49 protein-coding genes, 2 tRNA genes, 1 other RNA gene and 2 pseudogenes (1 of these 54 running past the window's edge) are annotated in these 57671 nt (G+C 40.0%); 17 read left to right on the top strand and 37 right to left on the bottom strand.

Features of this window, described 5'->3' with window-relative positions; translation table 11 throughout:
* The 3 genes from carB to ACE01U_RS05445 all read left to right on the top strand — a co-directional run.
* Positions 1-984 carry the end of a carbamoyl-phosphate synthase large subunit gene (gene carB, locus ACE01U_RS05455; protein ID WP_291373561.1) on the top strand. Its footprint begins 2250 nt before the window's first position, so only the last 984 of its 3234 coding nucleotides appear in the window; the start codon falls outside the window, past its left edge; its stop codon occupies positions 982-984.
* Positions 985-1077: 93 nt separating this feature from the next.
* A complete protein-coding gene (gene greA, locus ACE01U_RS05450; RefSeq protein WP_004695598.1) occupies positions 1078-1554 on the top strand; it encodes a transcription elongation factor GreA in 477 nt (158 codons plus the stop codon).
* A 228-nt stretch (positions 1555-1782) separates the two neighbouring features.
* Positions 1783-2403: a CatB-related O-acetyltransferase gene (locus ACE01U_RS05445; protein ID WP_395578899.1), complete on the top strand. Its 621-nt coding sequence runs from the start codon at positions 1783-1785 to the stop codon at positions 2401-2403.
* Here the strand turns inward: ACE01U_RS05445 and ACE01U_RS05440 are convergent.
* Entirely contained in the window at positions 2400-3824 is a 1425-nt protein-coding gene (locus ACE01U_RS05440; RefSeq protein ID WP_395578898.1) for a KAP family P-loop NTPase fold protein, read from the bottom strand. The genes ACE01U_RS05445 and ACE01U_RS05440 overlap by 4 nt on opposite strands.
* Positions 3825-4121: 297 nt before the next feature.
* On the opposite strand from ACE01U_RS05440, the gene ACE01U_RS05435 reads away from it, so the two are divergent.
* A complete protein-coding gene (locus ACE01U_RS05435; RefSeq protein WP_086208058.1) occupies positions 4122-4562 on the top strand; it encodes a universal stress protein in 441 nt (146 codons plus the stop codon).
* Between the two features lie 43 nt (positions 4563-4605).
* Here ACE01U_RS05435 and ACE01U_RS05430 read toward each other — a convergent pair whose 3' ends face one another.
* Positions 4606-4929 carry an MGMT family protein gene (locus ACE01U_RS05430; protein WP_119063140.1) on the bottom strand — a complete coding sequence of 108 codons (324 nt, stop codon included), beginning with the start codon at positions 4927-4929 and terminating at the stop codon, positions 4606-4608.
* A 172-nt stretch (positions 4930-5101) separates the two neighbouring features.
* Here ACE01U_RS05430 and ACE01U_RS05425 point away from each other — a divergent pair, with 172 nt between their 5' ends.
* Positions 5102-7165 carry a TonB-dependent receptor plug domain-containing protein gene (locus ACE01U_RS05425; protein ID WP_395578897.1) on the top strand — a complete coding sequence of 688 codons (2064 nt, stop codon included), beginning with the start codon at positions 5102-5104 and terminating at the stop codon, positions 7163-7165.
* Between the two features lie 159 nt (positions 7166-7324).
* Positions 7325-7546: a DUF6500 family protein gene (locus tag ACE01U_RS05420; protein ID WP_395578896.1), complete on the top strand. Its 222-nt coding sequence runs from the start codon at positions 7325-7327 to the stop codon at positions 7544-7546.
* 9 nt (positions 7547-7555) lie between these two features.
* On the opposite strand, the gene ACE01U_RS05415 is transcribed toward ACE01U_RS05420, so the two are convergent.
* From ACE01U_RS05415 to ACE01U_RS05405, 3 genes are read right to left on the bottom strand one after another with little or no spacing between them, the layout of a single operon-like run.
* Positions 7556-9028, bottom strand: coding sequence for a sulfite reductase subunit alpha (locus tag ACE01U_RS05415; RefSeq protein WP_086208062.1), 1473 nt, complete (start codon positions 9026-9028; stop codon positions 7556-7558).
* A gap of 9 nt (positions 9029-9037) precedes the next feature.
* Positions 9038-9628 (bottom strand): PepSY-associated TM helix domain-containing protein, encoded by a 591-nt coding sequence (locus tag ACE01U_RS05410; protein ID WP_086208063.1) that lies wholly within the window; start codon positions 9626-9628, stop codon positions 9038-9040.
* Between the two features lie 34 nt (positions 9629-9662).
* Positions 9663-11237: a DUF2271 domain-containing protein gene (locus tag ACE01U_RS05405; protein ID WP_395578895.1), complete on the bottom strand. Its 1575-nt coding sequence runs from the start codon at positions 11235-11237 to the stop codon at positions 9663-9665.
* Between the two features lie 323 nt (positions 11238-11560).
* On the opposite strand from ACE01U_RS05405, the gene ACE01U_RS05400 reads away from it, so the two are divergent.
* The gene (locus tag ACE01U_RS05400) at positions 11561-12451 is read left to right on the top strand and encodes a DUF4198 domain-containing protein (protein ID WP_086208065.1); all 891 of its coding nucleotides are present in this window, start codon (positions 11561-11563) and stop codon (positions 12449-12451) included.
* Positions 12452-12993: 542 nt separating this feature from the next.
* On the opposite strand, the gene ACE01U_RS05395 is transcribed toward ACE01U_RS05400, so the two are convergent.
* Positions 12994-14493, bottom strand: a complete 1500-nt coding sequence (locus tag ACE01U_RS05395) for a cation:proton antiporter (protein WP_086208066.1) — start codon at positions 14491-14493, stop codon at positions 12994-12996.
* Between the two features lie 223 nt (positions 14494-14716).
* On the opposite strand from ACE01U_RS05395, the gene ACE01U_RS05390 reads away from it, so the two are divergent.
* A complete protein-coding gene (locus ACE01U_RS05390) occupies positions 14717-15274 on the top strand; it encodes a hypothetical protein (protein WP_395578894.1) in 558 nt (185 codons plus the stop codon).
* 57 nt (positions 15275-15331) lie between these two features.
* Here the strand turns inward: ACE01U_RS05390 and ypfJ are convergent, their stop codons facing one another.
* Together ypfJ and ACE01U_RS05380 are read right to left on the bottom strand one after the other, a co-directional pair.
* Positions 15332-16237, bottom strand: coding sequence for a KPN_02809 family neutral zinc metallopeptidase (ypfJ, locus tag ACE01U_RS05385; protein WP_395578893.1), 906 nt, complete (start codon positions 16235-16237; stop codon positions 15332-15334).
* A 41-nt stretch (positions 16238-16278) separates the two neighbouring features.
* Positions 16279-17205 carry a DUF808 domain-containing protein gene (locus ACE01U_RS05380; protein ID WP_110974360.1) on the bottom strand — a complete coding sequence of 309 codons (927 nt, stop codon included), beginning with the start codon at positions 17203-17205 and terminating at the stop codon, positions 16279-16281.
* Between the two features lie 198 nt (positions 17206-17403).
* Here ACE01U_RS05380 and trpS point away from each other — a divergent pair, with 198 nt between their 5' ends.
* From trpS to ACE01U_RS05365, 3 genes are all read left to right on the top strand, one after another.
* Positions 17404-18417: a tryptophan--tRNA ligase gene (gene trpS / locus ACE01U_RS05375; protein WP_395578892.1), complete on the top strand. Its 1014-nt coding sequence runs from the start codon at positions 17404-17406 to the stop codon at positions 18415-18417.
* Positions 18418-18878: 461 nt separating this feature from the next.
* On the top strand, positions 18879-19523 hold the full coding sequence (locus ACE01U_RS05370) for a YqiJ family protein (protein WP_086208071.1): 645 nt from the start codon (positions 18879-18881) through the stop codon (positions 19521-19523).
* Between the two features lie 48 nt (positions 19524-19571).
* Complete coding sequence (locus ACE01U_RS05365; RefSeq protein ID WP_395578891.1) at positions 19572-21290, top strand: flotillin family protein; 1719 nt, start codon at positions 19572-19574, stop codon at positions 21288-21290.
* A gap of 279 nt (positions 21291-21569) precedes the next feature.
* Here ACE01U_RS05365 and ACE01U_RS05360 read toward each other — a convergent pair whose 3' ends face one another.
* Positions 21570-22001 carry a hypothetical protein gene (locus ACE01U_RS05360; RefSeq protein ID WP_291373579.1) on the bottom strand — a complete coding sequence of 144 codons (432 nt, stop codon included), beginning with the start codon at positions 21999-22001 and terminating at the stop codon, positions 21570-21572.
* 483 nt (positions 22002-22484) lie between these two features.
* On the opposite strand from ACE01U_RS05360, the gene pgaB (ACE01U_RS05355) reads away from it, so the two are divergent.
* Positions 22485-23723, top strand: a complete 1239-nt coding sequence (gene pgaB / locus ACE01U_RS05355) for a poly-beta-1,6-N-acetyl-D-glucosamine N-deacetylase PgaB (RefSeq protein ID WP_395578890.1) — start codon at positions 22485-22487, stop codon at positions 23721-23723.
* Here the strand turns inward: pgaB (ACE01U_RS05355) and pgaD are convergent.
* From pgaD to sdhC, 13 genes are all read right to left on the bottom strand, one after another.
* Positions 23623-24183 carry a poly-beta-1,6-N-acetyl-D-glucosamine biosynthesis protein PgaD gene (pgaD, locus tag ACE01U_RS05350; RefSeq protein ID WP_086208074.1) on the bottom strand — a complete coding sequence of 187 codons (561 nt, stop codon included), beginning with the start codon at positions 24181-24183 and terminating at the stop codon, positions 23623-23625. The two genes, pgaB (ACE01U_RS05355) and pgaD, sit on opposite strands and share 101 nt — an antisense overlap.
* Entirely contained in the window at positions 24170-25444 is a 1275-nt protein-coding gene (gene pgaC / locus ACE01U_RS05345; RefSeq protein ID WP_395578889.1) for a poly-beta-1,6-N-acetyl-D-glucosamine synthase, read from the bottom strand. Before pgaC ends, pgaD begins: the two co-directional genes overlap by 14 nt.
* Positions 25444-27279, bottom strand: a complete 1836-nt coding sequence (gene pgaB, locus ACE01U_RS05340; protein ID WP_395578888.1) for a poly-beta-1,6-N-acetyl-D-glucosamine N-deacetylase PgaB — start codon at positions 27277-27279, stop codon at positions 25444-25446. Before pgaB (ACE01U_RS05340) ends, pgaC begins: the two co-directional genes overlap by 1 nt.
* Entirely contained in the window at positions 27279-29732 is a 2454-nt protein-coding gene (gene pgaA, locus ACE01U_RS05335; RefSeq protein ID WP_395578887.1) for a poly-beta-1,6 N-acetyl-D-glucosamine export porin PgaA, read from the bottom strand. Before pgaA ends, pgaB (ACE01U_RS05340) begins: the two co-directional genes overlap by 1 nt.
* A gap of 213 nt (positions 29733-29945) precedes the next feature.
* Positions 29946-30836 (bottom strand): succinate--CoA ligase subunit alpha, encoded by an 891-nt coding sequence (sucD, locus tag ACE01U_RS05330; RefSeq protein ID WP_086208078.1) that lies wholly within the window; start codon positions 30834-30836, stop codon positions 29946-29948.
* Between the two features lie 11 nt (positions 30837-30847).
* The gene (gene sucC / locus ACE01U_RS05325) at positions 30848-32014 is read right to left on the bottom strand and encodes an ADP-forming succinate--CoA ligase subunit beta (RefSeq protein ID WP_110974368.1); all 1167 of its coding nucleotides are present in this window, start codon (positions 32012-32014) and stop codon (positions 30848-30850) included.
* A 176-nt stretch (positions 32015-32190) separates the two neighbouring features.
* Complete coding sequence (lpdA, locus tag ACE01U_RS05320; RefSeq protein WP_086208080.1) at positions 32191-33627, bottom strand: dihydrolipoyl dehydrogenase; 1437 nt, start codon at positions 33625-33627, stop codon at positions 32191-32193.
* 58 nt (positions 33628-33685) lie between these two features.
* A complete protein-coding gene (gene odhB, locus ACE01U_RS05315) occupies positions 33686-34900 on the bottom strand; it encodes a 2-oxoglutarate dehydrogenase complex dihydrolipoyllysine-residue succinyltransferase (protein WP_086208081.1) in 1215 nt (404 codons plus the stop codon).
* Positions 34901-34916: 16 nt separating this feature from the next.
* Positions 34917-37739 (bottom strand): 2-oxoglutarate dehydrogenase E1 component, encoded by a 2823-nt coding sequence (locus ACE01U_RS05310; RefSeq protein ID WP_086208254.1) that lies wholly within the window; start codon positions 37737-37739, stop codon positions 34917-34919.
* A gap of 803 nt (positions 37740-38542) precedes the next feature.
* Positions 38543-39253, bottom strand: coding sequence for a succinate dehydrogenase iron-sulfur subunit (locus tag ACE01U_RS05305; protein ID WP_086208082.1), 711 nt, complete (start codon positions 39251-39253; stop codon positions 38543-38545).
* A gap of 14 nt (positions 39254-39267) precedes the next feature.
* Entirely contained in the window at positions 39268-41166 is a 1899-nt protein-coding gene (gene sdhA, locus ACE01U_RS05300) for a succinate dehydrogenase flavoprotein subunit (protein ID WP_086208083.1), read from the bottom strand.
* 12 nt (positions 41167-41178) lie between these two features.
* Positions 41179-41544, bottom strand: a complete 366-nt coding sequence (gene sdhD, locus ACE01U_RS05295) for a succinate dehydrogenase, hydrophobic membrane anchor protein (protein WP_086208084.1) — start codon at positions 41542-41544, stop codon at positions 41179-41181.
* Positions 41544-41942, bottom strand: a complete 399-nt coding sequence (gene sdhC / locus ACE01U_RS05290; RefSeq protein ID WP_086208085.1) for a succinate dehydrogenase, cytochrome b556 subunit — start codon at positions 41940-41942, stop codon at positions 41544-41546. The genes sdhD and sdhC overlap by 1 nt, the downstream gene beginning before the upstream one ends.
* 1028 nt (positions 41943-42970) lie before the next feature.
* Here sdhC and gltA point away from each other — a divergent pair.
* Complete coding sequence (gene gltA, locus ACE01U_RS05285) at positions 42971-44245, top strand: citrate synthase (protein WP_004695551.1); 1275 nt, start codon at positions 42971-42973, stop codon at positions 44243-44245.
* A 144-nt stretch (positions 44246-44389) separates the two neighbouring features.
* Here the strand turns inward: gltA and ACE01U_RS05280 are convergent.
* The 4 genes and pseudogenes from ACE01U_RS05280 to ACE01U_RS05265 all read right to left on the bottom strand — a co-directional run bounded on the left by ACE01U_RS05280 (position 44390) and on the right by ACE01U_RS05265 (position 48507).
* Positions 44390-45928: pseudogene (locus ACE01U_RS05280) on the bottom strand (flavin-containing monooxygenase).
* A gap of 72 nt (positions 45929-46000) precedes the next feature.
* Positions 46001-46846: an SDR family NAD(P)-dependent oxidoreductase gene (locus ACE01U_RS05275; protein ID WP_395578886.1), complete on the bottom strand. Its 846-nt coding sequence runs from the start codon at positions 46844-46846 to the stop codon at positions 46001-46003.
* Positions 46847-46860: 14 nt separating this feature from the next.
* Entirely contained in the window at positions 46861-47817 is a 957-nt protein-coding gene (locus ACE01U_RS05270; RefSeq protein ID WP_395578885.1) for a metal-dependent hydrolase, read from the bottom strand.
* A 183-nt stretch (positions 47818-48000) separates the two neighbouring features.
* Positions 48001-48507 carry a type IV secretion protein Rhs gene (locus tag ACE01U_RS05265; protein WP_395578956.1) on the bottom strand — a complete coding sequence of 169 codons (507 nt, stop codon included), beginning with the start codon at positions 48505-48507 and terminating at the stop codon, positions 48001-48003.
* A gap of 205 nt (positions 48508-48712) precedes the next feature.
* Between ACE01U_RS05265 and ACE01U_RS05260 the strand changes: the two genes are divergently transcribed.
* Positions 48713-50338: an NAD+ synthase gene (locus ACE01U_RS05260; protein ID WP_110974372.1), complete on the top strand. Its 1626-nt coding sequence runs from the start codon at positions 48713-48715 to the stop codon at positions 50336-50338.
* A gap of 118 nt (positions 50339-50456) precedes the next feature.
* On the opposite strand, the gene ACE01U_RS05255 is transcribed toward ACE01U_RS05260, so the two are convergent.
* Positions 50457-50533 (bottom strand) — tRNA-Met (locus ACE01U_RS05255).
* Positions 50534-50764: 231 nt separating this feature from the next.
* On the opposite strand from ACE01U_RS05255, the gene ACE01U_RS05250 reads away from it, so the two are divergent.
* A complete protein-coding gene (locus tag ACE01U_RS05250; RefSeq protein ID WP_395578884.1) occupies positions 50765-51127 on the top strand; it encodes a hypothetical protein in 363 nt (120 codons plus the stop codon).
* A 162-nt stretch (positions 51128-51289) separates the two neighbouring features.
* On the opposite strand, the gene ACE01U_RS05245 is transcribed toward ACE01U_RS05250, so the two are convergent.
* The 4 genes from ACE01U_RS05245 to coaD all read right to left on the bottom strand — a co-directional run bounded on the left by ACE01U_RS05245 (position 51290) and on the right by coaD (position 52600).
* A tRNA-Met gene (locus tag ACE01U_RS05245) sits at positions 51290-51366 on the bottom strand.
* 73 nt (positions 51367-51439) lie between these two features.
* Positions 51440-51817, bottom strand: an RNA gene (gene rnpB / locus ACE01U_RS05240) — RNase P RNA component class A.
* A 26-nt stretch (positions 51818-51843) separates the two neighbouring features.
* A complete protein-coding gene (locus ACE01U_RS05235; protein ID WP_086208091.1) occupies positions 51844-52107 on the bottom strand; it encodes a YfhL family 4Fe-4S dicluster ferredoxin in 264 nt (87 codons plus the stop codon).
* A gap of 1 nt (position 52108) precedes the next feature.
* Positions 52109-52600, bottom strand: coding sequence for a pantetheine-phosphate adenylyltransferase (gene coaD / locus ACE01U_RS05230; protein WP_058870092.1), 492 nt, complete (start codon positions 52598-52600; stop codon positions 52109-52111).
* Positions 52601-52741: 141 nt separating this feature from the next.
* On the opposite strand from coaD, the gene smpB reads away from it, so the two are divergent.
* Positions 52742-53218 (top strand): SsrA-binding protein SmpB, encoded by a 477-nt coding sequence (gene smpB, locus ACE01U_RS05225; protein WP_004695532.1) that lies wholly within the window; start codon positions 52742-52744, stop codon positions 53216-53218.
* A gap of 39 nt (positions 53219-53257) precedes the next feature.
* Here the strand turns inward: smpB and ACE01U_RS05220 are convergent, their stop codons facing one another.
* From ACE01U_RS05220 to ACE01U_RS05200, 5 genes are read right to left on the bottom strand one after another with little or no spacing between them, the layout of a single operon-like run.
* A complete protein-coding gene (locus ACE01U_RS05220) occupies positions 53258-53869 on the bottom strand; it encodes a hypothetical protein (RefSeq protein ID WP_395578883.1) in 612 nt (203 codons plus the stop codon).
* 2 nt (positions 53870-53871) lie between these two features.
* Entirely contained in the window at positions 53872-54546 is a 675-nt protein-coding gene (locus ACE01U_RS05215; RefSeq protein ID WP_395578882.1) for a hypothetical protein, read from the bottom strand.
* Between the two features lie 21 nt (positions 54547-54567).
* A complete protein-coding gene (locus ACE01U_RS05210) occupies positions 54568-55290 on the bottom strand; it encodes a PD-(D/E)XK nuclease family protein (protein ID WP_395578881.1) in 723 nt (240 codons plus the stop codon).
* 13 nt (positions 55291-55303) lie between these two features.
* Positions 55304-56071, bottom strand: coding sequence for a hypothetical protein (locus ACE01U_RS05205; RefSeq protein WP_395578880.1), 768 nt, complete (start codon positions 56069-56071; stop codon positions 55304-55306).
* 29 nt (positions 56072-56100) lie between these two features.
* Complete coding sequence (locus ACE01U_RS05200) at positions 56101-57168, bottom strand: WYL domain-containing protein (protein ID WP_395578879.1); 1068 nt, start codon at positions 57166-57168, stop codon at positions 56101-56103.
* A gap of 244 nt (positions 57169-57412) precedes the next feature.
* Here ACE01U_RS05200 and ACE01U_RS05195 point away from each other — a divergent pair.
* A pseudogene (locus ACE01U_RS05195) lies at positions 57413-57553 on the top strand (SsrA-binding protein); the annotation flags it as partial.
* Positions 57554-57601: 48 nt separating this feature from the next.
* Here ACE01U_RS05195 and ACE01U_RS05190 read toward each other — a convergent pair.
* Positions 57602-57671 (bottom strand): IS3 family transposase (locus ACE01U_RS05190; protein ID WP_395578955.1); only part of this gene is annotated, 70 nt, incomplete at its 5' end.

The following is a 57671-nucleotide window of genomic DNA, read 5'->3' as shown; positions in this document are numbered from 1 at the left end:
CTTGACCGTTTCTTAGATGATGCGATCGAAGTTGACGTAGACTGTGTATCTGACGGTAAAGACGTTGTGATTGGCGGTATTATGCAGCACATTGAACAAGCAGGGATTCACTCAGGTGACTCAGCATGTTCGATTCCTCCGTACTCGCTCTCAGTTGAAATCCAAGACGAAATGCGTCGTCAAACTGTTGCGATGGCGAAAGAGCTTGGCGTGGTTGGTTTGATGAACGTACAGTTTGCTGTGAAAGGCGAAGACGTTTACATCCTAGAAGTGAACCCACGTGCGTCGCGTACTGTGCCATTCGTTTCTAAATGTATCGGTGAGTCTTTAGCGAAAGTGGCTGCACGTTGTATGGCGGGTCAGTCTTTAGAATCTCAAGGATTCACGAAAGAAATCATCCCGACTCACTTCTCTGTAAAAGAAGCGGTGTTCCCATTCAACAAATTCCCGGGTGTTGACCCTATTCTTGGCCCTGAGATGAAATCTACAGGCGAAGTCATGGGTGTAGGTAAAACATTTGGTGAAGCCTTCTACAAAGCTGTGTTAGGCTCGAATGAACGCGTACCAGGTCTTCCTACAGAAGGCGAAGTAAAGCATGCATTTATCTCTGTGCGTGACTCAGACAAGCCTCGTGCTGTTGGTATTGCGAAAAAATTAGTAGACTTTGGTTTCAAAGTACTTGCAACTGGCGGTACTTACGAGTTTATTAAAGCTGCTGGTATTGAGTGTGAACGTGTAAATAAAGTCACTGAAGGTCGTCCTAATATCGTGGACCGCTTGAAAAATGGCGAAGTTCACCTCATTATCAATACAACTGAAGGCAAACAGGCTCAACAAGATTCGTTCTCGATTCGTCGTTCAGCGCTTCAAGCGAAAGTGTATAACACAACGACCTTGAACGGTGCTGATGCTGTATGCCAAGCTTTTGCGATTCAATTGCCAATGGATGTATACCGTTTGCAAGATTTACAAACTGTAGGTTAATTCGTTTACCGAGAAGTCCCGTCACCTCTCGGTGGCGGGCTTTTTTCATTTATAAACCTATATTTTTTACACTCACAGACTTGAGGGACAACAATGCAACGTTATCCTATGACTCCCCAAGGCAAGTTAGCCTTAGAGAAAGAATTACATCAATTAAAAAGTATTGAACGTCCACGTATTATTGCGGCAATTGCTGAAGCACGTGAGCACGGGGATTTAAAAGAAAATGCGGAATACCATGCTGCCCGTGAGCAACAAGGTTTCTGTGAAGGTCGTGTTCAAGACATTGAAGGCAAATTGGGTGCAGCTCAAGTGATTGATGTCAAAGAACTTGAACAAAATGGTCGTGTAGTTTTTGGGGTGACAGTCACTATCGAAAACTTAGATACCGAAGAACAAAAGACCTATATGATCGTGGGTGATGACGAAGCTGATTTTAAAATCAATAAAATTTCAGTGAACTCTCCTATCGCACGTGGCCTTTTGGGCAAAAGCGAAGGCGACGAAGTAAAAATTCAAACACCTCAAGGTGAAGTTGAATACGAAATTGTAAAAGTTGCATATATCTAAGTTTCTTTGATATTTACGGCTGTAAAACCCCTCGATTGAGGGGTTTTTTGTTTTTATATTTCCCAAAATACCTCTCCTTTATCCTCTTATTATGGACAAGGGAAATTTCATTACAAAGAGGTACATCAAACAAGAGAGTGTTAGATTTAAGGCATTCATTCCCCTCTCTTTTTCAAAGCAAGACTTTTATTTGTTATAATTCCCTACACCCTGCAATGTTATCATTCTATGTCTGAACCTTTGATCAATTCTCCTGTCAAACACTGGTGTGAGTTTGAGTTCATCTCTAAAACGGTGAAGAATCCAAATATTCACATTAAAGGGAATTATTCTTACTACTCAGCGTATTGGGATCAGGGTTTTGAACGTTGTGTTGTGCGTTATTTGCATGATAAGCCTTCGACCGTAGATAAACCGATTGATCAGCTCTATATCGGTAACTTCGTTTGTTTTGGCGCAGAATGCGTAATTATGATGGGTGGTAACCAACTGCATCGTACTGACTGGATTTCAGCTTTTCCTTTTGATACACGTAGTTTTGTTCCCACAGGTGATACCATCATTGGGGATGGCTGTTGGATTGGCTCTCGTGCCATGATTATGCAAGGTGTGGAGTTAGGTGAAGGTGCAGTGGTGGCAACAGGTGCTGTCGTGACCAAAGATGTTCCACCTTATGCTGTTGTGGGTGGAGTACCTGCCAAGATTATTAAATATCGCTTTCCCGAAGCAGACATCGAAAAACTGCTTGCACTGAAGCTCTACGACCTAGATGAAAAGCAGTTTTTAAAGATGCGTGAGCAGTTACAGACGGATGATATTAACGCTATAACCAATTTTATAGAAAGTTAAAGTCCTCTTTTAATATAATTTTCCCAATTTTTTATAAAATTATTTGAATGATCAAAATCACAGATTGAGACATTTCTTAAAAAAACACTCAGTTGATATTCTGAGTCATTACTGTTTCTAGCAACATTATAAGCATTCAGTAGCTGATCTATAAACGTATTTTCTATATTCAGATCATGATTCAAAATTATACGATACCATTCAGATTCATTTATATCATCAATACCTTTATTTGCCATTACGTGCAAATTATGCTTTCTTAGTAAACTTCTTTTATCCTTACACAAGTAATTATTTAATTTCTTAGCAACTGAATCTACATAAATATGATAATTCACATAAGGTTCTTGTCCCATTATTAAACTAAGTAAAATTAGATTTTTCTTTTGATCTAGAGTTCGCAACAACGCAAATGTATTTATTCTTTTACTCAACTCTCTACTGTTTAATTTTTTATCTAATTGCAATCCAAGTGCCCAATAAAACAACTCATTAGTATCTTCAAAAGAATTGAGTTCCCCTATTCGAAAGAGTTGTAATTTTATTACTTCTTCAAAATCATAAGCATCTTTACTAGTTGGTAAATGGACTGTGAAATCAACAAATTTTTCTAAGTAATCTCCATTCATTTCTGAATCATAGCCATAAAAACTTTTAACTGATTGTAGCAATTGTGGCTTATTCATCACTAAAACAAAAACAATTTTAGGAATATCAAAAAAGTGTTTAATACGCTCAATCAAACGAATTGCAAAATCAGGACGACAACGATCAAGTTCATCAATAATAAAAACTAGTGGTTTGTCTAACTTTTCAACTGTTTGAGCTAGATGTTTTTTGAATTCTTCTAAAGTTTTCTTTTCAGCTTCATGACCTGCAATTTTCTCTTGAATACTTTCTTTAATTCGATCACTCGTCTCATCTGATAATTTATCTATTTCATCCTGCGCATTTTCATAACCTTGCTGCAAGATTCCACCTAAAAAACCAGCCCCAACTAAATGAAGCCCAAGCGTTAATGCAATTTTCGGTAAAGATGGCAACAATGCTGTTCCTACAGATGCGGATAAATCTATGAGTTTTTTAACCTTTCTTTTGGTCTTTTTATCTTTACTTAAAGTATTTGTAATTTCTGAAGTCACAACTAAAAAAGGATCATCTAAATAGTCATTTGCAAATGCATCCAAATAAATCACATTATGATTTTTATCTTCTAAATGTGTTTGCCAATGTCTTACAAACCACGTTTTTCCTTCACCCCAACGGGCATCTAAAGCGAGTACAGCCCCACACTGCAAACGATCGACATAATTCGTCAGTTGAACACCCAAACGCTTACGATCCCAAAGATCGTCCTCCCAAGCAGTTTCAATATTATCTAAATTTGTCCATTGCCAATTCAGTTGATTCGTATCTGTCATCGTATTTATAAAGTAGTAAGTTATTAATAAATATATGCTATTTTTTAGACAAAGCCTACGTTTCCTAAACGCTACATTTACATTCAACTTTAGTGTTAAATTGATTATTATTCACGCGCTTTTATGCTAATTTAGAAGTGAAAAATTAGCATTTCATATACAAATATCCGTATGAAATTACTAGGTTTTATTCTTTAAAAAATACAGCTAATATCAAGGTATGGGCTGTATTTGAACAGTGATACATTAGAACAGCAGTTTGTACATAATCAGAGTGGATAATAAGGAGAAACAACAATGGCTTACCAAAACATTTTAGTCCCAGTAGACGGTTCCGAAACTTCATATGCAGCAGTTGCGCAAGCGGCTGAACTTGCAAAAGCATTTGGCGGTAAAATTACAGTCGTTCAGGTGCTTGCACTTGACCCTTATATTGCGGCTGAATATATTTCTGCAACTCAAACCAATGACTTAATTGAACGTGCGCGTACTTCTGTTTTGAAAACTTTAGAGGAAGCAGCAGCTAAATTTAGTGATCTCGATATTCCTGTTGAAGCAAAACTACTTGAAGGTCAGGTGATTCACCGTGAAATTATCAGAGAAGCTGAAACATCTAAGGCAGATTTGATTGTGATCGGCTCTCATGGTCGTACAGGTTTAAAGCGTTTATTCCTAGGTAGCGTTGCGCAAAGTGTTTTAGGTGAAGCGCACATTCCTGTTTTAGTTGTTCGTCAGTAATATATCAAATGCTCTACTTCCACGGAGGTAGAGCATGTCTATTTTAAATATTCCATTGAAACTCTTTCATTTTCACTTTATCCCCAATCACTAAAATACCCTCTGCCATAAGTAACTGTGCTTGAATATTCTGTCCCTGATCATTGAGTTTACTTAGGCTAATTTTCCCTTGTGAGTTGATGACCCGATACCAAGGCAAACTACTGTCTGCATCCATATGTTTCAGCACATAGCCCACCAAACGTGCATGTTTTGGGATGCCTGCTAAACGTGCAATTTGTCCATAACTCGCTACACGACCATACGGAATTTGGGCAATCACTTGAAAAATCATGGGTGCCAATTCTTTAACTATCGCCTCCGCCATGCAGACCTATCCTTTTTTTGACGACTAAAAATAACTCACCATAAAGTCACGAATAACAATTTTCTAAAAATTCGTGTGCAACTATAATTATTTTAGAAAAAGTTGCATTTTTCTACATAATTTTACACTACGATACATACAAAATAATTTGATTTTTCTTTGGGGTATTTTAATGGGACATCCGTTCTACTATGGAAAGCTGAGCATACTTAGCTCTACATTACTCAGTATCAGTTCATCCATATTTGCACTTGATACAAGTGTTCCCCCTGATAATGAATCGACCCCAAAAGTTTTACCCACACTCTCTTTTAAAGCGGATGAAGAGCCACAAAAACAAAAAGATGATGATATTAGTGCTGTAGCCAAAACAGTCATTACCCGAGATGAAATGCTGCAATATGGCGATCAATCGGTCATGGATGCTTTACGCCGCTCTGCAGGTTTTCAGCTTCCAACACCTGGGCAAGATCCTCGCGGTGGTGGTGGTGCTTCTGGAATGCGTTTTCGCGGTGGTGCTGGTCCCACATTTCTAATTAATGGTGAGCCAGTACAAGGGGGGCCTCGTGGTGGGATGTCTATTATTGATACCCTTACCCCTGAAATGATTGAACGCATTGAAGTGGTTAAGCAACCAAGTGTTGCCCAAGCTTCCGTTGCATCATCAGCCGTGATCAATATTATTCTAAAAGAACCTCTGAATAATCGCTTAAGTGGTTCAGTCAAAGTCGGTTATGGCAAGTATGAAAGCTCTGAAAAACAATCTAAGAGTGAGCAGAAAATCAGTGTCCAAGCCGATGGCCGTGACAATGCTTGGTCATATAGTGTTGCTGCAAATCAAATGTGGGTTGATAATACGTCGCTTACTAAAACTGAAACTGCAACTGAAACGCGAGAGCAATTACGTACTCTTAACCGTACCATGCAGATGTTTATGCCACGTTTGGAATATGAGCTTGATGATCAACAAAAATTGATTGCTGAATTATCCTATCGCAACATGAAAATAGAAGGTTCTTCTACCAATCAACCTCAAGATGATAAGAATGATAGCATTCGTTTAAACACACGTTATGAGCGTAAAGACAAAGATCTCAGCGATAAAATCAAATTATCTGCTGAACGCCAAACCGAAACTCAACTCACACGCTCACCTCAAAATACCATTTATACCGATGAAACCATTAATGAATATGGTTTAGCTTATGATGGTATGCGTAAATTAGACCCAGATCGTCAAATTAAATTTGGTACTGACCTACGTAGTAATAATCTAGAGAGCAATGTCAGCGAAAGCTTAGATGAACAACGCTATGCCCTCTATGCTGAGGGAAGTTGGCGTTTTACAGATCGTCAAACTGTGACTTTGGGTGCGCGCCAAGAATGGTTAAAACGCTCAGGTTTAGTCGATTATCAAGATCAACATTTGAGTCCTGTACTGGCTTACCGTTTTGACTTGACTGAACAATGGTCGATTCAAACTAATCTCAGCCAAGCGTTTAGCAGCCCAAAGACAGACCGCCTCATTCCCAATGTAACAGTCTCTACAGATAGCGATGCGGGTTCATTAAACAACCCCGATCGTGGTGGCAATCCAAACTTAAAACCAGAAAAAATCCGTGCTGCCGAATCAACACTGGCTTATGACTCAGCAAGTGGTGGAGTTAGCTTGACGGCGTATCACCGTAAAATTAAAGACTATATCGAGAAAGTGATTGCACTTGAAGGCGCTCGCTATGTTGAACGTCCACAAAACCAAAATGAAGCAACAACGTATGGAGTTGAACTTTCTGGACGTTATGCGTTGAAACAAACAGATGCAGGTCATTCATTTATGTTGAATGGGCAAGTATCAACCATCCGTGCCAAAGTTGAAGATGAGCAACACAATCAGCGTTTAGTGAGTGATGTTGCACCCTACAACACAAGCGCAGGTTTATCTTATAACTTTAAGCCATGGCAACTTTCTACCAGTATCAATGTGAGCTATACACCTGAATTTACGCGTGGTTTAGATGGTCAACCTTATGATCGAACCACCAATGAACGTTTTGGTGTGGATCTGAGCGCAACCAAACGCTTTACTCATGGTTGGGCGGCAAGCTTGAATCTGAACAATGTTTTAAGTACAGATTATAAAGAACGATTGACCAATCAGTCTGACGGTAGTTTATATCAAGCAAGAACCAACCAAGGCATGCCTAGTTTCCAATTCTCTCTAGAGAAGAAGTTCTAAATTTCTCTGCTAGGTTTATTCTTGATCAACACAAGCCAGCTATTTTTATAGCTGGCTTTTTAGATTTCAAGCTAGATATTAAAAATTGAATTATGAAAATTCCTGATATTGGGAATGCTATGATCTACACCCTACTTTCATCAGTGCTTAGAGGATAATATGAGAGCCGAACTAAAAGCCAAAATCGTACAGGTCTGCGATGAAAAAATTGCAAAAAAAGGCAGTAACGTTGGACTTTCTTTCTATGCCTTTTTTGCCAATAAAAATGATGATCCTGAACGCTTAATGGAAGCTGCTCATTGGTGGATCATCGAACATCGACTGAATCATTTTGAGAAAGCTGACAAGATTAAAGCACTGGTCTTAGCCCAATCTGACTAATCAAACGCCTTAATACACATCGCGTTGATAACGCTGTTGCTGCTTAAGCTGTTCTACGTGTTCATGCCCTAAAATCTCTTTGAGGACTTGATCCACACCACTCGCCATGCCTTGTAAACTACCACAGACATATATCGCTGCGCCTTGTGCAATCCATGCTTGTAATTGAACCGATTGTGTTCTTAGACAATCTTGCACATAGATTTTTTCAGCCTGATCCCGTGAAAAAGCATAATCCACCTGATCCAGAAAACCATGCTGCTGCCAATAGCGAATCTCTGTTTGGTATAAATGATCAAACTGCTGCTGTCTTTCACCAAAAATCAGCCAATTGTTTTTATATCCCCAATGCTCACGTTGGCGTAAATGTGCAACTAGACCTGCGATTCCCGTACCATTGCCAATTAAAATCAGTGGTCGCTCATCATGAGCTAAGTGGAAACTTGGGTTATGACGTATATTGGCTTGCAGTGATTGATCTTGCTCCAACCCCACCGTCAACCAACCTGAACCTAAACCTAAACCCGATTCAGTCTGTTGCTGCCTCACCACCAATTCGATTAAACCATTTTCAGGCAAACTCGCAATCGAATATTCACGCTGAGCTAGAGATTCAAATTGTGTAATCCATTCTGCAAATGGAAGCGAGGCTCTAGGTGGTAGTTTTCTTAAATTTAAGCGGCGTAGTTGAGGAATGAAATCCACTGCATCTTTTTGCTGTTGTGCTACTAAAAAATCGTGAATATCAGTCGTATTATTTTCACATTGAATTTCTAAAATATCACCTGACGACCAAACCAAATCTTGTTCGAAACTCAACTGAATTTTATAAATTGCGTCCCCGATACTGCCTTTATTCAGGCATTGGCGATGAGCAAATTTTAATTCCACACTCTCTTTTTCAATGGATAGCGCTGAAAACTGAGTGGTGGTTAACTGCTCCAAGCCCAGTAACCATTGTTCTAAATCACGACTATTGAGTTGATCCACAAGAACCGTCGGAAATAAAGCCTGAGCTTTCTGCTTCACTAACCATTGTTCCAATGTTTGTCCAAACTGACAAAAATTCGCATAGCGTTTATCACCCAATGCGAGCACTGCAAATGATAAGTGCGATAAATCTAAAGATTGGGACAATATTTTATGGACAAATGACTGAGCTGCATCAGGTGCATCACCTTCGCCATAAGTACTCACTACCCATAAAATACGTTGATGTTGGGTTAAGTCAGCAATGCTCAATTCTTGAATATTACGAATTGTAGTGTGATGATCAATTAAACGTAATTGCTCAGTCGTATGCTTTGCCCAAGATTCAGCATGTCCCGATTGACTGGCATACACCACTAAATAAGCAGGGTGATCTTGATTCGCTTTTTGCTTAGCATGACGTTGTTGCCATAACAACCAAACGATTATAAAAAGATGTAGGCTCAATAATATTGCCAATATCACAATAATCGTCAGTACAGCTTGAGTCATCCTTTCACCTTAAATAGCAGACCAAATGAGCAAAATAATTGCCGATAAACTACATGCTGTTAAAAGCAAATGTGTCACTAAACGGGTTTTAATGGTCAGGAACAGAATATAGCCTGCTAACGATAATAAAATAATGATGATTGCACTGATATCAATCAACCAATGCCAAGCTGTTCCAACATTTTTTCCACGATGCAGATCATTCAATAGTGAAACAGTAGTGGCTGGTTTCTGCGTCATCTCAACATCACCATTGTCGAGCAATACCCATAAGTCTGTTGAACCTGCTGGGCTTTCGAGACGAATCATCACTTCACCATCCATCACTTCGCTACTTTTATAACGACCAATCAAAGGTTGTTTTGTACGAACATATTCAACAATACTTTGACTTGGGTTCTCTTGTTTTTGCAGAGACTCAACCAGTGTTGGCGGCAAAGTGAATGTGGTGGTCTGCTCTTCATTCTTTGATTTAAACCAATCAGGGTTATTGAGAAATAGGCCTGTGGCAGCAAAGAAGATCAAAACGATAAAGGCAAAGGCAGAAAGCCAACCATGCACATAACGTGCATGGCGGTAAAAATCACGGCGTTGATACAAGGGACTAGCCTCATAGATGGAGTGATGCTAAAGCTTAAGCACCACGTTGGAAATTCAGTTTAACTGTACCAATTTCTGCTTGAGCAGGAAGCGTTTGTGTCGCTGATTTTGGTGTGACATTCAACTCAATGGTTTGATAAGAGTGATCACCATGTTCACGCGAGGTTTCAATATGAATGATATATTTACCCGCTTTCACCATTTTACCCACTTCGTCTTTACCATCCCACGCCAACTTATATTGTCCTGGTTGACGTGAAGGTTTTGCAACTGCATCTAGGTTTGGCATTTGACGACCATATCGACGCCACCAAACATAGTTAGAGTTAATCCACTTCTCATCTTTACCCCAAACCGCTAGAGTGCGCACAATCTTTTTATCGCTGTCCGTCACCCAAACTGAAACATAAGGCGCACGATAGTTATCGACAGCAATCTTTGGAATATTCACTTCTAACTGAGCTTGATAGCCCTTTGGCCAAGCGGTTGCTGCGCCATTCGCCGCAACATGACGCATTAGAGCAGGTTGATTGGCATCTAATAATGATGACCAACCTGAACTTTGATAACGTGTACCATCTGTTGCAACAAGCTGAGCCTCATAACCGACGAGTTGTTCAATCAATTGCATGCCTTCATGCGCAGGCATTGCGGTTAATGCCGTTGCCAATGCATCTGAATCCGCAGCACATTGTCCAACGACAACACATTGTTCAACGTTCTGAATCGGTTGCCCTGTGTGTGGGTTTAACAAATGTGATTGATCTGCGAATCCACGATAGCCTTGACCACTAAAAGCCACTGCTTGATCTTTCAGGTTGAGTACCTGAGTTGGTGCAACATTATCAAAACGTTCATTCGGGTCTTGTATACCGACTTTCCAGCCTGCTTGTTGAGGTGATTGCCCCCAAACACGCATATCACCACCAATATCAATCAGAATCCCTTGTAAATGTGGCACAGCTTGTTTTGCCGCCAACAAAGCACGGTCAATCACATAACCTTTGGCATAAGCATCAGGTGCGATTTTAACTGCTGATGGTGTTTTAATCTGCTTGGTTACAGGATTCAGTTCAATACTCTGAGTTTGTAACTGACGCAATAATGATTCTTGAGTATTGTCATCTAAACGTTGAACTTGATTGCTTTGTTCCCATAGCTGGGTCAATTGCCCCAAACGTGCATCAAAGCCGCCACACGTTGCACTGCGCCATTGTTCACAAGCTGCGACAACATCATAAAGCTCAGATGAAGCCGAGATTTGGTGTTCACGATTTAATTGGCTAATTTCACTATCATCACGCCAAACTGAAAGAATCTGATCAAGTCGAGCAATTTCTGTCTGAATCGCTTGTAATGCCTTTTCTGCATCTTGTTGCTGAGATGTCGTAACCACAACATCTAAAGAAGTACCTAGCACATGATCTTGATGGAAACGATAACTTGGGGCTTGAACTGACTCTGATTGTTGTATCACATTCTCACTGAGACTTTGCTCATTGGCTTGAATCGCTGTGATTGGTGACATGAATACAGCCAACGCTGCCATCAACGGTGATAAACGGAAGATTATCTGTACTGGGCGGAAAAGTTGTTGAGTTGATGACATACTAGGGGTTCCATGCTCCAAGACTTACTTCAAATTTAGTGCTGTATAAATTTTAAAGTAATGTTCTTAACTCTATCTTAATGCTCATCTGGTGTTTAGCGATATCACAGTTTAAATACTGACCATATTTTCAGTAAAATCAATAAGATCAATCAAAATTTAGACGCTACACAAACAAGGGAAATAACTTTTAATTGATCATCTATTTTTTCAGATGGCTGATTAAAAATTTATCGAAATAATATTGAAATTGATACTCGTTATCAAGTAAATTGTCACAAATATTTGCCATTTTTGCTTATTTATCTTTATAAGGAAGTCTCATGCGTCAGTTCATTACGATTGCATTACTGTCTGCGCTACCAACATTAAGTTTTGCTCATACCGCTAGCCCTTTTTTATTGCCAGAAGTATTTGATAGTAAATCTGATAGTGTAAGTTTCCAAAGTAGTATCACTGTAGAAAAATTCTTTGTTCCAAGCCGTAACTTCAAAACCAGTTATCAAGTTACAAATCCCAATGGTAAAACTGAATCAATCAACGCCGCAGCAGAACTGAAAAAATTTAATATCGCTGAGTTCAATTTAAACGATGACGGCACCTATCGGATCCGTACAAAAGAGGCGACGGGGAACCCAACCAAATACGCTTTAGTTGATGGGCATTGGCTACGTGTACGCCCACCACGTCCTGCAAATGCAGCACCAATGCAACAACCGCCAGCAAATGCTGAACAAAAAGCCCCTCAACAAGCCCCTGCAAATCAGCCGCCTCGTTTTGTTGCTGAAGACCAAGTTCCTGCAAATGCAAAAACCGTACAAACAACCAATATCTATATTGCTGAAAGTTTTGTGACCAAAGGCAAACCAAGCCCAATCCCGAATGTTGAAAACAAAGGTTTTGAGTTTAAGTTTTTAACTCATCCTAATGAGCTATTTACAGGCGAATCATTAAAAGCACAAGTTTTGATGAATGGCAAAGCCGTTCCTAACTTAGAGGTTGATGTATTTAAAGGTGCAAGTAGTTACCAACCAAATGCAAAACGCGACCAACCACCTGTAAAAACCAATGCTAAAGGTGAAGTAGAGGTTAAATTTAATGAAGCTGGTATTTATTTAATTACGACAGCCTATCCAGAAGCAAGCCCAGACAGTACCAAACAACCTGCCGCTCAAACCTACACCTATAGCGTGACTGTAGAAGTAACAGAATAACTCGATTTGGCACTTACAACCCTGTAAGTGCCACTTTATTCGATTGTGTCATTTAGTTCGTTTCACATACCATCTTTTTATTCTCTTACTCATCCTTATATTTACGGCTCACCATCCACAATACGAGCAGATTAATAGCGTTCTTGCATAAGTCGTTTTTTGAGCTGTATTGAAATCATAATGAAAGTTCTCTCTCCTTTTTAAACGGTAAGGCTAGAGATAGTATTTATATGAAGAATATCCCTTCATCCTCACCTTATCACCAAGAGAGAAGTGACTTTCGACACTTATTTTGTTGCCAGTGAATAATCATTTTTTGACTTTTGTAAGAGCTCTAATACAGTCAAATAACCATTACATGCAGACTGCATCTAATCCATTTCTTTCCCAAATCAAAAGTAATCAAACAAAAAAGCATTTTCATTGAAATTTAATATTCTCTGAAAATGCCTGATATAAATGAAACTCAATACGTTTCATCATCTATTAAATGTATAAAAGAACATCTATATCTCAATTATGGTATTAGTACAGCCAAATAACTAAAAATTATCAGGACTTTCCAAACGTTTCACTTCTTGGACTCGCTCAGGATTATGCACTGCTGCAATACCATCATCGGCTTTAATATCAATCAAGGCCTCTGGCTGATAAACGATAATAGTTTCATTGCCTTGCGTATCTTCACCTATGATATACTTAAACCCTTTACGGTTCATTCTATTGCATAATCGTTGATACCAGCCCTTAAAACCAGTCTTTTCCTCATTCGGATTGTAGTAAAAAGCATTCATAACTGCTGGTAATCCCAAACCACAAACAACCCCTGAGAGCAACACTGCGATAAAGGTATAGCCGATCAGGATACTGCTGTATTCGCTCAACTCGGGTACGTTGGCAACAGCTAAGATCAGCGCTAGAGAAATTCCCCCACGCACCCCACCCCATGACAGAATAGCCAAACTACCGTTATAGCTTTTCTTACGGAAAGATGGGAAAAAAGCAAAAGATAAATAGTTGGCTGCAAAACGTGAAGCATGCAGAATAATAAAAGCGACGATGCCACCAAAGATCAAACTAAAACTGAGATCTAAAATAAACAGTTCCAAACCAATTAAGGTAAATAAGAACGAGTTAATAATCCCTTCAACCGTATGCCAAAAATGGTTTACTTCACGTATTTCACGTTCTTGTAAAATTTCTTTCCACTTGTTCCCTACGATCAAACCACCTATAACGCATGCAATCGGTGCTGAGGCATGCGCAAACAATGCAACCAAATACGAACCACAAGCCAAGAGTGCTGTGGTTAAAATGAGGGATTCCATTTCGTGCTTACCACGCAGTAAACGCAGAATTCCTAAACCAAATGCCCAACCAATAATAACAGCGACAAAAATTTCATAGAGTAAGGTCTGTAATACACCTATAACAGTAAAGTTTTCACCTTGTAAGACATTTAATAAAGTCATAAACAAGGCAATACACATCGCATCATTAAACAGTGATTCGCCTTCGAGCTTGACCATTAAATGATGTGGTGCACGTATAGAACTGAGCACGCCTTTGATCCCAATCGGATCCGTTGCACCCAATGCGGCACCCAACAGTAAAAGTACCAATAAATCGACATGCTGCCCAATCAGGAACTGATAACCATAGAGCGCCACCCCAAAGAACACGGCACACAATACCAGCGCAATACTGGCTAAAATACTGATCGGTTTCCAATGACTACGTAAATCTGAAACTTTGAACTTCAATGCGGATGAGGTCAAAATGAAGCAGATCACACCATTGATTAGAAAGTCATAAAAATCAATGTGCCGTACAGCATCTTCAATGTTATGAATATTGATGGTTATAAACTGATTGCCACTTAGCAGACTTGCACCCCACTGCAAAATAAAGACAAAAATAGCAGAAACAATCGGCACGCCGATGGCTTGGGGAAAACCTAAAATACGTTTATTAAAAATAGTGGTTGCAATAGATAATGCAAAAATAACGGTAAAAACTTGTAGAAAAAAATAATTTCCCATTGAACTTCCAAATTGGGCGGTGGGGCTGATTACGACTTTAGATCCTTATTTAGACCATAAATAATGATGCCATAAACATGCTTCGTCAAAATATTCTAATCATTTTTACATCCCAAGCCCGAAAAAAATAATTTTTTTAACATTTCTTTTGATGATGAATTAACATAGTGCCGATGCATGTCTTTTATGCGTGATCTTCCCCATTTTTAAAGTTTGATCTCCTATGCCATTCACCTTTAAAACAGTCTTTCGAATGTTCTTCGCACTGATTATTTTCTTAACAACTTTTGCGTTGTTTTTGACTTGTTTTGCTAAAGGCAAAGATATCTGGCAAGCAGACCAGAATTTTGCCGCAGCACAAAGTTTTAAAATGAACTCTAGCCCTGAGCAAACTTTGGTTTTACTTTCAAATAATAAAGCCCCAGATGAGCATATTTATTTGCATGTGGCGAATCAAGGCTATATTGCTAAACTCAGTTGCGATCATTATTTAACTGACATTTGTGTGGATGACTACAACGAACAACATACCCGTCAAATTCAATCCATTGAACTTTTCAAAGCAGGTCCGTTTAATTATATCCAACAAGTCAGTTATCTCGACACTCGTACTCAGCAAATCAAAACGTTGCGTTACACAGCAGAGCAGATTCAACAATTTTACCGTGCCGATGTGAGTAACTTAAAGTATGTGATTTTTGGTGTATTGCTATTTGCACTCATCGCACTTTATGTAAGCGTGCGTGTTGCACGAAACTTTAAACAATTCTTAAACCGATAAAAATCCAATATATCGAAATAAAAAAGGCGTTTAATCGCCTTTTTTATTACAAATAGCTTAAATTGCCTGATTAAAGGTATCACAACTGTTGAGCTGGCCAGATTTGAATCCTGTCTCAAACCATTTCATACGTTGCTGACTGGTTCCATGGGTAAAGCTATCTGACACAACCTGACCAGTTGCACGCTTTTGCAAGTAATCATCGCCAATCTTATTTGCAGCATCCATGGCTTCTTCAATATCACCCTGTTCTAAGAACTGAGTACGTTGATTATTATGATGCGCCCAGACACCCGCTAAACAGTCAGCTTGTAACTCTTGGCGTACTGATAAAGCATTGCCTTGAGTTTGTGAACCCTGCGCACGTGCCTGCTGCACCTGTTCAGAAATACCCAAAAGCGTCTGAATATGATGCCCGACTTCATGCGCGACGACATAAGCTTGAGCAAAGTCACCCGCTTGGTCTTGACGGTTCAGTTCGGTTTGGTTTTGTTCACCACCAATCCCCATCTGCGTACGCATATCTTTAAAGAAAGCGGTGTCGATATATACTTTTTGATCTGCAGGGCAGTAAAACGGTCCCATCGCAGATTGAGCAGTACCACAACCTGAATTCACCGCGCCAGAAAACATCACCAACTTCGGTGGGACATATTGCTGCCCTAACTGCTGTTGGAACACTTGGCTCCACGTGTCCTCGGTATCTGCCAGTACTGTCCCAACAAATTCAATAGCCTCTTGCTGGTCAGGTGTCGGATTCTCCAAACCTTGAGTTTCAGATGTTCCCGTTTGAGCCGTCACTTGCTTGGTGGCTTGATACGCCTGCTGTGGGTCGACGCCCAAAAACTTCCATGCCACAAATGCCACAATCAACCCTAAGATGCTGATCCCACCTGCTTTAACACCGCCACCACCGCGACGATCTTCTACATTACTACTGACTCGACGTCCCTTCCAACGCATAGCACGCTTCCTTTTTCTAATTCATGCCTAACTGATTCAGTTTATGCCTTTTTTGACGTCGGCCAAACTTTTTTAATCAAACTTACGATAGCTAAAACAATCAAACCCGCCACAAAACCAATCACCAGATTTATCAATGTTGGTGTCAATGCACCTACGATGCTACCCACAGTTGGGATATGTTCAGCATAATCCACTGAACCTTCAGTGAAATGATGTAATAAAGGCACACCATGCGAAATGATGCCCCCCCCCACCAAAAACATCGCGATCGTTCCCACAATGGTCAAAGTCTTCATCAACTTCGGTGCAAAAGCCAATAAACCACGACCAATACTTTGCTTCACAGAAGACGCCTGTTCAGTCAAATACAATCCCAAATCATCAATTTTGACAATCATTGCGACAAAACCATATACCCCTACTGTCATAATGATAGCAATTACGGATAGCACCATGACTTTGGTCGAAAAAGTAGCAGCAGCTACAGTTCCTAATGAAATTACCACAATTTCTGCCGACAAAATAAAGTCGGTACGAATCGCCCCTTTGACCTTATCTTTTTCAAAAGTTGCCAAATCCGTTTCAATCGCTGCTATTTCATGACTGGCTTCTTCTTCAGTTTTGGCTTTTTTATGATGCAGGCTGTGTAAAACTTTCTCCACCCCTTCATAGCATAGAAATAAACCACCAATCATAAGTAAAGGCGTAATCAACCACGGGGCAACCACACTAATCAACAGCGCAGCAGGGACTAAAATCAGTTTATTAATAAATGAGCCTTTGGCCACCGCCCAAACTACAGGCAACTCACGGTCAGTACGAACTCCACTCACCTGCTGCGCATTTAGAGCTAAGTCATCACCAAGAACCCCTGCTGTTTTCTTCGCTGCCATTTTACTCATGACAGCAACGTCATCTAATATCGTGGCAATATCGTCTAGTAATATTAATAAGCTACTCGCCATTTATTTTTATCCATCTTAAGAATTTTGACATTTTAATCTGTGATTTAGCCTTTTGAATATTTGTTTTTTGAAATTTGCCTGAATTTTATATTTTTTTCGCTCCCATTTTTTTAACACTGACATTCAAAAAGATTATGCCGTACAATGTCTGCATTCTTTGAAAATAGCATGTCGCTAAGACGACTTTGGAAATAAGTAATGAGTAATCAAGACAACCGTCCTGTGATTTTGACAGGCGACCGTCCAACGGGACAACTTCATTTAGGGCACTTTGTAGGATCTTTACGTTCTCGCGTAGGTTTACAGGATTCTCACCATCAGCATTTACTCTTAGCAGATGCACAAGCTTTCACAGACAATGCAGATAACTTTGAAAAAGTACGCCGCAATATTATTGAAGTTGCTACTGATTACTTAGCCGTGGGTATTGACCCAACCAAAACCACCATTTGTGTGCAATCCAGCTTACCTGCACTGAATGAACTGACTATGTTGTATCTCAACTTTGTGACCGTATCTCGTTTAGAGCGTAACCCCACGATCAAATCTGAAATTCAGATGCGTGGTTTTGAGCGTGATATCCCAGCGGGTTTCCTATGCTACCCAGTTGCACAAGCAGCAGATATCACCGCATTTAAAGCAACGGTTGTACCTGTGGGTGAAGACCAAATTCCAATGATCGAACAGACCAATGAAATCGTGCGTCGTTTAAACCGCCAAATTGGTCAAGAATTACTTCCAGAGTGTAAAGCGCTACTTTCGAACGTAGGCCGTTTACCAGGCTTTGATGGCAAAGCCAAAATGTCTAAATCGTTGGGTAATACGATTGTGCTTGATGCATCAGATAAAGACATCAAAAAAGCAGTTAATGCAATGTACACTGATCCGAACCACTTACGTATTGAAGATCCAGGTCAAGTCAAAGGCAATATTGTATTTACTTATTTAGATGCTTTTGATCCAAACAAAGAAGAAGTTGAAGAACTCAAAGCACATTATCGTCGTGGTGGCTTAGGTGATGGTACTGTGAAAAAACGCCTTGAAGGCGTGTTGAAGGAACTGATTACCCCAATTCGTGAACGTCGTATGGAACTTGCAAAAGATCCTGATTACATCATGGATATTTTGAAAACAGGCACAGACAAATGTCGCGACATTACGCAACAAACTTTAGATGAAGTGAAATCTGGTTTAGGCGTATTTCACTTCTAAATTGATTCGCAATTAAAATACGTTTCAATGAGCGACTAGAAGCCTTTCTATTTGAGAAAGGCTTTTTTGAAAATAAAATAAGCTATTTTCAACTTAAAAGTGACATTTTACGTCGCTTGTTAACCTAAATTTACAGTACTTAACGTGAATACTCATGAAATAACCGTCCTCAGCGATTATTATAACTTCATAGCTTAGATTAACCTCTGAGATATAACATTTCTCCTTTTTACCGAAACTGTGTAACAACAGATTCGTAGTTCTACGCAATGAAAACCCCAATCATTGCGTATTTTTTTGTCTGAATTTTATAAAACCACATGCAAACTCTTGCCAATTTATGCTGTAACTCGCTTAGACATTCATTAATTTGGGTGCTATGCTAAAGTTCAGTTTTAATACAATTCTGTTTAAAAATTTATACTTAACAGACAACAGCATAAAAATAGAGAATCTTTTAAATGTGGGAATTATTTACTCACCCTTCTAATTTAATTTTTAGCATTTGTTTATGCCTAATGTTTCTATTGGGGCTTCTGGAACTGATTTTATTGGTTTTTGGTGGAGGTTCACAAGGTTTACTCGACCAATTCTTACCCGATGATCTCAGTACGTCTAAAGATGTTGATATTGCTTTAGATGCTGATCAGGGCTGGCTGAATGCTTTATTAGACTGGCTCTTTATCGGTCGTGTTCCTTTATTGGTCTGGCTGATTATCTTTCTGACTTTATATAGTTTAACTGGCTTTATTCTGCAATCCATAATTCAGAGCTTCACTGCCACATATTTCAGTGCATGGATTATCGCACCACTTTGTCTTGTCGTCTCGATGCCTTTCATTCGCTATAGTGCAATGCTGATTGCCAAGATTTTACCTCAAGATGAAACCACAGCCATTTATAGTGAAGAGCTGATTGGTCGCACAGCTTTGATTGTTTTGGGAGAAGCGAAAGTCAACTCGCCTGCGCAAGCACGCGTAAAAGACCAATTTGGACAAACCCACTATATTATGGTTGAACCCGAAGCTGATATTCATTTTTCACAAGGTCAAGAAGTCATTTTGACCCAAAAAACCCATATTGGCTTTAAGGCCATTTCCGTTTAATCACTTTTTAATTCTTCATTTATAACTTTAAATAAAATCGAGATCATTATGCTCACAAACAATCTCTATAACATTCTTATTCTTGCAGGGATTATCTTTGCTGCCCTCGTCATTATCGGCATTATTATTGCCCGTTTATACCGTCGTTCAAGCAAAGAAATTTCTTTTGTTCGTACTGGTTTTGGTGGTGAAAAGGTCATTTTAGGTGGAGGTGCAATTGTACTACCAGTCCTACATGAAATTATCCCTGTCAATATGAATACCCTGCGCTTAGAAGTTCGTCGTGCCGATGACCAAGCACTAATTACTCGTGACCGTATGCGCGTCGACGTGATGGCAGAATTCTATGTTCGTGTAAAGCCTATGGCTGAGTCGATTGCAATTGCCGCGCAAACCTTGGGTCAAAAAACCATGTCGCCGAATGAGTTAAAAAACTTAGTCGAAGGTAAATTTGTGGACTCACTGCGTGCCGTTGCCGCAGAAATGGCGATGGAAGAGTTACATGAAAAACGTGTAGATTTCGTGCAAAAAGTACAACAAGTGGTGTCTGAAGACTTGCATAAAAACGGCTTAGAACTTGAAACTGTGTCTTTAACAGGTCTAGACCAAACAGGCTTTAAATATTTTAACCCGCAAAATGCCTTCGATGCTGAGGGTTTAACCAAGCTAACTGAAACCATTGAAGACCGCCGTCGTAAACGAAATCACATCGAGCAAGATGCTGACCTTGCCATTAAAACCAAAAACCTAGAAGCAGAACAAGCACGCTTGCAGATCTTACGCGAAGAAGAATACGCAAAACTACAACAAGAACGTGAAATTGCGGTTCGTCGTGCAGAACAACTGGCCGAGATTGCTTCTCAAGAAGCTGTGAAAAAACGTGAAGCAGAAGAGGCACGTATTGCAGCTGAACGTGAAGTTGAACTAAAACGCATCAGTGCTGCACGAGATGTAGAAAGTCAAAATATTCAAAAATCACAAATTATTGAACAAGCTCAGGTTGAACAGAAGAAAACTATTGAACTTGCAGAACAGTCTCGTGCCATTGCAATTGCTGAAAAATCGCGTGAAGAATCCGAAGCCAAAGCCTCTGCTGACCGTGCTCGTGCTGAAGCGGTTAAAGCTGAAGAAGAAGTGATTACAGTCCGTGAAACACAACGTGCTGAGCGTCAAAAAGCTGTTGAATTGGTCGCTGCAAAACAAGCCGCTGAGAAAGATGCAATTGCGATTACCGTGGCTGCTGAAGCAGGTAAACAAGCTGCTGCAGATGATGCCGAAGCAGTTCGTATTGCAGCAGAAGCTCAAGCCGAGCAAGCTCGCTTAAAAGCTAAAGGTGAATCAGATGCCAAAATTCTTTTAGCGCAGGCGATGGAAAAACAATACCAAGTCGATGCCGATGGTACACGTGCAGTGAATGAAGCCAACAATGTACTGTCCCCTGAACAGGTGGAAATGCAAATTCGTTTGGCGCTATTGAAATACTTACCAGAAATCATTCGTGAAAGTGTTAAACCAATGGAAAACATTGATGACATTAAGATCTTACAAGTCAATGGCTTAGGAAATGTAGGCACAGTATCATCAACATCCTCAGATGGCACAGAACAATCCTCTGTAGCACTGTCCGATCAGGTGGTAAACAGTGCCCTACGCTATCGCACTCAAGCACCTTTGATTGATAGTTTAATGAATGAACTAGGGATTCAAGGCGGTGACATTAATGGCTTAACCCAAAGTTTAAAACCACAAAATGTAAAAAGTGCATAAATTTTCTTATCTAAAAAACGCGACGATGAGTCGCGTTTTTTATTCCGTTATCACAGCTTTATCGCTTAAAAGAGGGAAACAGACATTTCAAAAAATCTACTAAACATCTGATTTAAATTCCAAACTGCCCTCATCCCTACTGAAATTAAAGCACTGTTTAGCCGAAACCTAACATCATATTTTTGATGTTTAAAGTCTCCTATACGGAGCCTATGCAAGCATTCTTATTGAGAATATGCTGAACCTATTTGAGCTACACTCTGTATTCACACGCAATCTTTAAAACAGTCGCACCCAAAAAATCCGTATCAACTGCCCACGATCATAGGGAAAACTTGACAGGTACTCATATCCAATTTTATTTCTTTTGTTAACCTTAATTTCTACACCATAACCAAATGAAATGCTAAGCGCATCCAAATCAGAACTGTGAAACTCTCCAGTCCCTAATTTATGGCTCAAACTATCTACATTGTAAGCTGTATAGTTAAATACTCGGATATACTCATTCTCATAAAAATCATTATTCATCAGTGTATAATTTTTTTCTTCTTCTTCATGTTGTTCCGCTAAGTCCTGATAATGATGAAAAATTTCATCGCCCATAAACTCAACCAAATAGACATCTTCATTTTCAGCATAGGCCGTATTAATCGGTAACCATAACAACAATAAAAAACGACTAAAGCACAAATGAATGGAATTCAACATCTATAATATTGTTCTACGAAAAATTAGTATATAAATAAAGAATATAACACAGCCATTCAATAAAATAGCGATCGCAAGCAATACGAAATATCCATGACATTGGCTTTAGCTACAATCCTCACTGTTTTTGTTCAACAGCTTCAGCAGCTTATGGCCATACAATGGATTTCTTGCATCAGTCATTTTTTGAGCTGTATTGAAATCACAATGAAAGTTCCTTCTCCTTTGTAAAGGAGAGGGCTAGGAAGAGGATTTATAAGAAGAATCCGCCTTCATTCTAAGCTTTTCAACAAGAGAGAAGTGACGTTCAACACTTATTTTATTGCCAATGAATGATCATTCTTTGACATTTACAAGACCTCTAATGCCTTGCGGTTTAATCTACCTACAAATTTAAGCTCACACAAGCATACATAAAAACGCCCCTCACGCTTGGCTTTTCGATTACAGTATTTATTCATACTCTGTTTTTCATGAAACACCATGGTTTATTTTTTAAAGCATAAAAAACTGAACATATTACTCACCTGTATAACCACACTGCCCCTGTTCGCATGTAATGTTATACATCAACCAACGCCTCCCGTTCTGATCAAAAACCACCCAATAGATACCATTGTTGCAGAGTATCAAGCACAAAATATTCAACTTTCTACCGCAACAAAAATTGATCAGATGCGCATTATGCATATTGATTTAGACTATGTTTTCGACCCCAATAAAAAACAGCAACAGCAAAATATTCAAACCTTGATTTCTCGCATTCAACAGATTCAGCCGAATACCATTTTTCTACAAGCTTTTGCCGACCCAGATGCTAATGGTTCAGCAGACCAAGTTTATTTTGAAAATAGACATATTCCAACGCGTGATAATTTATTCCCGCAAGTTTTGCGCGAAATTCGACAACAAACTCAGGTAAAGCAAGTCTATGCATGGCTTCCTCTCATAGCATGGGAATTTCCTCGACAAGACCAATTACAATATGTGGAAAATAGTCAAAAAGTGTCAAATGCTTATATTCGTATCAGCCCCTTTGACCCTAAGAATATGAAATTGGTTACTGAGATATTCAATGATTTTATAAGCAGAAATAAAGTCGACGGCATTTTGTACCATGACGACATAACCCTTAATGATCATGAAGATGTATCTATCGTAGCCGAAAAAATGTATGGAGCATGGGGATTTAAAGATCTATCTATACTCCATGATCCAAAGCACCCTGAACAGTTTAAATTTGCACAGTATAAAACTGCTTATTTGGACCAGTTTGCAGCGGGCTTAAGCCAAGTTTTAAGAAAACAGCAGCCGAATTTACTCACCGCTCGTAACATGTATGCACCAGTTGTGCTCAATCCAAAGAGCGAACAGTGGTTCAGTCAATCCCAAGCCAGTACCCTAGCCTATTATGACTATAATGCAATTATGGCGATGCCTTATATGGAGGATAGTCCGAATCATCGTCAATTTTACTTGGACCTGATTGCTCAGGCCAAAAAATACGACCCAAACTTGGATCGTACTATTTTTGAACTTCAAGCCATCAACTGGAAAAATAATCAGAAAATTTCCAGCTCTGAGCTCGCTGAAACCATGCAGTTACTTAAACAACACGGCGTTAAGCATTTTGGTTATTATCCAGATGATTTTGTACAACAACATCCACACGTAGCGGCTTTGAATCCAGTGTTTTCGCCTGATCATTTAGATCATAAGTAGTCAGTTCACCATCCTCACTGTAGTGTAAGGTAATGTTGTCTGCATATTGCAAACGTTTAATATCTGTCGTGCTGACACGAAAACTATGCGCAAGTTCAGATGGCATGACATTGCTCGGAAATAAGCGCTTCTCATTATTATGAAACCGATACCAATTATAACTCGCCCAAATAAACAGACACAGAATGAAAAACGTAATCAACCCTGTTAAATGAAACAGATTCAAGGGCTTCCGTGGCATTTCTGCCACAATCAATTGCTCATAAACTAAGCTTCCTTCAAATAACCAAAACAGAACTGTGAGTAATGGTAAAAACAACCACATCCACGTGATCCACCCAAGCGCCAACAGACTATAACCTGCTGTTTTATTTCGAACATATTCTGGTCGGTCTATATAGCTAGGGATGTCTAGTAAGTTTTCATCAGTAATTATTTTAAAGTTTTCAGTTTTTTGCATCTTTGGTCTCTCCTCTAAAACCACGGTCTGGACTCACCCATCGAGCACGCTTTTGCGTTTTCAATAAGGTTTTCGGTACAGAAACGACCGTTGTCATCATGGTTAACAGCCAAAAGAACAGTGGATACCAAATCACCCAAAAATAATTTCTCAAAATACGACCACGATCATATCGGTTATCAATCATCAAACTGACAAAGAACTGAATAAGGCAGGTAACCCCTAAAATTACCCCATACCACTGCGGGATAAAGGACTGAATCGCCCACTCACCAGGTAATGGAAAAAACAAACCGTAGAGATATAAAATAATGATACCGAACATCACATAGGCCCAGAGGATACTGATCATAGACTCAATCGCGACTGGCCACATACGGCGTAAACGCCAGTTAAACATTTGTTTGGTATAGGCCAATAAAACCTCTATTCCACCTTGCGCCCAACGTAAACGTTGCTTCCATAAGCCAATAAAGGTCTCTGGCATATAAATATAGCCGAGTGCATTTGGCACATAGTGCAGATCCCAATGGTCAAATTGCAAACGCCATGACACATCAATATCTTCAGTAATCATGTCGTCACGCCAGTATCCAATACGATCCAAAGCAGTTTTACGGAATCCGACCAATACCCCAGACACCGTAAATATCCGACCATAAGTCCGTTGTGAACGTTTAATGAGACCAATAATAGATGAGAACTCACCGACCTGAATTTTGCCTAAAATACTTGAACGGTTGATAATTCGAGGGTTCCCCGTCACAGCCCCCACACGTGGAAATCGTGTTAAATGGTGCATCATCCATAGCACAGCATGTGGGTGCAATAAAGCGTCACCATCTATACAAATCAGATATTCATGCTGACTGACCATAGCTCCCGCTTTTAGTGCATAAGCTTTTCCTTGGTTTTCAGCTAAATGCACCACACGTAAACGTGAGTAAGTTTGCTGTAACTCATCTAGAATTTCAGCGGTTTTATCGCTACTGCCATCATTAATCGCAATCACTTCAAAGTCAGGATATTGCGTTTGCATGGCGTATTTAATGGTTTCTCGAACTTGATCTTCTTCATTGAAACAAGGAATCAAAATACTACAGGCATGCTCACTTGGTTGTGGAACATCATTCTCCCGATATTCACGTTTTAAATAGAACCATATTCCGCCTGCAATCCATAGCCAAGCCATAAAGAGTGGATATAAAAATGCAAAACCAAAATAGTAGTCGCTAAATCTTAAATTAAATAACCATTGCATTATTTTTTCTCCAAAACTTTTTGAGTAAATGGATCGCGGTAATTCAATGGGCTGCTATTTAAACTCAGCTCAGGATAAAAATTTTGATGAATCACCTTCGCAAGATTAAAGCTGTAATTATTTACACCTACTTTTTGAATCGCTAAACTTCTCAGTTGTTGATAACTCTTTTTGAGCTGTTTTACCTGTTGGGTGCTAAGCGGAGTTGGGACATTAAAGCTCGCAATCAAATACTGCTGCTCTTTTTCATTCAAAGTTTTAAGTTGTTTAACAAAGGCATTAAATACCTCTGGTTGTTGGATAGGATCTAGCTCAACATAAAGAAAATCTGCATACTCTAAGGTATAGTCTAATAAAGGCTTTAAACCGTCTAACTGGGTTTGTTCTAAATTAACTTTCAGCGCTGTTTGGTAATTATTACTGATATTGGCATAGTACTTTGCCTGCTCCTTGGTTCGCTCTTTGATTTTAAAGACGCGATTTACTTGAGCTTCGCAATTAGGAGTCCATTTTTGCTGACCAATCGCGCAGTCTAGCATCGAACCCGTATCCAACATTAACCCTTCAATCGAGCTATTATTCTTTACCAAGTCAGCCGTCAACATCGCAAGGTCTACATTCTGTTCAGTTTCCAAGCTGATTGGGAGCTCGGCATAAACACGGTTAGCAATACGTGTCCGTGACTGCCATACCACACGATTCAGCATATCTTGCTGCATTTTCAACTGCCGATTGGGGAAATATGCAGCATCAATTTTTCCATCACCGTTGCTATCTGACACGGCTTTAAGAATCAAGGTATTGGTTTTTAAACCGTCGACACGATCCAATAACTGTCCGAGTTTCTGATTAAACTGCTCATTATCGACCGATTGCATTTCTGCTAAATCAAAACGCAAAAAACTCTTCCGCTGCTTATAAGGTGCTCGGACATAATTCAAAAACTCCAACATTTCCTGATTAATCATTTCAGGTGTTGGGTTATCCATAATCAAAGCACGTTGATATGTTTTTACCGAGTCTGCCAAGGGAGCAACACTACCTAAACTAAAAGACATCGGTAAACCTGCTTTAGCTGCCAATTCTTCACTTTCCGCAGTGACTGCACCATAAGGCCAGAAAATAGCGCGACTATTTATAGCCAGCTCACGATCTAATACCTGTTTTGATTTTTTTAAGTCGGCAACCACTCGACTGCGATATTCAGCCTCTGTTTCATAAGTTTTTTGTTTTTCAAAATATTGACGAGTAATGGCTGCTGGTTCCATATTTTGCTGTGGGTTCGCCAAAATGCCACGGTGTAAATTATCAGAGTGAGATACAAATTCAGCATAACCTGATGCAGCCATTTCACGCATTTGTGGCCATGTCATTAAGTTGCCTACACCGTATGCCTCATAGGCATCTTTGGTATTACCATTAATCCAGCTGGTTGGTATTGCAAATACTGCTGGCGTTTTATACTGCTTTAACAGTGGAAAAACCCGGTTATAACTACTCAATGCCCCATCATCAAAAGTTAATAGTAAAGCCTTGTTAGGTAATATTTTTTTTCCCTGCCTTGCCAGCCAAATATCTTCTAGACGAATCGGCTGCCACCCTTCACGCTGTATCCACTCTAGATACTGCGCCAGATTTTTGGTGCTAATCGCGTACACATCACGATCACCACTTTTTGCAACATCATCCCGTACATCATGAAAAGTTAAAGTCACAAACTGATTATCTTGTAATTTAATTTGTTTAGGTTTTTGCAATTCTGCATATGAAAGGTTTGGAACAAAGAGTGTTCCCGTTAAACTCATTGCGATTAATATATTGATGAATTTTTTCATTAGAAGCGCCCCTCAAAGCCAATCACCCCATAAGTACGTTTCTCAGAATCACCATCATAAGGATGGATTCCCCAACCTATGCCGTAATTGAGCTTCCATGTTCTCGACAGTTGCCAATCATGTTGGTAATAAATGTTATAAATTGCTTCTGCCGAATAGTCTTTTTGCTTATACGTCCCTACACTTGCTTCAAAGTGCTGACTAAAATGGCGATCATAATGACGCCATGTCATCCACTCATGCTCTAAGCCGACTTCTAAACTGTAATTCGACTCAGGATTAAAATAATCCACGCGGACATCATCATTTTGACCGTAATAGCCCCGTAAAATGGCTTGCGTAATATGATGTGGTGCTTGATAAATCTGTTGCCTAAAATAGGCAGCCACTTCTTGGCGCGTATTGTTATCATCAATATCCGTCAGTTGATAAGTTGCCCCTGCCTTACGAGACTCATTCTGCTGCCAGTCAAAACCCAAGCTGTAAGACTGTCCTTCATCACCATTGCGTATAGCTTGCAAGGGAATATCGGCTTGGCTGTTATAAGCCAAATGATAGTTCCAATGATCATTCAACCACTGTGACCATTGTAGTTCAGCACCTAGACGATCTCCGTTTGTAGTCTGCGATAATGCAATACTTGCTGATTTTCGTTTTGATGCCCATTCAAGTCCAAGTCCAATCCGATTATCTTTCACCTTGCCGTCATCAAACTCAGACCAACGATAGTCCTGCATAGCATAAGCACGATAGTTATCATAAAACCAAGGGCTATTCAGACGCGTTTGATGCTCGCGCTCACGCGAACCTTTTAACTGCCCAAGTAAGTCACGACTGTCAGATTTGCTTTTTGAAAGCATACTTTGGTGCTGAATAGTTGGTCGATTACGGTCATTCAACTCTTTCTGGCTAAGTCGAACCCCTGTATCTAAAGGTGAGCGTTGCATTAAATCTGCATTCTGAGCACGCCAAGCCTGAATATTTCCAAGAGCTTGATTATTTTGCATATGGTTAATACGCGTTGCCTGATCAATCGGCTCTACCCCTTGTAGTTGGGATAAGTTACTTTCAGATAGTTTTGGTTTTTCTCGCCAACGCTGAATTAAAGCAAGATTGTTTTGATAACTCACATTATTAGGTGCTTGTGCCACCAACTGCTCAAAATAATGTTCAGCTTTGGCATGTTCATTACGATAGGCATAGTTCAGACCTTTTAAACCCAAATATTCAAAACGGTCATCGTGTGTTGTTCTATTTACACCTTTTGCATTGCTGTATTTAAAAGTCGGTAATAAATGATCCATCTGAACAATCAACTGATCAGCTTGCTTAAACTTTTCTTGTTCAATCAGAGAATAATACAAACCTGCATAGACGTCGTAATTAGGATAATTTTTTTCTAATAGTAAACTGCGATAATACACTTCCGCTTGCTTAGGCTGACGCAATCTCAAATAACTGTCTGCCGCAGCATGACGTACATAAGCAGGCATATCCGCAATTGGCAAATTCACTTTTTTTAATTCAGCTAAAACCTCATGAGATGCTTGTCGTGCATTTAAAGCATAGCTGTAGTCATAATAAAACTTGCGACGAAGCGCCTGATCTTCGGGTAACTCAGTTTTATAACGCTGCATTGCCGCAATCACTTGATCAAGCTTGTTATAGGCTTGCATACCTTGATCACGATAGGTCAACATACGCTGGGACTGAATTGCATTTTGGATACGTTGAGAAAACTCATTAAGCTTTACACTATGACGCAAGTTTGGACGTAATTCATTTAAACCATGACTTTGAATATATTCCTCAGCTTCAACATAAGCACTATTCACCATCAGGGCTAAAACATATTGCTCTTGTAGATCAGGATTGACCTGTTGGTTCAGTGCTGCCTCTGAGCTTTCCAATGCTTCAATCGGCATACTCAGAACGCGGTAGGCATATGACATTTGTGCTAAATAGTCAGGGCTGAGTTGTTCTGTTTTGACTTGTGCCAGTAATTTTTTTGCTTGAACCGTTTGTCCAGCCTCTGCATTTAATACAACTTGCCACACTAACCATTGCTGTTGTTTACTCTGTTGGTAAAACATTTCAGCCCAGTTTGCAGCGGTATTGAACTGTCTTAAATCGCGCTGAGCCTTCACAACACTTAACCATGCATATTCAGGAAAACGTTGAACACTAATATCTTGTAAATGGGCTAGATCTGATGCAGTTACTTTCTGATGCGCATAGGCACTGACCATATAATCTGCAATGAGCTTTTGATTTTGTGGTTGTTGTGCCAATAAAGCCCTTAACCGTTCGAGACCTTGATCAACTTGACCTGATCGAATCAAAACAACACTCTCTTCTCGGAGTTGATCAATGTTATCTGCTGCTTGCAAAAGTGTTACAGGGCAAGTGCTAGCTAAAATACAAATCATCCATATTGGCTTTTTATAATTCATATACTTTTCACACTATGTAAATAAAGATCACCACATAATTAAATTATGTGACTTCAATCACATTGTATTTTCGTAGTAAGTGAAATCCAACCAATTTTCGTCATGAAAAATGTAAGAAAAACGGAGATTTTTTACGGGACTCTATTAGATATGTCTATGAAATAATAAAAAAATCCCCAATTTTGGGGATTCTCTAAAGCTTTAAGTCTGTGCTTAAGCCAAACCTTTCTCTTTAAGTACTTGTAACATTGTAGAGCCTAATTCTGCGGGACTACGCGTGTAAGCCATTCCTGCTTTTTCAAATGCCGCGAATTTTTCTTCAGCAGTCCCTTTACCACCCGAAATAATTGCTCCAGCATGTCCCATACGTTTGCCCTTCGGCGCTGTTACACCTGCGATATAACCAACGACAGGTTTAGTCACATGAGACTGAATATATTCAGCTGCCTCTTCTTCAGCAGTACCACCAATCTCACCAATCATGATAATCGCTTCAGTTTGCGGATCGTCTTGGAACAGTTTCAAACAATCAATTTGGTTCATCCCTGGAATTGGATCACCACCAATACCGATACAAGTTGATTGCCCTAAACCCAGTTTGGTCGTTTGTGCAACCGCTTCATAGGTCAAGGTACCAGAACGTGAGATAATCCCAATTTTACCGGGTTGGTGAATATGACCTGGCATAATCCCGATTTTACATTCACCTGGTGTGATAATGCCTGGACAGTTTGGACCAATCAAACGCGTACCATTACCATTGGTTTCAAGATAACGCTTAGCTTTGAGCATATCTAAAGTTGGCACACCTTCGGTAATCACCACAATCAGTCCAACACCTGAGTCCACTGCTTCAATAATTGAATCCAAGACAAACGGAGCTGGGACATAAATCACAGTTGCATCTGCACCTGTACCAGCAACTGCATCTTTCATCGTGTTAAATACAGGTAAATCAAGGTGCGTTGTGCCACCTTTACCAGGTGTTACGCCACCAACGACTTTTGTTCCATAATCCAGCGCTTGTGCTGAGTGAAAAGTACCATTTTTACCTGTAAAACCTTGTACCAATACTTTGGTGTCTTTATTAATTAATACGCTCATATTGATACTCCTTACGCTTTTACTGCAGCAACGATTTTTTCTGCGGCATCTGACAAACCATTTGCAGAAATAAGTTTTAAACCTGATTCATCAAGTAATTTGGCACCCAATTCAGCATTGTTCCCTTCTAAACGAACAACCACAGGCACAGTTACATTTACTTCTTGAACCGCTGCAATAATCGCTTCAGCAATCATGTCACAACGTACAATTCCACCAAAGATATTAATCAACACCCCTTGCACAGAGGTATCTGCCAAAATAATTTTAAACGCTTCAATTACACGGTCTTTGGTTGCACCACCACCCACATCTAGGAAGTTCGCAGGTTGCCCCCCGTAAAGTTTAATAATGTCCATAGTGGCCATAGCAAGGCCTGCACCATTGACCATACACCCAATGTTGCCTTCAAGTGCAACGTAGTTCAGGTCAAATTCAGATGCTTTTAACTCGCGTTCATTTTCCTGCGATTTATCTCGTAGCGCCGCAATTTCAGGCAAACGATATAAAGCATTTGAGTCAATCCCAACTTTGGCATCTACACATAAAATATCGCCATTTTCACGTACTGAAAGTGGGTTAATTTCAAAAAGAGCAAAGTCATTTTCAATGAAGGCTTGATATGCCGCAGACATCACTTTGACGAATTGATTTACTTGTCCATCCTTCAAATTCAACTTAAATGCAACTTCACGTGCTTGGAAAGGCTGTAAGCCAACCAAAGGATCAACTTCTACTTTGATAATTTTTTCTGGGGTTTCTTCTGCAACTTTTTCAATTTCAACACCACCTTCAGTCGATGCCATGAAAGTCACACGACGGCTTGAGCGGTCAACCACAGCGCCTAAATACAGTTCACGCTCTACAGGATAAACATCTTCCGCGACAAGCACACTGTTGACAGGTTGACCATGGCTATCTGTTTGATAGGTAACGAGGTTGGTCCCGATGATGCTCTTTGCATATTCTGCAGCTTCTGTTGCTGACTTAACAACTTTTACACCACCTGCCTTACCACGGCCGCCTGCATGCACTTGTGCCTTCATTACAGCAAACTTGCCGCCCATTTGTTCAAAGGCTTGAACTGCTTCTTGTGGAGTGGTTGCAAGTACGCCTTCTTGGACTGGCATACCATACTTTTTCAATAGCGCTTTAGCTTGATATTCATGTAAATTCATCGACTAACCTTTTTATTACTACTTATTTACTTTTTGTTGCACCGAAGCTGTTTACTATCACAGTAAACATTTTGGATTTTTTAAAAAACTTCTTCTCTTTATTTTTAGATGATTCTGCAAAATAAGACAACCACCTGAAACAAAAAAGAGCGACCGTAGTCGCTCTTTTTTTTATCTTATTTGCGTTTACGCTGAATTGCGTGAATCGCTCGACCATCCACTGCTAGTGCAGCTTCATGAACCACTTCTGAATAAGTAGGATGACCAAAAGTCATCAATTGTAAATCTTCAACAGAAGATACAAACTCAAGTGCAATCATACCTTGGTGAACAATATCAGAAGCACCTGGGCCAATGATATGCATACCTAATAGACGGTCAGTTTTTGCATCTGCAACAAACTTCACAAAACCAGCAGATTCATTCGCAGCTAAAGCACGACCATTTACAGCAAATGGGAATTGTCCAGTTTTAACTTCATGACCTTTTTCTTTGGCTTGTTCTTCAGTCAAACCAACCCACGCCGCTTCAGGGTGAGTATAAATCACAGAAATGATGGTGTCATAGTTTACTTGAGCAGCATGACCATGCATACGCTCAACCGCCATTACACCCTCTTCCATTGCTTTATGCGCAAGCATTGGACCACGGACTAAGTCACCAATTGCATATACGCCGTCAACAGACGTTGCACACCAATCGTTTACTTCAACTAGACCACGCTCAGTCAACTTAATACCTGAGTCTTCAGCCAATAAACCTTCAGCATAAGCTTTACGACCTACACAAACGATTAACTTATCGAAAGTTTCAGTTTTGTCTTCACCCGCTTGGTTGTATTGAACAGTCACTTCACGACCGTTGATTTCAGTACCAGCAACTTTTGCACCGATACGGATATCTAAACCTTGTTTAGTCAAAAGCTTTTGGTAGTCTTTTGCCAACGCTTTATCAGCCATTGGTAAGAATGCATCCATTGCTTCAAATACAACAACTTCAGAACCTAGGCGACGCCATACTGAACCAAGTTCAAGGCCAATAACACCTGCCCCAATGACACCAAGACGTTTAGGAACTTCTTGGAATTCTAATGCGCCCGTTGAATCTACGATAAGATCTTCATCAACTTTAGCCACTGGAATATTTACAGGAACTGAACCCGTTGCCAAAATGACAAATTTAGGTTCCAAAACTTGTACTTCACCGCCATCTAATGGAGCGAATTCAACTTTTTTACCTGCAAGTAATTTACCAGTACCTTGCAACCATTCAATACCATTACCTTTCAGTAATTGAGCAACGCCACCTGTCAAGTTATCTACAACTTTATCTTTACGCGCTAAAAGTTTAGCAAGGTCAAGTTGTACATTCTCAACTGTGATGCCATGAACGTCTAAGCCATGAAGTGTATCTTCATAATGATGTGAAGAATCAAGCAATGCTTTAGAAGGGATACAACCCACATTTAAGCAAGTACCACCTAAAGATGGTTTACCTTTGTGTACACGTTTTTCGATACACGCAACTTTGAAACCAAGCTGCGCAGCACGAATCGCTGCTTCATAACCGCCAGGGCCGCCGCCAATTACAACAAGATCAAATTGTTGAGACATGTTTATCTCCAAAAATGGGCTTAGAGGATCGCCCTAAGCCCATGTTTTATTCTTTAGATTAAAGGTCAAGGATCAATTTAGCTGGTTCTTCTAACAATTCTTTAATTGTTACAAGGAAGCCTACCGCTTCTTTACCATCAATTAGACGGTGGTCATAAGAAAGCGCTAAATACATCATCGGTAAGATTTCTACTTGACCATTGACAGCCATTGGACGCTCTTGGATTTTATGCATACCCAAAATCGCTGTTTGAGGCGTATTTAAGATCGGAGTAGATAATAATGAACCGAATGTACCACCATTGGTAATCGTGAACGTACCGCCAGTCATGTCTTCGATACCCAATTTGCCATCACGCGCTTTATAAGCGTAATCACGGATACCATTTTCAACTTCAGCATAGTTCATACGGTCTGTATCACGAAGCACAGGTACAACTAGACCACGCTCAGAAGATACTGCTACACCGATGTCATAGTAACCATGGTAAACAATGTCATCACCATCAATTGAAGCATTAACCGCTGGATAACGTTTAAGTGCTTCAGTTGCTGCTTTAACAAAGAAAGACATAAAGCCAAGACGAGCACCATGACGCTTTTCAAACGCATCTTTATATTGTGCACGCATTTCCATGATTGGCTTCATGTTCACTTCGTTAAACGTAGTCAACATTGCAGTTTCTTGAGTTGCAGCAAGCAGACGCTCAGCAACACGCTTACGAAGACGTGTCATCGGAACACGCTTCTCAACACGCTCACCCACAGCAACACTTAAAGGCGCTGCAGCTGGAGCTGCTGGTTTAGTTTGATGATTTGCTACATCTTCTTTCGTGATACGACCACCACGGCCTGTACCTGCAACATCTGCTGCTGGAATACCAGACTCAGTCAATGCTTTACGTACTGCTGGTGCTTGATCAGCAACTTGAGCACGTTCAACAACAGGCGCAGCACCTGCTTGAGTTTGTGCAGCAGCAACTTCCACTTTCGCTTCAGACTGAACAGCTTCAGTTTGTGCCGCGCCAGATACAGCACCTTCTTCAAACTCTGCAATCACTTCGTTTGAAAGAACAGTGTCACCTTCAGCTTTAATGATGGATGCAATTGTACCGTCAGCAGGAGCAACAACTTCTAAAACAACTTTGTCAGTTTCAATATCACAAATCACTTCGTCACGTGATACTGCTTCACCTGGTTGTTTGTGCCAAGTTGCAATTGTTCCGTCAGCAACTGACTCTGGGAATACCGGTGCTTTAATTTCGGTTGCCATTACTAAGAATCTCCTGTTATTCAGCTACGATCGCTAAAGCGTCATTTACGAGCTGAGCTTGTTGTTTTGCATGCAAATATGGTGAACCACAAGCCGGTGCAGCAGAAGCTTCACGACCTGCATAACTGATACGTACTGGTTTCGCAGATTTCATTACATCATCATATAGACGCGGTGCAATGAATAACCAAGCGCCCTGGTTCTTCGGCTCTTCTTGGGTCCAAACAATATCTTTCACATTTGGATATTGAGCAAGAACTTCAGCAATACGTTGTTCAGGGTATGGATACAATTGTTCAATACGAACGATTGCAGTGTTATTCAACTCTTGCTCACGACGTTTCTCAAGCAAGTCGTAGTAAACCTTACCACCACAAAGCACTAAACGTGTTACGTCTGCTTTGTTGATGTTGTCGATTTCATCAATCACTGTTTGGAATGTACCATTTGCAAGTTCACTTAAAGTAGACGTTGCAAGCTTGTGACGAAGCAAAGACTTCGGTGACATGATGATCATTGGCTTACGAATTGGGCGAATCGCTTGACGACGTAAAGCATGGAAAATCTGTGCAGGTGTAGTCGGTGTCATCACTTGCATGTTGTCTTCAGCACATAGCTGTAAGAAACGCTCTAAACGTGCAGATGAGTGCTCTGGCCCTTGACCTTCAAAACCATGAGGAAGAAGTAGCGTTAAACCACATACACGCTCCCACTTGGTTTCACCTGATGCGATGAACTGATCAATTACAACCTGTGCACAGTTTGCGAAGTCACCAAATTGTGCTTCCCAAATCACCAAGCTCTTAGGCAGAGTCGTTGCATAACCATACTCAAAACCTAACACCGCCATTTCAGACAATAATGAGTCATAAATCGCTGTACGTGGTTGGTTTTCTTTGATATGGCAAAGCGGAATATAAGTCGAACCATCAACTTGGTTATGCAGTTTTGCATGACGGTGTGAGAAAGTACCACGACCTACGTCTTCACCAGTCAAACGAACCAAATAGCCATCATCTAAAATAGATGCATAAGCCAAAGTTTCCGCAGCACCCCAGTTCAATGGCATTTCACCAGTTTGCATTTTTAAGCGATCATCAATCACTTTTGCAACCTGACGCTGCATCACGAAACCTTCTGGAAGCTCGCGCATTTTGCGACCCAGTTCTTTTAGACGGTCTTCAGAACATGTGGTATCCCATACGTCTGTATAGTCATGTCCTAAGTACGGTGCCCAATCTACAAACATTTTTGTATTTGGCTCAAGTACCAACGCATTGGCAACATGCTTACCTGCTTCTAGATCAGAACGATAGTCTTCTACCATTTGATCTGCTTTAGCACGGTCCAATATGCTTTCTTGAACCAATTGATCTGCATACAATGCACGGGTTGTCGTTTTCTTGTTAATGACTTGATACATCATTGGCTGAGTTGCAGCTGGCTCATCCGCTTCGTTGTGACCACGACGACGGTAACAGAACATGTCAATGACAACGTCTTTACGGAAAGTATGACGGAAGTCATGTGCCAATTGCGCAACAAACAATACTGATTCAGGATCATCACCGTTCACATGGAAGATCGGTGCTTGGATCATTTTCGCGATGTCCGTACAGTATTCTGTAGAACGTGCATCACGTGGGTCAGATGTTGTGAAACCAACTTGGTTATTCACCACAATGTGAACCGTACCACCCACTGTATAGCCACGTGTTTGTGACATTTGGAAGGTTTCTTGGTTCACACCTTGACCTGCAAATGCAGCATCACCGTGAACAATGACTGGCAATACATCATCGCCACCAATGTCTTTACGACGAACTTGACGTGCACGTACTGAACCTTCAACCACAGGGCCAACGATTTCTAAGTGCGATGGGTTAAACGCCAATGCCAAGTGAACTTCGCCGCCTGGAGTCATTACGTTTGAAGAGAAACCTTGGTGGTACTTCACATCACCAGAACCCTTTTTATGTAAGCTCTTACCTTCGAACTCACCAAATAGGTCTGCTGGGTTTTTACCCATGATGTTTACAAGAAGGTTCAAACGACCACGGTGTGGCATACCAATGACTACTTCTTTACAACCTACAGAACCTGCACGCTGAATCAAAGCATCAACCATTGGAATAAAAGATTCACCACCTTCCACGCCGAAACGTTTTGCGCCGACATATTTATTACCAAGGAATTTTTCAAGGCCTTCAGCAGCAGTCAAACGTTCTAATACGTGTTTTTTCTGATCTGCTGTAAAATTGAATTGACCACGTGCACCTTCAAGACGTTGTTGAATCCAACGTTTTTCTTTGGTATCAACAATGTGCATGTATTCTGCACCAATCGAAGCACAATACGTCGCTTCCATGGCTTGAACCATTTCACCTAAAGTTGCTTCGTCTTTACCAATCAAAAGATTACCTGTATTGAATACAGTATCAAAATCAGATTGGGTTAAGCCGTGTGCCGCAAGGTCAAGATCAGGTACGATTTCACGTTTTGCTAAACCTAAAGGATCAAGCTTTGCTTTTTGATGACCACGGTTACGATACGCTGCGATCAGTTGTAGTACGCCAATTTGACGACGTTCATGTTCTGTACTAACAGAACTTTGTACCACTGCTTGAACACGACTTGAATTACGACCTAGTAATAAGAATTGCTCACGTACATTGCTGTGTGGTTGATCACCTTTCGGGTATTTATCGAAGTATGCACGCCAGTCAGCTTCTACTGAGTCTGGTGCAGCCAAGTACTGCTCATAAAGTTCTTCAATATACGCTGCACTATCAGCGGAAAGTTCAGTGTCAAGACGCAATGCGTCAGCAACTTCTTGCATTTGTGGACCCATTTCCTATTGCAAAAACATTTCAGGATGCTTTTTAAGCAACCCCATGATTATTAATGTCAAATTGGTAACATGACATTAGTCCCCATAAGGCGTATGCCATGAGGCGTTATCACTACATTAGAATTACCCAATGTGACAATGAATCATAACGCCCTCAGCGGCATCATCACTCATTCATACCCGGCCAAAACCGAGCAATTTTTTGCAAATCGACTTAGAAAAAATAAAGCCTTACATTATTTTTTCTAAAGCGACTAATCCACTCATTTATACGCGTTCTGGTCCAGCTTAAATGTTGAATTAATGTACATATTTAACACACATTTTTTAAATATAAACGTGCAAAAATTTTAGCATACTCCCTATATTTCAATTGATTTTTTTGACATATACCTTTCATAAATTGGCGAAATACACATATCAAAATTTCATCTAATATATGGTGCTTTAAATAAAAATGAGTTTCAACGTAGACCAAAGTCTACTCTAAAAAACACATACGAAAAGAGAGCACCATCTTTCAATATGCCCTCTCATTTACAAGCCCCATCTTAACACCTTCATAACTTTTTTGCAGACTCATCCTTGCACTTATTTATGACATTTGTTTTAAATCACTGTGCTTTTCACTGATCTGGTGCATTTCCAGTAAAAGTCGCACACTACAAACAAAAATAATGCCAACTTCGGTCTTTTCATAAAAATTTAACGCAATAGAAAAATTTTTAACCAAAAATAAAAAAGCACACCTCATGGGTGTGCTTTTTTTAACCAATATATCAATCTAAAGATTAACCAGCAGCATCTAAAAGCATGTTACGGATGTGACCGATTGCTTTCGTTGGGTTCAAACCTTTAGGACATACTGATACACAGTTCATAATACCTTTACAACGGAAGAGCGAGAACGGGTCGTCAAGACGAGCCAAACGCTCTTGAGTTGCTGTATCACGAGAGTCGATGATGAAACGGTATGCATTCAACAACGCTGAAGGACCCAAGAACTTGTCTGGGTTCCACCAGAATGATGGACATGATGTTGAACAGCATGCACAAAGAATACATTCATATAAACCATCTAAGTGTTCACGATCTTCAGGAGACTGTAAACGCTCTTTCGGTGGCGCAGGTTGGTTGTTGATCAAGAATGGGTGAATTTTGTTGTACTGATCGTAGAACTGATTCATATCCACAACTAAATCTTTAACTACTGGCAACCCAGGTAAAGGACGAACTGTAATCACTTCTGGTAAATCGTTTAGGTTCCAAAGGCACGCTAAACCATTTTTACCATTGATGTTCACACCATCCGAACCACAAATACCTTCACGGCATGAACGACGGAATGTTAATGATTCATCTTGAACTTTTAATGCAAGAAGTGCATCAAGCAACATACGGTGCTTATCAGTCAACTCTAGCTTAAACGTTTGCATGTACGGTGCTTTATCCTTATCAGGATCGTAGCGGTAGATATTAAATGTACGAGTACCTCTACTCATCTTACTTCTCCCAATTAGAATGTACGTGGTTTAGGTGGAATTGCAGCAACCGATAATGGCTTGTAACGTACAGGCTTGTACTCAAGACGGTTATCGCTAGAGAACCACAATGTGTGTTTCATCCACTCATCATCACGACGGCCATACGGGTAAGCTGGGTGATCTGGTGACTCTTCAAAGTCTACAACTGTATGCGCACCACGACACTCTTTACGAGCAGCAGCAGAAATCAATGTCGCTTTTGCCACTTCATACAAGTTTTCAACTTCTAAAGCTTCTACACGTGCAGTGTTAAATACTTTAGATTTGTCTTTTAAGTGAATGTTGCGTACACGCGGCTCGATCGCAAGAATCTGCTTCACACCTTCTTCAAGAAGCGCAGTCGTACGGAATACACCTGCATGGTCTTGAACGATGTCACGAATTGCATCTGCAACTTCTTGAGCATTTTCACCTGATGTTGAGTCATCCAATTTACGGATACGCGCAACAGTTTGCTCAAGTACAGTCGTAGGAAGCGGTTGGTATTCATCACCGTGGTGTTTAGTCACGTAGTCGATGATGTGTTCACCTGCAGCTTTACCAAATACAACCAAGTCAAGTAGTGAGTTCGTACCCAAACGGTTTGCACCATGCACAGATACGCAAGAGCACTCACCAATTGCATAGAAGCCTTTCACAGGCTTGGTAAAGTTACGATCGCCCGCATTAGTTGAATAGATATCGCTATCTTTATCATAATGTGCTGTAAATGCTTCAGTTTCAGAACCTTCAGGCACAACCACCTGACCATGGATATTCGTTGGAATACCACCCATTTGGTAGTGAATTGTTGGTACAACTGGAATTGGCTCTTTCGTGATATCCACGTTCGCGAATTTCTTACCAATCTCAAATACAGATGGAAGACGCTTCATGATCGTTTCAGCACCCAAGTGCGTCATATCAAGCAAGATATAGTCTTTCTTCGGACCACAACCACGACCTTCTTTAATTTCTTGGTCCATCGAACGTGATACGAAGTCACGTGGCGCCAAGTCTTTTAAAGTTGGTGCATAGCGTTCCATGAACGGCTCACCCGCATCGTTACGAAGGATTGCACCTTCACCACGACAACCTTCAGTTAACAATACGCCTGCACCAGCCACACCCGTTGGGTGGAACTGCCAGAATTCCATATCTTGCAATGGAATACCTGCACGAGCCGCCATACCAAGGCCATCACCCGTATTGATATAAGCATTGGTAGATGCACGGTAAACACGACCTGCACCACCTGTAGCAAATAATGTTGCTTTGGCTTGGAATACTGCAATTTTACCTGTTTCTTGGTCAATTGCTGTTACACCAAGAACATCACCCGCTTCGTTACGAATCAGATCAAGCGCGATCCATTCAACAAAGAATTGAGTACCCATTTTCACGTTGCTTTGATAAAGCGTGTGAAGAAGTGCGTGACCTGTACGGTCAGCAGCAGCACAGGCACGTGGCACTGCTTTTTCACCGTAGTTTGCAGAGTGACCACCGAATGGACGTTGGTAAATCGTACCGTCTGCGTTACGGTCAAATGGCATACCCAAGTGTTCTAACTCATAAACCACTTGCGGCGCTTCACGCGTCATAAACTCGATTGCGTCTTGGTCGCCTAACCAGTCAGAACCCTTAACAGTGTCGTAGAAGTGGTAGTGCCAGTTATCTTCTTGCATGTTACCAAGAGATGCACCAATACCACCCTGCGCTGCAACAGTGTGCGAACGAGTTGGGAATACTTTAGTTAAAACAGCAACTTTCAAACCAGCTTGAGCAAGTTGGTAAGACGCGCGCATACCAGAACCACCACCACCAACGATGACAGCATCGAAAGTTTCGTGTGGAATATTTGTGTAATCTTCTTTAGGGGTTATAGCGCCCATGATCTCTTCCTATCAATTCGCCCAAAAAATCTGGATTGCCCAGATCGCATATGCAAATACAGCAATAATTACTGCTGAAGTCAGTACAAGGCGTAAACCTGAAGCTGAAGGACCCATTTGGCGAGTAGTCACATAATCCGTGAATACCTGCCACATACCAATCCAAGCATGTGCAACAAGAGATAAGACGGCTAATAAAGATAAGATCTTCATTGGAGCTGTCATCATAAAGCCGTACCACTGTTCATGGCTAAAACCGCCATTGCATAGGATCCAACCTAGAACAACAACTGTATAAACCGCTAATACGACAGCACTTACACGTTGGATAAACCAATCGCGAGAACCTGAACCCGTTAAACCAGTAGCACTTTTCATTAGATAACAATCCATACAAATGCCGCAACGATACCAATTGCAGACAAGATCAATGAAATAGTAGCTGCGATGCGACCACTTTGTAGCTCTTCAGCAAAACCTAGGTCAGCAAGTAAGTGCTTAACACCCGCAATAAAGTGGAAAATTAAGCCGGCTACAAATACCCATACGACAAAACGCACAATGAAGCTATTAAAAATAGCCTGAACTTGAGCAAAACCTTCAGGCGAAGACAAAGACTTGTCTAAGATCCATAAAAGTACCGGTACGAGTAAAAATACGATGACACCTGATAGACGGTGTAAGATTGATGCAATAGCCACAGGGGATTTTAAGTTTACTTCTAAAACTTGACCCATGGACAAATTGACAGGTCTGTTGCTTTTCACAGCGGGCATCCTGTAAGTAAAAACTCCATCCGGAGTTTGTTGGAATTAATTCGAAGGAAAGCTGGCATTGTTCAGCAGCTACTTTAAAACTCTAAATTAAATAGCGTTTGAACTTAAAACGACACTGAATTATAAGACGTGAACTGTCAAAATACAAACAATGCCCTTTGCCTTTTTGCATAAAAATTCTTTAAATAAGAATCATTAACATGTGTAAAAATACCATTCTCAATCCACTTCTATGCTTTTTATTAAGCTATATGATTGGTTTTTATAAATTAAACATAAATTTTATAAGAACAATCCTTCTCCAAACCGACAAAAAACAACTTTAGACTAAAGATGAACAAAAAAAATTTGGCTTAATGAGTCACAAATTTCATCGCATTATTTTAATCATTTTTTATTTTTATATAAAATGTTCATTATTTTATTTTAATATAATGGTATAAATCTGCATGATGTTGGTGCAATGGATTAATATCTTACAAGCTTGAAATATCTCGTAATAAATTTTAATTAAAACAAAATTACCCCATGCATTTAAATAAAAAAAGTGACTGATATATCGTTTTCGAAATGGTAAATAAGCTGTTTTTTTATACAAATAAATATTTTTTTTGAGTGAATTTATTGTTTTTAACAATGAGTAATAAAGCACCATTTTCAGTAAAAAATTTATCGTAAGTTACGAGAATCATAATAAATGTAAATACACTGCAACTTGATTTTTTACTCTTTTAAAGAACTTTTTTGAATATAAAACTGCTTACAATTCCACCAGCAACATTTTTTATTTATGCACTTGCTCCATGAATTAACTTATTATAGTGTGTCGGTGCTGTGATTTTATGCAAATTTTAACGGATTAAATCTTAACTATAAACTCGGCAGTTATCATTTTATCCATAAGTATAATTGACAAAATTTCAGTACTCTCTACTCTTAGAGCAAATTTTTAATCCGTCTGATTCGTGCATTAAAAGATGAGTATTTCGAGTCAGATAAAACATTCACCAGGACAGGAGATCTATTGAATGTCTGAAGCAACTGGCAAAAAAGCCGTTTTACAGCTTGATGGCAAAGAAATTGAATTACCAATTTACAGCGGCACATTGGGCCCAGATGTAATCGACGTTAAGGATGTATTGGCCGCAGGTCACTTCACTTTTGATCCTGGTTTTATGGCTACTGCTGCATGCGAGTCTAAAATCACTTTCATCGACGGTAACAAAGGTGTGCTTTTACACCGTGGCTACCCAATCGACCAGTTAGCAACTAAAGCTGACTACTTAGAAACTTGCTACTTACTTCTCAATGGCGAGCTTCCAACAGCTGAGCAAAAAGAAGTATTTGATGCTAAAGTTCGTAACCATACCATGGTTCACGATCAAGTTAGCCGTTTCTTCAATGGTTTCCGTCGCGATGCTCACCCTATGGCGATCATGGTTGGTGTAGTTGGTGCGCTTTCTGCGTTCTATCACAACAACTTAGACATCGAAAATGTTGATCACCGTGAAATTACAGCGATTCGCTTAATTGCTAAAGTACCTACTTTGGCGGCGTGGAGCTACAAGTACACTGTAGGTCAACCATTCGTTTACCCACGTAACGACTTAAGCTACGCTGAAAACTTCTTATACATGATGTTTGCTACTCCAGCAGACCGTGATTACAAAGTAGATCCTATCCTTGCTAAAGCAATGGACCGTATCTTCACTCTTCACGCTGACCATGAACAAAATGCTTCTACGTCTACAGTACGTTTAGCTGGTTCTACTGGTGCTAACCCATACGCATGTATCGCTGCGGGTATCTCTGCACTTTGGGGCCCTGCTCACGGCGGCGCGAACGAAGCTGTTCTTAAAATGCTTGATGAAATCGGCACTGTAGAGAACGTTGCTGACTTCATGGAAAAAGTGAAAACTAAAGAAGTTAAACTCATGGGCTTCGGTCACCGTGTGTACAAAAACTTCGATCCACGTGCGAAAGTAATGAAAGAAACTTGCGACGAAGTTCTTGGTGCGCTTGGCATCAACGATCCACAGCTTGCACTTGCTATGGAACTTGAACGTATCGCACTTTCTGATGAGTACTTCATCAAACGTAACTTATACCCGAACGTAGACTTCTACTCAGGTATCATCCTTAAAGCGATTGGTATCCCGACAGAAATGTTTACAGTGATCTTTGCGCTTGCACGTACTGTTGGTTGGATCAGCCACTGGTTAGAAATGCACAGCGGTCCGTACAAGATCGGTCGTCCTCGTCAGCTTTACACTGGCGAAGTTCAACGCGACATCAACCGTTAATTCGGTCTGCGTTGATAGACAAAAACCACCCGCATGGGTGGTTTTTTTATATGATGTAATTTAAATCAACAATGTATCAATAACATCATTTGAATATTCACAGTCTGTGCAAATTCAGGCGTTTTTACTGTTAATAAAGCTACTCTAAGCTTTAACAACATCGTAGTGTTTTAGCTCAAGTGCAGATAAATGTTGCTTTAACTCAGCCAAGGACCACGGCCAAGCCGCGAAGTTACGCCCATTTTGATCTAAATAATAGCTTGAGCAGCCACCTCGGTTAAATACTGTGGTTTTCAAATGAGTTTGCACCTTGGCATTGTGATAACGCAGAACATCTCGCTTGACCATCATACGTTTAAAGCCTTGCTGCTTCATTTTTAGTAGACCATCTACAATGTACTGAATCTGCGCTTCAGCAATCCCAATAAAAGAGTCATACACCAAGATATTTGGCCCCAATACCAAAAATGCGTTCGGTACATTTTCCAAACTTGTACCTAAATACGCTTCTGGAGAACTGCCCTTCCAAAGGTCAGCCAATCGCTCACACTGGGCATTCCATACCCGTTGTCCAATCGGAGGGTGTGCCACTTCAAAACCAGTTCCCCAGATAATGACATCGACCTCAAATCACTCACCATTTGCAGCAATGACAGTCTGCCCATCAATCTCGACCAAACCTTGTGGCAACAGCGTGACATTGTCTTGTTGCAGTGCTGGATAATAATTGTTGGCAAATAAAAGCCGCTTACAGCCAATCGAAAAGTTAGGCGTTACAGCTTTACGTAAGGCGTCATCCTGTATTTGCAATTTCAATAATTGACGGCTTAAAAAATTGACTGGCTCAAGCAGTGACGGATGACGTAGCCCAAAGTTGATTCCATTTAAAATACTGGAAACACTCTTCCTCCAACCTTGCTGAATCATCGGGAATTTGGCCGCCAACGATTTCACGCTAGCATTGAGTTGCATATCCGCTTTGGGCAAAACCCACGGCGCAGTTCGCTGAAATACGATCAGCTCCTTCGCCAACGGTTGAATTTGTGGAATAAACTGAATGGCCGATGCGCCAGTTCCAATCACGGCAACCCGCTTTCCCGTTAAGTCATAATCATGTTTCCAACGGGCTGAATGGAACATTTCTCCTTTAAACCCCGCTATCCCTTTAATGTTAGGTAAAGACGGTTCTGTAATCGGCCCTGTGCTAAAAATCACAGTTCGTGCTTGATATGCCCCTTGAGAAGTTTCGAGTTGCCAAATACTCGCCTCTTCATCCCACTTTGCACTGAGCAACTCATGCTGAAAACGGATTTTGTCTTGTAGCTCAAACTGCTCAACCACCTGTTCCAAGTAACTTAAAATTTCAGGTTGTTTCGCAAATAAGTGACTCCATTGATGACTAGGTGCAAAGGAAAATGAATACAAGGCCGAAGGTACATCACAGCCACAGCCGGGGTAATTATTATCACGCCACGTGCCACCAACTCTCTCCGCTTTTTCTAATACCAGATAGTCCTGATAGCCGACTTGTTTCATTTTATAAGCCGCAGCAATGCCCGAAATCCCAGCACCCACAACAATGGTATCGTACGTATGTACGGCTTTAGGGTTAAGTACAGCATTTTTACGGGTCTGCTTAGGTTGAGCTTCCGCACTTTTTGACGTTGTCGTTTGATCTTGCATTTGATCAGACGACTCTTGCACATCTGCTTGCTCTATCTCTAATTGCGTTTCCATATTCATTTTTCTCTGTTCTTATTTTGTGATTTGATTAAACAGTGGATAACCTAGGCCTAAAAGCTTGACGTATAAGCTTGGCGATGCGCGTTTCATCCACCAAAACAATTTGGCATCAGGTTGTGGAATGGTATAAAGCTTGCCTGCATCTAAACGATTCAAGGTTTTTCTGACCACAGCATCACTGGTGGTAAACGCATGGTTCATCAGCAGTTTGTCAGCCAGTCCAGAATAGCGACTCGGCAAACGCCCATTCTTCATAATATTGGTCGGCACCAAGGTTGGACACAGCACATTGACTGCAATGTTATAAGTATGAAGTTCTGAAGCTAGTGTTTCCGATAGTGCCAAAACACTAGACTTGGTCACGTTATACGCTGTCATCTCAGGGGCTGCGGTATAGCCCGCAGCCGATGCCACATTGATAATGGCACCAAAACCTTGCTGTTTAAATTTAGGTACAAAGTAGTGGCAACCATGAATTACCCCCCACAGGTTGACATGCATACACCACTGCCAATCTTCCAGAGATACCTCATCAAACTTACCACCTAGCCCAACTCCTGCATTATTGATGAGCAAGGTGACAGTATGTCCCAAAAGCTGTTCTGCTTGCTCCGCCAAAGCGTTTACAGATTCTTTTAATCCAACATCACAGTGCACCGCATAGGCTGACGAAGATGTCATCGACTGAATCAAATCTACCGTCTCCTGTGCTGAGCTTAATTCAATATCCGCACAGATGACATCACCACCACGCTTGGCCAATTCCAGTGCAAAGCTACGACCAATACCACTGCCTGCACCCGTTACAACCGCATAAGCTTTTTGACTTGGTTTATTTTTTTTATTCAACAGTCCCATGTCATCGCCCCCTTCTATGATTTCAGTACTGGAGTAAATTCTTTGGTGAAGTACGGTGTGAGCACTCCTGTTTCAGGATGCAGTAAACGTTCTTTGTAATAATCTAAAAATGCAGAGGTATCATAATCATTCGGGTGAAAGCTCGGACGTAAATAGTCAAAAATATGCGTCCAGCTACTGCCATAAACACCCCGTTTTAGCCCAAACAAGAGGCTGAAACTCCGTGGTACATCCTTCCAATAACTGAGACTCACCAAATTAGACGGTTTGCGATAAAACGGGACAAAAACTGATGCCACAGAAATCAGCAGTAAAATAGTGATAAGCGCTGGAAAAAAGCCTGCAATACGCAAAGCATAGTTATTGGAAAGCGATTGAAACACATCATACGCAATGTCTTTGTGCTCAGATTCCTCTAACATGTGCCACATCCAAATCGCCCGTTGTTTTTCATCTTGAGAATCGAAGAAAATCTCTTCATGGTTCATCATGTATTCGGACAGCACTGCGGTAAAATGTTCAATGCCCGCCATCAAAGACAATTTCATCGGTTGTGGTAAACGGTTAAAACCATAGTCGAAAACGATTTCAGCTAAATAGCGAAAAATGCCAACCGGCAAATCCACCTGTTTGAAAGTATCGTTCAATTCTTCATGTAACTTTGAATGCAGTGCCTCCTGACCAATCAAAGACGTCACACGTTGTTTTAATACAGGGTCTGTGAGGAAATCGCGGTGATAACGGGCGGTATCAATCACCAAGTCTTCACCATAGGTCAGAAAGATCGAGAGTGATGCAAAGTAAGCACTGGCCAACTCGGCATTTAAGTAGAATTTGGGATCAATTTTCTCCGCTTCAAAGTCAAATTTCATATGCCGAATCGGAATAATTGCAGACTGTTTTTCAGCATCGAATACTGGTCCCGCAAAAAATCGGCTGGCTTTACCTTTTAATGGAAGAGCGATACGCATAGGACATTCCTTCTTATTTTTAGCTCGTTTTCAGGCTTAATCTCACGATTTTTCACCTGTGCTTTGCATTCAAAATAAGAGTCCACATCCCCTATGCCACTGGCATTTTTCTTCAAATGATTTGCAATTTATGACTTTAAAATCTGTTGTCTAACAATCACTCTGCAGATTTATCTATCGGGGTCAGAACGAGGCTTTGTGTGCCACAAAAGGAATACACTGCTCATAGGCCGAGCACTCTTCACCATAGTGTTTTTTAAGAAAATAGTCTTGCACCATTTGCGCCTGTTGTTCGATGCCATAGCTTAAAAACTGCTTCCCTTGTTTTAATGCATAACGATATTGACGGTTAAAAAGCGCCTTACGGACTACAGCGAGTCCCTGCTGAATTTGCCAAACATGTGTCAGCTCATGAATCAACCAAGCTTGTTGATGAATCGGTTGGTCGGCAAAGTTTTCGCACCAGTCTTTGATATTAAAATAGATATGTCCATTCGGGCTAATCGCATAATGCGGCAGCACTGCTCGATGTGCGATAATTCGAACCGAATCCATGTTCAGACTGTTCCCAAAAATACTGCTCGCGAGCTTTTTTTCAGCTTCAGTCAGAGGACGGTTTTTAAGTTCAAACTTTTGCTGTATTTTTTGTAAAAGCGGTTGAAACCACACAATCACACTCCATAAAGAGATTAGAATAATTTGTTCTTTTTAAGGACATTTACGGATTTTTTTTAGAATATCCCTTAAAAAAAATCGCATTTCGTATATAGTATTCGCACTTATTATTGATTAATACTTCTATTTGTTTTTCGTCAATTGCACTACGTTGAACTTATAGCTATAACAAACTCAATCGTCGTGTATATATCCCTATAGGTATAGGATTTAGTTGGAAATGAAAAGTTTTAAAATTGCACTTGCACAGTTCTCTCCGCACATTGGCAACCTCGAAGCAAATGCCCTGAAAATGGTGGAACAAGCCAATGAAGCAAAAAAACAAAATGCTGATTTAATTATTTTTCCAGAACTTTCGAGCATTGGTTACCCAGCAGAGGATTTACTTCTACGTCCAAGCCTAACCAAACGCACGCAACAAGTTTTTGAACAACTTAAAACAGTAAAAGACATTGTGATGGTCTTTGGTTTTGTCAATCAAACTGAAGACGGTCAACGCTATAACGCCGCTGCGGTCATGAAAGATGGACAGGTTTTGGGTGTGTATAACAAACAAAACTTGCCAAACTACAGCGTGTTTGATGAAAAGCGTTACTTCACTGAAGGACATCAACACCTTGTTTTTGAATATCTTGAACATAAGTTTGGTGTGTTGATTTGTGAAGATGTTTGGTCACTTTCAACCGTACAACAACTGGCACAACTGAATGTTGAAACGGCTTTGGTTTTAAATGCTTCACCATACGAAGTAGGTAAACCTCAGCATCGCATTGAAACCATGTCTGCCCTTGCGAAACAAATGAACCTCAACTTGGTTTATGTGAACCAAGTCGGTGGTCAAGATGACCTGATCTTTGATGGTACAAGCTTTGTAATCGCTAAAGATGGTTCTATTACACTTCAAGCAGAAAGCTTTAAAGAAGCCCTATATTTCGCGGAATATGAAGCAGAACAACAAGCCTTTAAGGTCAATGCGCTACCGCCTGCTCTAGACACTATGGCCGAGATTTACCAAAGCTTAGTGATGGCGACCCGTGACTATGTACAGCGCTCAGGTTTCCCTGGAGTGATTCTTGGTTTATCAGGCGGCATCGACTCCGCTCTGACTCTTGCCATTGCTGCCGATGCAATTGGTGCAGACAAAGTGCAAGCTGTGATGATGCCATATACCTATACCGCTCAAATCAGTGTAGAAGATGCGGCTGAACAAGCAAAAAGTATGGGGGTAACTTTCGGGATTGCTGAAATCAACCCGATTGTGAACAGCTTTATGCAAACACTTTATCCGTTCTTTGGCAACAGCCCTGCGGATGCAACTGAAGAAAACTTGCAAGCACGTGCCCGCGGTACACTGCTAATGGGTTTATCAAACAAATTTGGTAATTTAGTGCTATCTACAGGCAACAAATCAGAATTGGCTGTGGGCTACTGCACGCTCTATGGCGACATGGTGGGTGGTTTTGCCGTATTGAAAGATGTGTATAAAACCATTGTGTTTGAACTTGCGAAATACCGTAACAGCATTTCGGACAAGCCCGTGATTCCTGAGCGTGTGATTACTCGTCCACCTTCGGCAGAACTACGTCCAGATCAAAAAGACCAAGACTCTTTACCGCCGTATGATGTACTGGATGCCATTTTGTATGCTTATATCGAAGAAGATACAAGCCAAGATGACATCATTGCCAAAGGCTTTGATGCTGAAGTGGTTGCAAAAGTGATTCGCTTGGTTGACTTCAATGAATACAAACGCCGCCAAGGTGCAATTGGGCCACGTATCAGCTCACGTGCATTTAGTCGTGAACGTCGCTACCCAATCGTAAATGGATGGAAAGCTGGCGTATAAGCTATCCCCCAATCAAAACAGCCCAAACAAATGTTTGGGCTATTTTTCATTTAAAAAATAAAAATATATTTTTCACACACAAAAAAAGAGACCAAGCTGAGAGCTTGGTCTATAAAAATGGTGGCTATGACGAGACTTGAACTTGTGACCCCCGCATTATGAGTGCGGTGCTCTAACCAACTGAGCTACATAGCCGTAAACTGTGCGCGCATTATGCAAAGTTCAAAGACAAGCGTCAACCCTTTTTACACGCAAATGGTTATTCCATAAACAAATACACTTTAAACTAGCAATTTTTCAGCAAACCACTCTTTTTAAACTTATTTTTATGCTGCAAGCTGTATTTAACTTAAACATATTTACGAGAAAGATAATGAAAAAAGACTTTACTCTTTTCATCATCCTGAGCACTGTAGCATTGAGCAGTTGTCAGCTGATTTCCCCCATGATCACCACTATAACGGTGTACGGCGTGATGTAGCGGCCTATATCAACTCAAATCTACTCTTTAGCCTAAAAGACCGAGAGATACTGGTCAACTATGCCAAAGGACAACAAAAAATCCTGACCGCAGATCGCTTAAGCCCAACAGCACAGCAAGATCTAGCTTTAGAAAGAGCCAAAGGGCGCTACTGTGCAAGTCAGCACATCACTTTAAAAAAACTCAATTTAGTCGATCATCAAATTTTTGCATTGCCCGAACATCAAGCCAATTGGCAACACATTCAGAACTTACAGATGCAGATCAATTTAACGCCTGAAAACATGAACTGCGAGGGGAAATTTTAGAAGATAAAATATATCAGTAGTCACAGCTTTGCTTTAAATATCGAAATAACAGTACAGCAAACCACAAAGCCACTTCAGAAATAACCAGTCAATAAAAACAGTTTTACAGCCTTTATTTCCCACAAAAAAAAAAGATCATGCTGAGAGCATGATCTATAAAAATGGTGGCTATGACGAGACTTGAACTTGTGACCCCCGCATTATGAGTGCGGTGCTCTAACCAACTGAGCTACATAGCCGTAAACTGTGCGCGCATTATGTGGTGTTCTCACCAGTACGTCAAGTACCTTGCGCGCTTAATTGATCAAAATTTGTTGAAGTGAGCCGATAAGCCGGGTTCTGTCGAGAACGATCATTCCTCTAGGCGTACAATCACTCATACGCTCAAGCGACCTACCCGGATCCAGCATGGGCCATGCCTAAAGGATCCCTATTTGGTCTTGCTTCCGGTGGGGTTTACCATGCCATGAACTGTTACCAGCCATGCGGTGCGCTCTTACCGCACCCTTTCACCCTTACCTCCGATTTCGATTGCTCGAAACCATAATGAAGGCGGTCTACTCTCTGCTGCACTTTCCGTCGGCTCACGCCGCCCAGGCGTTACCTGGCACCTTGCCCTATGAAGCCCGGACTTTCCTCCCCTGCTTCAATCACGGAGATCTCCACAGCAGCGATCGTCTGGCTCACTTCGAGGCGCATAGTATCAAATCTTAGACTTAATTGCTTGCGCTTTTTTGAGCAATCAGCCTTTTATATTTATCCATGAGCTCGTCTTCAGTTTCCGCATGATTAGGATCAAGCGGAATACAATCCACTGGACAGAACAATTGACACTGGGGTTTATCATAGTGTCCGATACACTCTGTACATAAGTCTGGATTGATTTCATAAATCAGCTCCCCCATGAAGATGGCTTCATTGGGGCACACAGGTTCACAAACATCACAATTGATGCATTCATCGGTTATATATAAAGACACTCTACCAACCTTGTTGATGTTTACGCTCAAAAGCTGCAACCACAGCTTGCGGTACAAACTTGGTCACATCACCTTTTAAACGTGCTATTTCACGAATCAACGTCGATGAAATAAATGAATACTGCTCTGACGGCGTTAAAAACACCGCCTCAAAGTGTGAATCAAGTTGACGGTTCATATTAGCTAACTGGAACTCGTATTCAAAGTCAGACACTGCACGCAATCCTCGCAGCACAGCCGTTGCCTTTTGTTCACGGAAGAAATTCACCAACAAACCATCAAAACCTACAAACTCAACATTATCAAGATGGCTTAATGATGCTTTGGCCAAGCTCACACGCTCTTCTAAACTAAAGACAGGGTTTTTATGATGACCAATGGCAATGGCAACCACCACTTCATCAAACATACGTGATGCACGTGTGACCAAATCAATATGACCATTGGTAATTGGATCAAAAGTCCCCGGATAAATGACGCGAGTTTTAGACATCCATTTTTACTCTGTTGATTTTGTAGAGCCATATTTTAGCAAAAACTTGTTTTATAGGTGAAGAAACTCCATAAATTTGAAAAAACTTCACCTTAACCCTGCTTTAAGGCACAATAGGTACATTGTTGGAAGTAATTGATTATGGCGAAAGCAACTGTAGTTAAAAAAAATACCAGCGGGACGATTGCACAGAATAAACGTGCACGTCACGACTATTTTATTGAAGAAAAATTTGAAGCTGGCCTGTCACTGCAAGGCTGGGAAGTAAAATCGTTACGTGCAGGTCGTATGACGTTGTCTGAGAGTTATATTACCTTTAAAAATGGCGAAGCTTTCCTGTTCGGTGCTCAAATTCAGCCTTTACTCAGTGCATCTACGCACATTGTTCCTGAAGCGACCCGTACCCGTAAGTTACTGTTGAACCGTCGTGAACTCGATAAGTTACTCGGCGCAGTGAATCAAAAAGGTTATTCATGCGTTCCGCTTGTTGCTTATTGGAAAGGGCCACGTGCGAAATTAGAAATCGCTTTAGTAAAAGGCAAACAGCTACATGACAAACGTGCCACGGAAAAAGATCGTGACTGGCAACGCGATAAAGCCCGTATTATGCATAAGTAAGAAAAAGCTCGGATTTTCCGAGCTTTTCTCTATTACAATCTATTCTTCTTCGGTAATCCAACGATCACGTAGCGTACCTATTTTCGCAGATGGATGTATCAATGTTTTATCAGGATTGACTAATCTTACAGAACCTTGTGGCAATCCATAATACAACTCAATACTTCTTTGGATTTTTCTTACACGTGCATCACTTCTAGCAGCACGCTGACGCATGGCTCCATGACGCTCAGATATATTTCTGACTTGTATATTTCTATTTCCACTTTGTGCTTTACTAGTGTCTTCAACGCTATCAAATTCTTCAATAGCCTCTACATTTGGAGTAAATTTTTCAACCCGTTCTAAAAGAGCATCGAATTGATAGTTTTCTCCATTTTCTTCCCAAGTTCCTGTAAAGAACTCCCAAGAATCATCTTCAAATGCACCTATTAACTTATATGTTACTTCTTCCTTACTTCCATCTTTATAGCAATATAAAAGTGTGCCAACTACATTTTGTTCTTCTAAATGCAGTCCTAAAGTAATTTTTCCTGAAAAAGAGTCTCTATATTCACTCGACTTACCTTCAAATAACAAAACCAATACATCATTTTGTATAGTCAAGCTAACGGAATTAGAAGGATACTCATCCCAATAAATTTCATTCATTACTATGCATCCTCACCATTAGCTTCAACATTAAACTTTTCAATCGCGGCTTTTACAATTGCATCAAAATATGGATGCGCTTGTTTTAATTTCTCTAAAGCAGTTCCAAATGGTGATAAAGCATCCTCCAAACTATCACTTTCATAGTTTTCGATAAAAACTGTTGGATCAATTCCATCAATCACTAAATACCAACTGCCTTCTTTCGCATTATATTTAAACCCCAATTGCTCTATTTCTGGATGCATCTGATTTTTTTCAGTTGTAAACTTTTTCCAATCTTTTGCATTACATTTCAGATAATTATCTCGCCATGGATAAAAGTTAAAAACCATATAATCCACATCATTTTTCAAAAAAGTAGTCAACCACCATTCTGTGCAATCCCCACCAGTTTCTTGACTTTCACACCCCAAAGAATATCGAGCATAAAACTGCTGGTGTTTAAATTCCTGCCCATTTTTTGCCCGCCAACTTTCAGGCGCAAACTGGATGGTATCTTCATAAAAACTAAAAATACCACTCCATTGATGTTCTAAATTTTCAATATAATCTTTTACTTTATTATCAATGACAGTACATAAGGTCTCAGTAACTTCACCTTCTAATAATTTCTTCGCTTGCTCTAAATATTGAATATTTTCAACAATTAAACCTATAGCCTGTTGATTACTCATAACATATCCCTTTTTTGAAAATTATTTAAAGTTTTTAATATGATCTGCAAACTGACTTAAAAGCCATGCCCCACGATTATTTACTGCACCAATATTTGCATAGCTTTTAAATTGTCTTGCAACACTTAACCAAGAAAGGCCAAACACCCCATCATCGTTTTGATACTGTTGTGGTAACTTTCCATCTTTTGTCAAATAGACTATCAACCATTTTTTATTGGCTGCTTTTACTCTGGCAATATTTACATAACGCTGTAATTGATTTTGCCCTTCCACAGCATTAATTTTCACCTCAATAAAAAGCAAAAACTCATCTGAATTAATTTCAATATCAATCCGGTTTTCCTGATTACCAAGCGGACAACATTCTTCTATAATTTGATATCTATTCGGCTTGAAACTTCTAAATTGTTCTGGGAGTAGCTGTAAGAACTCTAATAAAATTGCATTTTCTTGACCATGATCCCCACGCCAATCTAGAAACCATTTTAACACTGCACAATTTCTTAGCTCATCTTCTTTTAAACCAGCAGCCCCCTGCCAAATATTCAGTTTGAGACCATTTTTTCTGGCTTCACTTATTGGCACTATTGCTTTATCAAACCTTTGAAAAAAACCTGCTAAAGCTGAATGATCAATGTATAAAGTTTTTTCTTCTATATCATTCACAACTACAGATAAACGTTTCCAGTTTTCAAAGAAAGCTGATAACTGAGTAGAAAACTCAATCTCATTTAAAACCATAACGTTAACCTCCTTATCCTTTAGCTATTTCTAAATAATATGCTTTTGCTTTTTTCTGTATCTCATCAAATATATTAAAATTTTCATTTATCTTTGTGAGTGCGTAAAGGATAGGCTCAAGTGACTTATTGAGTAAATCTTCATTGTATTCACTCACAAATAGATCCGAATTTAATCGTTCTATTTTAAGTGCCCAAAAAGTTGAATATTCATCAAGTTCAAATCCATATTTTTTTAAATCTTTATACTGCATCAATGTTCTTGCCCGAAAAGAGTTCCACTTGCGTCGAGCTTTATAACGTTTCAAATCAAAATCTGCTTTGCTTATATTGGTATCTTTATCAATTAATTGATCAATTAGTTCATAATTTAGAATAAATTGTATAGTGATATAACCATTATCATGATTAAAAAAACTAGATGTTGGAAACCTATTACTATTAGTCATAAAATTATCGTCAGCATTATAATGACTCCCTTTATCATGATACACTAATTTTAAAAAAGCATAACTCTGACCAATATTAAAAAATTCATCTGTACCATTCTCTAAACTTGAATATATCCATTGCATTGGAGCAAACCACAACTCTTTATGCTGCAGGCTAGAGCAAACATCCCATATCATGGTTTCCCACTGCATTGTCGGGAAAATAAGCTTTTGCTGATCCTTAATCATAGTTTCAATAGCACTAAAAAGTTTCTCTGAAACCATCTCCTCAAGGAAGTGCCCTGTGCTTATCACGCTAGATAAATTTTTCAATACATATTCTATAGACATTTCATTTTTACCTAATTAGCCATTGCCGTTTAAATATTTAGAAAGGGATCAACTATTTCATTTCTTTCTAACGCAACAGTTGCCCTATATACGACTTCTTCACGTAAAACACTGGGTGTTATAACCTGAATTAAATGTGCATTTTTCATAAACCAATCCATACAACTTTTTGTAATCACACATTGGGCCGTTAGTTCATAATGATGGTCTTCTAGATAACTAATTATTTGATTTTTTCCTATTGGGTTTCGTTGAAGTTCCTCCAATAACTCCTCATTAAAAACAAAAAATATATCCTGTTCTTCTCTATCAAAAAGAGCCCACTCAAACTCTCTTCCTTCAACTAAGGCATCAATATCATAAGGATTTATATTTACTGATATTTTTTCAGGAATAATGTTTACAGACTCAAAGTTCAGCATATTGAATGTGCGTAGCTCTCCTTTCTCTTTTACAATTTTGCTAGCAATTAAAAACTGTTTATTACCACAATGAATAATCCCATGAGGCTTCAACATGTAGGTGTGACTATCAAAATGATTTTCTTTCCTATACTCAGCTTCGAGCCAGATTCCATCCTCTAAAACAGCTTGATAAATTATTTTTATTACTTCTGAGTCATAAGGATTCTCTGCATTTTCAGTAAAATTTTGCGACACAAAGCGGAAACGTGACTGCCAATTATCCAGACGAGTATCTTTTATCAACTGTTGTTTCGCTGCTTCAAAGAATCCATTTACATTTTGTTGAATATCTGTAGGCAAATACTCACATAAATAATTATTTGCCATCACTAAGACTAACGCTAATTCTGAGTTGAATTGTTCAATAAAGGCATTTTGACTTAAACAATATTGTGCTGCTTTCCGCCCCCTACTCTCTATTAAGGTAAGTTCGCCTGCTGAAAGCAGTTGAGGAATAAGCTCCAAATCTCTTTGTATTGCTTTAACGAATGATTTTTCTTCTATATCACAATCATAATAATGACGTACTTTTTCTTTAAACTCGTCAATTGCTAAAGCTGATTTCGGAGCACGAGGCAAAATCTTATAAAGTTCTAGCACTCGGTTAATTAGATTTATATTGGTTTTACTCATACCATTATTCTTTATATCGAATCCGTATACATAGAATAACAGCATTAAGAGACGCTATATGTCTCTAAAAACATCAATTTATTTGAACTGATTCAGTAGAAAGGCTAAATATTCACAAACTAAATAAAGTCTGCATCATGGGCAAACTTCTGCTATTGGCGAAGTTGAATCACCCTGCTAATAATGCACTAACCAACATTTAGGGGCTATTCCATAAACAATTTTAATGCTGAGGTTAATGTCCATTTCACTTGTATCTTATTGGAAAGGGCCACGTGCGAAATTAGAAATCGCTTTAGTGAAAGGCAAACAGCTACATGACAAACGCGCTACGGAAAAAGACCGTGACTGGCAACGTGATAAAGCCCGTATTATGCATAAATAAAAAAAAAACCTCCCATGTGATCTGACCCCATAAAGTTGGACGAATTAATTAAGCAGCTTTTAAGGACTGAGTTCTGTACTGTACGGGACTCAATCCTTTTAATTTAACCTTGATTCTT

The organism is Acinetobacter halobius (assembly GCF_044130335.1).
Taxonomy (GTDB): Bacteria; Pseudomonadota; Gammaproteobacteria; order Pseudomonadales; family Moraxellaceae; genus Acinetobacter.
Note: the sequence above shows the minus strand (reverse complement) of the source record. Positions and strands in the feature narration are given on the sequence as shown.

What these genes read in the sequence shown, in the direction of transcription:
- ACE01U_RS05205 (WP_395578880.1), bottom strand. Translation starts at nt 56,071, where the DNA reads ATGTCTATAGAATATGTATTGAAAAATTTATCTAGCGTGATAAGCACA.
- pgaB (WP_395578890.1), top strand. Translation starts at nt 22,485, where the DNA reads ATGGTTTATTTTTTAAAGCATAAAAAACTGAACATATTACTCACCTGT.
- ACE01U_RS05435 (WP_086208058.1), top strand. Translation starts at nt 4,122, where the DNA reads ATGGCTTACCAAAACATTTTAGTCCCAGTAGACGGTTCCGAAACTTCA.
- ACE01U_RS05215 (WP_395578882.1), bottom strand. Translation starts at nt 54,546, where the DNA reads ATGAGTAATCAACAGGCTATAGGTTTAATTGTTGAAAATATTCAATAT.
- ACE01U_RS05430 (WP_119063140.1), bottom strand. Translation starts at nt 4,929, where the DNA reads ATGGCGGAGGCGATAGTTAAAGAATTGGCACCCATGATTTTTCAAGTG.
- ACE01U_RS05270 (WP_395578885.1), bottom strand. Translation starts at nt 47,817, where the DNA reads ATGCGTATCGCTCTTCCATTAAAAGGTAAAGCCAGCCGATTTTTTGCG.
- sucC (WP_110974368.1), bottom strand. Translation starts at nt 32,014, where the DNA reads ATGAATTTACATGAATATCAAGCTAAAGCGCTATTGAAAAAGTATGGT.
- ACE01U_RS05395 (WP_086208066.1), bottom strand. Translation starts at nt 14,493, where the DNA reads ATGGGAAATTATTTTTTTCTACAAGTTTTTACCGTTATTTTTGCATTA.
- ypfJ (WP_395578893.1), bottom strand. Translation starts at nt 16,237, where the DNA reads ATGCGTTGGAAGGGACGTCGAGTCAGTAGTAATGTAGAAGATCGTCGC.
- trpS (WP_395578892.1), top strand. Translation starts at nt 17,404, where the DNA reads ATGAGTAATCAAGACAACCGTCCTGTGATTTTGACAGGCGACCGTCCA.
- ACE01U_RS05380 (WP_110974360.1), bottom strand. Translation starts at nt 17,205, where the DNA reads ATGGCGAGTAGCTTATTAATATTACTAGACGATATTGCCACGATATTA.
- sucD (WP_086208078.1), bottom strand. Translation starts at nt 30,836, where the DNA reads ATGAGCGTATTAATTAATAAAGACACCAAAGTATTGGTACAAGGTTTT.
- ACE01U_RS05440 (WP_395578898.1), bottom strand. Translation starts at nt 3,824, where the DNA reads ATGACAGATACGAATCAACTGAATTGGCAATGGACAAATTTAGATAAT.
- pgaD (WP_086208074.1), bottom strand. Translation starts at nt 24,183, where the DNA reads ATGCAAAAAACTGAAAACTTTAAAATAATTACTGATGAAAACTTACTA.
- pgaC (WP_395578889.1), bottom strand. Translation starts at nt 25,444, where the DNA reads ATGCAATGGTTATTTAATTTAAGATTTAGCGACTACTATTTTGGTTTT.
- sdhD (WP_086208084.1), bottom strand. Translation starts at nt 41,544, where the DNA reads ATGAAAAGTGCTACTGGTTTAACGGGTTCAGGTTCTCGCGATTGGTTT.
- ACE01U_RS05365 (WP_395578891.1), top strand. Translation starts at nt 19,572, where the DNA reads ATGCTCACAAACAATCTCTATAACATTCTTATTCTTGCAGGGATTATC.
- ACE01U_RS05200 (WP_395578879.1), bottom strand. Translation starts at nt 57,168, where the DNA reads ATGAGTAAAACCAATATAAATCTAATTAACCGAGTGCTAGAACTTTAT.
- ACE01U_RS05390 (WP_395578894.1), top strand. Translation starts at nt 14,717, where the DNA reads ATGCCATTCACCTTTAAAACAGTCTTTCGAATGTTCTTCGCACTGATT.
- greA (WP_004695598.1), top strand. Translation starts at nt 1,078, where the DNA reads ATGCAACGTTATCCTATGACTCCCCAAGGCAAGTTAGCCTTAGAGAAA.
- ACE01U_RS05260 (WP_110974372.1), top strand. Translation starts at nt 48,713, where the DNA reads ATGAAAAGTTTTAAAATTGCACTTGCACAGTTCTCTCCGCACATTGGC.
- pgaB (WP_395578888.1), bottom strand. Translation starts at nt 27,279, where the DNA reads ATGAAAAAATTCATCAATATATTAATCGCAATGAGTTTAACGGGAACA.
- ACE01U_RS05305 (WP_086208082.1), bottom strand. Translation starts at nt 39,253, where the DNA reads ATGAGTAGAGGTACTCGTACATTTAATATCTACCGCTACGATCCTGAT.
- ACE01U_RS05220 (WP_395578883.1), bottom strand. Translation starts at nt 53,869, where the DNA reads ATGAATGAAATTTATTGGGATGAGTATCCTTCTAATTCCGTTAGCTTG.
- ACE01U_RS05370 (WP_086208071.1), top strand. Translation starts at nt 18,879, where the DNA reads ATGTGGGAATTATTTACTCACCCTTCTAATTTAATTTTTAGCATTTGT.
- smpB (WP_004695532.1), top strand. Translation starts at nt 52,742, where the DNA reads ATGGCGAAAGCAACTGTAGTTAAAAAAAATACCAGCGGGACGATTGCA.
- ACE01U_RS05425 (WP_395578897.1), top strand. Translation starts at nt 5,102, where the DNA reads ATGGGACATCCGTTCTACTATGGAAAGCTGAGCATACTTAGCTCTACA.
- ACE01U_RS05275 (WP_395578886.1), bottom strand. Translation starts at nt 46,846, where the DNA reads ATGGGACTGTTGAATAAAAAAAATAAACCAAGTCAAAAAGCTTATGCG.
- ACE01U_RS05400 (WP_086208065.1), top strand. Translation starts at nt 11,561, where the DNA reads ATGCGTCAGTTCATTACGATTGCATTACTGTCTGCGCTACCAACATTA.
- ACE01U_RS05310 (WP_086208254.1), bottom strand. Translation starts at nt 37,739, where the DNA reads ATGCAAGAAGTTGCTGACGCATTGCGTCTTGACACTGAACTTTCCGCT.
- sdhC (WP_086208085.1), bottom strand. Translation starts at nt 41,942, where the DNA reads ATGCCCGCTGTGAAAAGCAACAGACCTGTCAATTTGTCCATGGGTCAA.
- ACE01U_RS05420 (WP_395578896.1), top strand. Translation starts at nt 7,325, where the DNA reads ATGAGAGCCGAACTAAAAGCCAAAATCGTACAGGTCTGCGATGAAAAA.
- pgaA (WP_395578887.1), bottom strand. Translation starts at nt 29,732, where the DNA reads ATGAATTATAAAAAGCCAATATGGATGATTTGTATTTTAGCTAGCACT.
- sdhA (WP_086208083.1), bottom strand. Translation starts at nt 41,166, where the DNA reads ATGGGCGCTATAACCCCTAAAGAAGATTACACAAATATTCCACACGAA.
- odhB (WP_086208081.1), bottom strand. Translation starts at nt 34,900, where the DNA reads ATGGCAACCGAAATTAAAGCACCGGTATTCCCAGAGTCAGTTGCTGAC.
- ACE01U_RS05445 (WP_395578899.1), top strand. Translation starts at nt 1,783, where the DNA reads ATGTCTGAACCTTTGATCAATTCTCCTGTCAAACACTGGTGTGAGTTT.
- ACE01U_RS05415 (WP_086208062.1), bottom strand. Translation starts at nt 9,028, where the DNA reads ATGACTCAAGCTGTACTGACGATTATTGTGATATTGGCAATATTATTG.
- lpdA (WP_086208080.1), bottom strand. Translation starts at nt 33,627, where the DNA reads ATGTCTCAACAATTTGATCTTGTTGTAATTGGCGGCGGCCCTGGCGGT.
- ACE01U_RS05405 (WP_395578895.1), bottom strand. Translation starts at nt 11,237, where the DNA reads ATGTCATCAACTCAACAACTTTTCCGCCCAGTACAGATAATCTTCCGT.
- ACE01U_RS05360 (WP_291373579.1), bottom strand. Translation starts at nt 22,001, where the DNA reads ATGTTGAATTCCATTCATTTGTGCTTTAGTCGTTTTTTATTGTTGTTA.
- coaD (WP_058870092.1), bottom strand. Translation starts at nt 52,600, where the DNA reads ATGTCTAAAACTCGCGTCATTTATCCGGGGACTTTTGATCCAATTACC.
- ACE01U_RS05210 (WP_395578881.1), bottom strand. Translation starts at nt 55,290, where the DNA reads ATGGTTTTAAATGAGATTGAGTTTTCTACTCAGTTATCAGCTTTCTTT.
- gltA (WP_004695551.1), top strand. Translation starts at nt 42,971, where the DNA reads ATGTCTGAAGCAACTGGCAAAAAAGCCGTTTTACAGCTTGATGGCAAA.